This window comes from Nocardioides epinepheli (assembly GCF_037936805.1).
Lineage (GTDB): Bacteria > Actinomycetota > Actinomycetes > Propionibacteriales > Nocardioidaceae > Nocardioides.
The window spans coordinates 226,748-282,590 of record NZ_JBBMMC010000005.1; the positions used below are offsets into that span (position 1 = coordinate 226,748).

The following is a 55,843-nucleotide window of genomic DNA, read 5'->3' on the forward strand; positions in this document are numbered from 1 at the left end:
CCCGAGGCGGGAACCTGTATGTGCGGCTCCTCCTCGGCATCGGGGTGCGCGACGCCACGGCCGGGTTCCGGCTCTACCACCGAGCGACCCTCGAGGCGATCGGCCTCGAGCAGGTGCGCTCGACCGGCTATGTCTTCCAGACCGACCTGGTCAGCCGCACGCTCCGCGCCGGACTCACGGTCAAGGAGGTGCCGATCGAGTTCGTCGAACGCGTGCGCGGTGCCTCGAAGATGAGCGGAGCGGTCGCGTCGGAGTCGCTCAAGCGGATCACCGCCTGGGGACTTCGGGAGCGGCGTGCCCAGGCCCGCCGGCTGATGAACCGCGTGGGGGAGCGCACCCGCTGAGGGTGAGCCGGGCCGGGTTCTGGTCGTCTGCCTACACTCGAAGCATGGCTCGGCGTCGGCGACTCTCGTGGTATCTGGTGGTGGCCTTCGTGCTGCTCCCGATCCTGGAGATCTTCCTGCTGATCCAGCTCGGCCAGGCGATCGGCGCCGGCTGGGTGATCGCACTGGTGATCGCCGGATGCGTGCTCGGAAGCGTGGTGGCCCGCACCGCCGGAGCCCGCGCCTGGCAGGGTCTGCGGACAGCACTCGAGAGCGGCGAGATGCCCGACGACCGGCTCGCCGACGGCGCCCTGATGCTGCTCGGTGGGCTGTTGCTCGTCGTTCCGGGGCCGATCACCGACGTCGTGGGCCTGTTGCTGATCCTCCCGCTCACCCGACCCCTGTTCCGCGGCCTGCTGGCGCGTTCGGTCGGGCGGCGGCTTCGCGTGATCGGGCCGCTCGGACCGACGCCGGGCCCGGGGAGAGCCCCGTTCGGTCCGACCGGTCCGGTGGTGCGCGGCGAGGTCGTCGACGAGTAGGGCTTGCACGGACCGGCTGCTGACCACACGGTGCCCGAACAGACGACTCGCCCCGAACCGAACGGTTCGGGGCGAGAGGGTCTAGGACGGGTCGGTCCTCAGACCGAGGCGCGGCGCTTCTTGCCGGTCGAGCGGTGCAGGTGGGCGGGACCGATCTCGCCACCGCGCAGCAGCTCGAGACGCTCCTTGAGGATGTCCTCGAGCTCCTTCTCCGAGCGCCGCTCCAGGAGCATGTCCCAGTGCGTACGGACCGGCTTCTCGACCTTCTCCTCGCGCTCGATGCCGGCGGTGCTCAACGCCTCGGCGCCGCAACGCGGGCACTCCCAGACTGCGGGCACGTCTGCCTCGACAGACATCGTGATCTCGAACTCGTGGCCGTGGGCACAGCGGTAGCCGACCTGCTGGCGCGCGGCGAACTCGATGCCTCGCTCGTCCTCGAAGCTCTGTCCGCCAAGTCGTGCGCCACGCAGTGTTCGCTCTGCCATGGTGCACCTCCCAACTGCGTGTGTGTCCGCGTCGTCGTGTGTGGGCGGGGGCTTGTACCACCCGCTCCTTCGTCAACGTTACCCAGCCTCCCAAGATTCCACGCAGGATCGGGAATTACCGGCAGAGACGCTTTCGTCACACAGCGGTGCCAGGGCGTGTGCCCTAGCCCACGACGTTGGCGGGCACCCGGTTCCCGGCCTCGCGGATCCCGCGTTCTGGGTCGACCCGGAGCAGCAGGAGCGCGCCGACCGCGAAGAACACGATCAGTGCCAGGATCGCCGGGCGATAGGAGTCGGTGAGCTGGAACATGACGGCGAAGACCAACGTGCCGAGCCACGACGTCCCGCGCTCGCAGGCGTTGTAGAGCGCGAAGTACTCACCCTCGCGGCCGCGCGGGATGAGCAGGCTGTAGAAGGAGCGGGACAGCGCCTGGGTGCCACCGAGCACCAGTCCGATCGCGATCGCGACCAGGAGGAACAGGGGCACGTTCTTGGCGGGCAGGAAGAACGCCGCCACGACGATCACGATCCAGGCGTAGGTGCCGTACAGGATCGGCCGGTAGCCGCCGTAGCGCTGGGCCAGCCGGCCGAAGAGCAGCGCACCGCCGAAGGCGACGAACTGGATGAGCAGGATCGTGCCGATCAGCACGCTGTCGCCGAAGCCGAGCTGCTTGGAACCGTAGGTGGAGGCGGCGTAGATGACGGTCTGGATGCCGTCGTTGAAGAACAGATAGGCCGCGAGGAAGGTGAGCGTCACCGGATAGTTGCGCAGGTCCTTCAGGGTGCGCCACAGCTGACCGAAGCTGCGGTCGAAGACGTTGCCCTTGATCTCCAGGCTGCCGACGGGCGGGTGATCACTCAGCTTCACGAACGGGATGATCGTGAACGCGGCCCACCAGATCGCCGCCGAGAGCAGCGACAGACGCACCGCCATCGAGCTGGACAGCCCGATGGCGTCGTGCCCCAGGAACATCGCCAGGTTGATCGCCAGCAGGATGCCGCCGCCGAGATAGCCGAAGGCCCAGCCGCGCGAGGACACCCGGTCGCGCTCGGCCTCGGTGGAGATGTCGACCAGGATCGCGGAGTAGCTGATCACCGAGCAGCCCGCCAGGATGCTGGAGAGGACGATCGCGATCGCGCCGATCTGCCAGTCGTCGTCCTTGAGGAAGAACAGCAGTGAGGCACACGCGGCGCCGGCCCAGGCGAAGAAGGCCATGTGGCGCTTCTTGTGGGCCGAGCGGTCGACCATGGCGCCCACGATGGGAAGCAGGAAGGCGCTGAAGATGGTCGCGAAGCTCGTCAGGTAGAACGGCAGGGAGCCGGCGGCGAGATGCAGGCCGAGGACGTCGACGGTGTTGCCGCACGTGGCGGCGTCGTCGAGGTTGTCGGGGCAGCCGGCGGCGTTGCCGGCGACCTCGATCATGTACGGGGCGAACATGACGCTCAGCACAGTCGTGTAGTACGCGCTGTTGGCCCAGTCGTACCAGTACCACGCCTTCTGTTCGCGAGCGCGCGCGAGCGGTGCGAGGTCGGCGATGCCGGTCATCGGTTCTCCCTCCACTGGCCGCGCTCGGCGAGCACGTCCTTCAACACGTCGGTCCGGTCGGTGATCAGGCCGTCGACGCCCAGGTCGATCAGCTCGCGGATCTCGTCGGCCTCGTCGATGGTCCAGACGTGCACATGCTTGCCTGCCTGGTGCGCGGTTCGCACGAGCCGCGCCGACACGATCGGCAGCCGGCCGCGGTCGCGGGGCACCTGGAGGGCGTCGAAGGCGGCCCGGCGGCTCGGCAGCGCGAGGAACCTGGCCACCTCCGCGGGCGCGGCGGACGTCGCCACCCGTCCTTCGGTGAGCCTGCGGAACTCGCGCAGCCGGGCGCGCGAGAAGGAGCCGACCAGGACGTCGTCCTGCAGGTCGCGCGCCGCGATGAGGTCGGCCAGCGGCCGTACCGCGCCGTCGGACTTGAGGTCGATGTTGAACCGGACGCCGGGCAGTGCGTCGAGCAGTGCGCCGAGCGTGGGCACCTCTGCCCGGCCGCCGATCCGGGCGTTGGCGATCTCCGCGAGGGTCAGCCCGGCGATCGGACCCTGCTGGTCGGTGACCCGGTCGAGCACGTCGTCGTGGAAGGCCAGCAGCGCGCCGTCCGCGGTGGCGTGCACATCGGTCTCCAGGTAGCGGTAGCCGAGGTCGACCGCGTGCTGGAAGGCCTCCAGCGTGTTCTCGAGTCCGTCGAGGTCGGGGTGGGTCGCGCCGCCGCGGTGTGCGAAGGCGAGCACCGGCGCCGGATCGTCGAGGACCTCGTCGAGGAACGGCCGGCCCGTTCGCGGGGTCGTGGTGGTGGGCACGGGGTGCAGTATGTCGCCCCGACGCCTCGCCGCGCCGGATGTTGTGCATGCGAGCCCGGCGAGCACCGACGAAACCCCGGCACCCGAGGGACCCGCCGCCGGAGGTTGAGCAAGCGAGCCCGGCGAGCACCGACGAAACCCCGGCACCCAAGGGACCCGCCGCCGGAGGTTGAGCAAGCGAGCGCAGCGAGCGCCGACGAACCCCCGGCGACCGTCGCTGCCAGGCTTCCCGAGGACACTCACGAGATCTCGACGCGCCGGTTCACGCGCCTCGCAGGCTCAGCGCGTGACGGCTTGCTCGATCACCGACGATCGCACCCTCGCTGCGCTCGGGTGCGATCAGAAGTCGCGGAAGGTCTCGATCGAGGCGCCCAGGGTGTTGAGGCGCTCGGCGAGGTCCTCGTAGCCGCGGTGGATCACGTAGGTGCTGCGCAGGACCGAGGTGCCCTTGCTGGCGAGCATCGCGAGCAGGATCACCACCGCCGGACGCAGCGCGGGCGGGCAGACGAGCTCGGCGCCGGAGAACGACGTCGGGCCCTCGATCATGACGCGGTGCGGGTCGAGGAGCTTGACGTGGCCACCGAGCTTGGTGAGCTCGGTGAGGTAGATGGCGCGGTTCTCATAGACCCAGTCGTGCAGGAAGGTCTGCCCGTCGGCCACCGCCGCGATGACGGCGAAGAAGGGCAGGTTGTCGATGTTCAGACCCGGGAACGGCATGGGGTGGATCTTGTCGAGCGGTGCGTGGAGCACGGAGGCCTTGGTGGTCAGGTCGACCAGCCGCGTGTGACCGTTGAGCGCGACGTACTCCTCGGTGCGCTCGTAGGAGAAGCCCATCTCCTCCAGGACCGCGAGCTCGATCTCGAGGAACTCGATCGGCACCCGCTTGATGGTGATCTCCGACTTGGTGACGATGGCTGCGGCCAGCAGCGACATCGCCTCGATCGGGTCCTCGCTGGGCGCGTAGTCGACGTCGACGTCGATGCTCTCGACGCCGGTGACGCGCAGGGTCGTGGAGCCGATGCCCTCGATCTCGACGCCGAGCTTCTGCAGGTAGAAGCACAGGTCCTGAACCATGTAGTTCGACGAGGCGTTGCGGATGACCGTCGTGCCGGGGTGCAGCGCGGCCGCCATGAGGGCGTTCTCGGTGACGGTGTCGCCCCGCTCGGTGAGCACGATCGGCCGCCCCGGCTCGATCGCTCGGTTGACCTGGGCGTGATAGCTGCCGTCGGTGGCCTTGACCTCGAGCCCGAACGGGCGCAGCGCCGAGAGGTGCGGCTCGACGGTGCGGGTGCCGAGGTTGCAGCCGCCGGCGTAGGGGAGATCGAAGGTGTCGGCCTGGTGGAGGAGCGGGCCGAGGAACATGATCACCGAGCGGGTCCGGCGGGCGGCGGCCTCGTCGATGCGGGTCAGGTCGAGCTCGCGCGGGGGCACGATCTCGAGATCGTTGTCGCTGTTGAGCCACCGGGTGCGGACCCCGAGGCTGTTGAGCACCTCGAGGAGTCGGTTGACCTCTTCGATGCGGGCGACCTTGCGCAAGGTGGTGCGGCCGCGGTTGAGCAGGGAGGCGCACAGCAGCGCGACGCCGGCGTTCTTGGAGGTCTTGACGTCGATGGACCCGGTGAGCGTGGTGGGCCCGGTGACGCGCAGGTGCGTCGGACCCAGCTCGACGATCTCGGAGTCGAGGGCCTCGCCGACGCGGGCCACCATCTCCAGGGACAGGTTCTGGTGGCCCTTCTCCATGCGGTTGATCGCACTCTGGCTGGTGCCGAGCTGAGCGGCGAGCTGCGCCTGGGTGAGTCCTCGGTGCAGGCGGGCGTCGCGGATCAGGGTTCCGATACGGCTCTTGTACTCGGTCGACATGGAACTCACGGTAACTCACATATGAGATACCGCAACAACCGACGCGACCGGGGTGTCGTCGTCATGCGGGGCGGGTGCCAGGATCGGTGCCCATGAAGGCAACCGTGATCCACGGACCCGGCGACATCCGCTTCGAGGAGGTGCCCGATCCGAGGATCGAGGCGCCGACCGACGCGGTCGTCAAGGTCCACACCTCCTGCATCTGCGGCTCCGACCTGTGGCCCTACCGCGGCGAGGACGCCGTCGCCGAGCCCCGCACGATCGGGCACGAGTGTCTCGGCATCGTCGAGGAGGTGGGCGCCGACGTCACCTCCTTCGCGCCCGGCGACTTCGTGGTCGTGCCCTTCGACCACTGTGACAACACCTGCCCGGCCTGCCGGCTCGGCGTCCAGTCGGCGTGCGTGAACTACGGCGTCACCCGCAGCGGGCAGGCCGAGTACGCCCGGGTCACCCAGGCCGAGGGGAGCCTGGTGAAGATCGACGGCGCCCCCGACGCCGACCTGATCCCGGCCCTGATGAGCCTCTCGGACGTGATGGCCACCGGCTGGCATGCCGCGGTCGCCTCCGGGGTGCACGAGGGCGGCACCGCCGTGGTCGTCGGCGACGGCGCCGTCGGGCTGTGCGGCGTCCTCGCTGCCCGCGAGCTCGGTGCCGAGACGATCATCGCGATGTCGCGCCACCAGCCACGCCAGGACCTGGCCCGTCGGTTCGGAGCGACCCACATCGTCGCCGAGCGCGGCCGCGAGGGCGTGGCGGCGGTCAAGGAGATCCTCGGCGGCATCGGCGCGGAGTCGACGCTGGAGTGCGTCGGCAACGGCCCGGCGTTCGAGCAGGCCTTCCGGGTCACCCGGCCCGGTGGGACGGTGGGTTTCGTCGGCGTCCCGCACGGCGTCGAGGCACCGGTGGAGGTGATGTTCCGCAAGAACATCGGCCTACGGGGCGGCGTCGCTCCGGTGCGCCGCTACCTGCCCGATCTGCTGGACCGCGTCCTGAGCCGTCGGCTCGACCCGGGCCCGATCTTCGACCTGACCCTCCCGCTCGACCGGGTCGCCGACGGCTACCGCGCCATGGACGAGCGCACCGCGATCAAGGTGCTGCTCCAGCCGTGAGGGGCCGCTGGGCAGGCCCGCATGTTACTGACCGTTGTGAGTACTGACCTGCTCTTACAAGCGCAGGCCAGAGGTCACAACGGTCGGTAACAAGCCGGGCAGGCCGTTCAGGCGTAGGCGAGGGCCGGAGTCCGCAGCCCGACCGGCTGGCAGCTGCAGGTGTCGGAGCACGCCAGGTAGGTGTGCATCGCATGGCCGCACTGGGGGCAGGGCCGATCGTGGGTGAGGTGGCTTCCGGTCTCCGGTGCGGTGTCGAACATGAGGTGCTCCCTGGCTGGTCTCTCCTTGTCGAGGACGTCGATGCTCGACACCTCGACAGTAGGAGCATGCCCGGTCCGGCGTGATACGAACCGCCCCGATCTGGTCACGATGGACTAGGCCCGGTGACCGCTCGGGCGCTGCCCGGCGGCTGAGGGACCCGGACGCTAGCCTTCCGCAGATGACCGACACGTTCGTCGACGAAGCGGGCCCGACCGCTCGGGCCCTGGTCGCCCTGGAGATGATCCACGACCGTCCGGGAGTCTCGGGGGAGCGACTGGGGGAGCGGCTCGGGGTCTCGAGTCGCGCCGCACGCCGGTACGTCGCGATCTTGCGCGCGGCCGGCATCCCGGTGGAGTCGACGCCCGGACGCTACGGCGGCTACCGGATCGGACGCGGCTTCCGGGTGCCGCCGCTGATGTTCTCCACCGACCAGGCGCTGGCCCTGGTGATGGCCGCGGTGCGCGGGCGTCACTCGGTGGCCGGGGGCGAGGCCGTCGAGGAGGCGTTGGACAAGATCATCCGGGTGCTCCCAGCCGCCCTCGCCGAGCCCGCCGAGGCGCTGCGCGGCGTCACGACCGGGCGAATCGATCCGTCCGGTCCGGACCCCCGGCTGGCGAGCGCTCTGGCCCGCGCGGTGCGCGACGGCGTCCGCGCACGGCTGCGCTATCGCAGCGCTCCCGAGCGCGAGACACGTTCGATGGACGTCGCTCCGTGGGGCATCACGCTGCGTCACGACCGGTGGTATCTGCTCTGCTGGCTGCACTCGATCGACGAGCGCCAGGTCGAGGCCAAGCGAGTGCTACGCCTCGACCGGATCGAGGCCTGCGAACCGACCACGGCGACCTTCCAGCCACCCGCCGACCTCGACGTCGTCGCCGTCGTCGACGCCCATCTGGCCGAGGGGTGGGGGCCTGAGGTGGAGGTGGTCATCGACGCGCCGCTCGGCGACGTCGCCAGGTGGCTGCCGCGCTATCTCGGCCGTCTCGAGGCCCTCGATGAGCGGAGCACCCGTCTGGTCGGCACCACCGACGACGCCGAGTGGTTCGCCACGCAGCTGATCCGGGTCCGAGCGGACTTCGTCGTCCAGCGGCCGGAGGCGGTTCGTGAGGCGTGCCGGCGCATCGGCGAGCGGTTCCTCGCGGCGGCGCAGGAGGAGCCAGCCGAGGTGAGCCGCGAAGCCCACGTCGGCCGGCCCTAGCGGCCGGGTGTCCCTCAGTGACTCAGGCTCGGCGCGTATCGGCGTCGTCTTCCGCCGGATGCTTCAGCGGCGTGCCGAGGACGAGATCGACGTCGTAGGCGGTGTCGAGCAGGGTGACCGCGCGGGCACCGATCTGCTCCTCGCCCGCCGCAGCGGTGACGACATAGCGACCGCCTGGTGGCCGGGGCATCGAGTAGCGGCCGTCGTGGTCGCTGCGGATGCTGTCGACCACCTCGCCGGACTGGCGCGTGAGGATGACGAGGGCGTCAGGCAGTGGCATCTGGTCGGCGTCGGTGATCGTCCCGGTCAGCGTGAGCCGGTCGCGGAGCGCGATCGGGGGGAGCGGATCGGTGTTGTCGAGGTGCATGAAACGCGAGCGCGGGCGCCAGCCCTCCGCGGTGGTGACCACGAGGTAGTCGTCGGCGCGGGGGATCGCGATGGTGAAGCGGCCCTCGGTATCGGCCTGCCCCCAGTCGATGCCCTGGCCGTCGGGGGTCAGCACCGTGACCACGGCGTACCGGATCGCACGGCCGGAGGCGTCGACCACCTGGCCCTCGACCACCTGGGCCTCGGCGCCGACGTTCTCGGCGCCGGCGCGGTCGGCCTCGATCGCGTACTCGCGCATGCGGAGCATCGGGACGCCGATCACGACCGTCGCCAACGACGCAGCGGCAGCAAGCCAGTACAGGAGGTTCAGCGCGCCCTCGGAGGCGAACTCGTGGCCGGCGATGCTCACGACCGAGGCGGTGGTGATGGCCGCGGTGGCCGCGCTCGCCGTCGAGGTGCCCAAGGAGCGGAGCAGGACGTTGAGGCCGTTGGCCGAGGCCGTCTCGGTGACCGGCACCGCCCGCATGATCAGGGTCGGCATCGCGCTGTAGACCAACGCCGTACCGACGCCGACCACGGCGGCCCCGAGGGACACCTGGACCGCGTCGTTGCTGTAGACGACCCGCGCGACGTAGGCCACCGCCATGATCAGCGCGCCCGCGATCAAGGTGGCCTGGGGCCCGAAGCGCCGGATGGCGGCGGCCGCGACCGGCGCCATCAGCCCGAACGCCGCGGCGTTCGGAACCATCCACAGCCCCGCGGCCAGCACGTCGCGACCGAGCCCGTAGCCCGTGCTCTCCGGGATCTGCAGGAACTGCATCGAGACGAGCATGTTGGCGTACATGGCGAAGCCGACGAAGGCCGAGGCCACGTTGACCAGCAGCACCGCACGTCGGGTGGCCACCCGCACGTCGACCAGCGGGCGCGGCGTCCGCAGCTCCATCGGCACCCACGCGGCCAGGATCGCCAGACCGAGCACGGCCAGGCCGAGGGTGGCAGGTGAGATCCAGCCCCACTGCCCGCCCTTGGACAGGGCGACCAGGATCGCGGTCAGGGCCAGCGACAACAGCACGGCGCCACGGACGTCGAACGCGCCGCCGGTGCGCACCGGTGACTCCGGGATGATCCAGGCGGCGCCCAGGAACAGCGCCACGCCGACCGCCGCGGTCAGCCAGAAGGACGCGTGCCAGTCCAGGTGCTCGTTGATCAACCCAGCGAGCGGTAGGGCGACCCCGGCACCGATCGCGAGGGTCGCGCTCATGATCGCCACGCCGAGCGGCACTCGGTCGCGCGGTAGCTCATCGCGCATGATCGCGATGGCGACCGGGATCAGCGCCATGCCGACACCCTGAAGGGCGCGGGCCGCGATCAGCAGCCACAGGTCGGTGCTGACGGCTCCGAGCAGCGACCCGGCCACCGACGTCGCCAGCGCGACCAGGACCATCCGCCGCTTGCCGTACATGTCGGCGAGCCGCGAGATCGTCGGGGTGGCGATGGCGCCGGTGAGCAGGGTCGCGGTGACCAGCCAGGACGCGCTCTCCGGCGAGGTGTCGAGCAGCCGCGGCAGCTCGGCCAGCAGCGGGAGGAGGAGCGTCTGCTGGAGCGACACGACGATGCCGCACAGCGACAGCATCGTGACGACGAGGGTCGGATTCGCTCGGGTGGCCACGTGGTCGGCACGGTCAGGCCGAGCCGCCGGTGCCTCGGGACTGCGGGTGGACAACCCCTGTTCCTCTCTGTGTGTGAAGAGCGCGCCCAGCCTAGTGGTGATCGGGATCGGGAGCCGGGGCCCTGGAAACGCCGGACCCCCCAGCCCGAGATCTCTCGGACCGAGGGGTCGGCTCAGGTGCCGCGTCGGGTCAGTGCATCGCGACGGGCGCGGCGCCCTCGGGCTGCTCGAGCTTGCGCCGCGGCAGGAAGAACGCCGGGACGAGCACCAGCGCGATCAGGATCGTCGCGACGATGAACACCGTGGCGAAGGCGTCGGCGTAGCCGTCGATGAAGTCGGGCGACATGGGGTTCAGCTTGATCGTGCCGTTGGTGAGCAGCACGGCGAACAGCGCGGTACCGATCGAGGCCGCCACCTGCTGGACGATGTTCATCAAGGTGGAGCCGCGCGCGATGGTGTGCTCGCGCAGGGTGCCGAGCGCGGCAGACATGATGGGCATCATCGTGCCGCCCATGCCCAGGCCCATCACGAACAGCGCACCGAGGATGAAGGCGTAGGAGGTGTCGGCCTCCAGCTGGGTGAACATCGCCATGCCGATGGTGATGACGCTGATGCCGGTCATGACGATCTTCCCGGGCCCGATCTTGTCGGCGAGGATGCCGGCCAGCGGCATCGTGATCATCGCCCCCACGCCCTGCGGGGCAAGCAGCAGCCCGGCGTGGAGGGCGTCCTGGCCGCGCACGCCCTGGAAGTACAGCGGGAACAGCAGGCTGGCACCGAAGAAGGCGATCGCGAACAGCGACATCGACAGCACCGCGACGGTCATCGTGCGATTGGCGAACAGCCGCAGGTCGACCACGGGGTGTGCATTGCGCGGGTTCAGCGCCCACGGCACGAAGGCGACGATCAGGAGGATTCCGACGGCTGCCGGCCCGACGACCTGCGCGGTCCAGACGGTGCCGTGCTCGGTGCGCGCCTCGGGGATCGAGGAGACGCCGTAGAGGAAGGCGGCCAGACCGGGGGAGAGCAGAGCCATGCCGATCCAGTCGAAGGTCTCCGACGGCTCGACGTGGTCGGGCGGGAGCACCTTGAGGGCGTAGACCAGGGCGATGACGCCGATCGGCAGGTTGATCAGGAAGATCCAGTGCCAGCTCGCGGAGTCGATGAGCGCGCCGCCGATGATGGGGCCGAAGATCGGGCCGAGCAGCATCGGGATGCCGAGCACGGCCATGACCCGACCGACCCGCTCGGGGCCGGCGGCACGGGTGAGGATCGTCATGCCCAGCGGCATCAGCATTCCGCCACCGAGGCCCTGCAGCACGCGGAAGGCGACGAGCATCGGCAGCGTCGTCGCCATCGCGCACAGCACCGAGCCGATGGTGAAGAGCACCACGGCCAGCAGGTAGAGGCGCTTGGTGCCGAACCGGTCGGCCGCCCAGCCGGTAAGCGGGATGACGCTGGCCAGCGCCAGCGTGTAGCCGGTCATGGTCCAGGCGACCTGTGCGGAGGAGGCCTTGAACTCGTTCTGGAAGGTCTCCAGTGCCACCGAGACGACGGTGATGTCGAGGATCGACATGATCGCCCCGAGCACCACCACTCCGGCGACCACCAGCACCGCGCGGTCGAGCTTGTCGCTCTCAGCTGTGATCTCGCCCGGGTTCCCCTCGGACGGTTCCTTCGTCAAGTCTGTTGTCACTGGCCGAAATCTAGTGCCACCCACCCCCAACGCCCCATTCGTTGCGCTCCGTGACGCGCAAATGACGCTGACCCGTCAGCTATAGCGGACGGGTCAGCGCCAAGGTGGGACGGTTGAGGCGGGTGGGGCTGCTGGTCAGTTGGTGGTCAGTCGGTGGCGAATCGGGCCAGGAAGGTGCGGAGGTCCTCGGCCAGGGCGGTCGGGTCCTCGAGGGCTCCGAAGTGGCCGCCGGGGGGCATCACGGTGAACTGCTCGACCTGGTAGAAGCGCTCGGCGTACTCCCGCGGCGGGACGCCGGCGAGGTCGCGGGGGAAGGCGGCGATGCCGGTAGGGACGGCGATCGGGGTGACCGTCCAGTCGCCTCCCCAGTCCCCGGCCTCTTCGGCGTCCGCCTCCTCGGTCCCGGCCTCCTCGGTCTCCGCCGCCTCGGTCTGGGACCCCTCGGCCTGCGCCCAGTCGGTCCCGGCGTCCGCAGACCAGTCGGCGTCGTCGCCGCCGTCCCAGGCGAGGCCCTCGGCGTAGAAGCGCATCGCCGAGCGGGTCGAGTCGGTGACCCAGTGCAGCATCACGTTGGTGAGGACGTCGTCGAGCGAGGGGCGCTCCTCGCACCACATCATGAACCGGCTCAGGTGCCAGGCGGCCAGCGCGACGGGGGAGTCGGTCAGTCCGATCGAGAAGAGCGTCGGCATCTCGGACTGGATCGTGTAGTACAGCCCCTGGCCGGTGTCGGCACCGAAGGCCTCGAAGCGCTCGAGGTAGGCCTTCTCCGCCTCGGAGGCGGTCTCGCGGTCGATCGTGAACACCTTCGAGAACGGCACGTCGGCCAGGTGCAGGGCGTAGAGCGCCTCGGGGTGGGCGGCGGCGATCGCGTCGGCCACCCCGGCTCCCCAGTCGCCGCCGTGGACTGCGTAACGGTCGTAGCCGAGGGCTGCCATCAGGCCGTGCAGGCGCTCACCGGCGTCGGCCAGGGTCGCGGGGCCGCTCGGCTCGGAGGACCACGCCGTCCCCGGCAGCGACGGGACGACGACGTCGTAGCCGGCGTCCACGAGCATCGGCACCACGGCGGCGTAGCGGGCGAAGGTGTCCGGCCAGCCGTGCAGCAGCATCACCGCGGGGGCGCCCTCGCGGCCGGCCCGCTGGTGGACGGCGTGCAGCACGCCGTCCTCGGTGGTGACGGTGACCTGGGGGAGCGCGTTGAGGCGGGCCTGCTGCACGGACCAGTCGAAGTCCTCACGCCAGTACCGCAGCAGCTCTCGGACGTCGGCGAGGGTGACGCCCTGCTCGACGACGGTCTCGTCGACCACCGACGGGAGTCGGGTCAGGTCGAGTCGGGTCCGCAGGTCCTCCAGCGCGGCGTCGGTGACGTCGATGGTGAAGGGGGCGACGGTGGGGCCGTTCGTCGTGGTGTTCATCGGTGCTTCCTTCCGGTTGCGGTGTGCTGGTCGATGTCTCCACTCTCGCCCGCCAGGCGGGGTCCGCTATTGAAGAAACCCGCCAACCGTCCGGGCCGCTAGCGGAGGACGTCTCCCCGCTCTCCGTCGAGGTACTCGCGCAGCACCCGCGCCGGAGTGATCCCGGCGAGCAGTCCGAAGTCGCGGGTCATGTGCGCCTGGTCGGAGTAGCCGGCCGCGACGGCGGCCTCTGCCAGCGGGAGCCCCTGCTGCATCAGCGCGTAGGCGTGCCGGACGCGGCGCCGTTGCTCGACCTGCTTGGGACTGAGGCCGGTCTGGTCGCGCACATGGCGTTGCAGGCTGCGTTCTGACCACCCGGCGGCGCCGTCGAGAGCGGCGCCGAGTGCCGGGTCGGCCACCAAGGTGCCCTGGACGAGCATCGCGTCGATGAGGCCCGGCAGTCCGTCGTGGTCGACGAAGGGATAGCGGACGCCGGCCAGCTCGAACCACGAGCCGGACACCGGCAGGTCCACGATGACGTCGAGCAGCCCGCGCTTGGGCACACCGACCACCACCACGTGGGCGGCGAGCTCGACGCCCCAGTGCTCGTGGCCCGGCTCCATCACCAAGGGCCGTGGACGCAGCGCGGGACCGACCAGCTCGACCGACCGCGCGCCGTCCGGCCCCCTGGTGAGGGCCAGGCCCCAGAACTCGTTGGCTGCGTCGGTCCACTCATAGGGCTGGGTGACGACCGCGCGCCACAGCGAGCTGATCGCGGGGTGGGTGCTCGGAACGCTCTCGTAGAGCCCGCCGTCCTCGCTCGTCCACGTGTAGGTCATGGGTCGATCCTGCCTGGTGGGAGTGCCGGGACGGCCTAGGCTTTCGGGGTGCTGCACACCACGGAGATCGGATCCAGCGGCGACCGAGCGGTCTTCCTGCACGGCCTGTTCGGGCAGGGCCGCAACTTCACACCCATCGCGCGGGCCCTCGAACCGGACATCCACTCGCTGCTGGTCGACCTGCCCAACCACGGTCGCTCGGAGTGGACCGACTCGGTCGACTACGTAGAGGTCGCCGACGCCGTCGCCGAGCATCTACGCACCGGATTCGCCGCCGACGGCCCGGTGCACGTGATCGGTCATTCGATGGGCGGGAAGGTGGCGATGGTGCTCGCCCTGCGCCATCCCGACCTGGTGCGCCGGCTCGTCGTGGTCGACATCTCTCCCACGGCCAGCGAGGGCGCCGGGGAGTTCGAGCACCTCCTCGACAGCCTCGCCGGACTCGATCTGGGCGCCGTGTCCCGGCGTGCGGAGGCCGACCAGGCCCTCCAGGAGCAGATCCCCAACGACGTCGTCCGCGGCTTCCTGCTCCAGAACCTCGCCGCGACCGGGTCGAGCAGCGACCCGGCGTTCACCTGGCGCGCCAACCTCGCGCTGCTGCGGGCCGGGCTGCCGGTGATCGGGGGGTTCCCCGAAGCCGACCGGCTCGACGCTCCGCCCTTCGAGCACCCGGTCCTGTGGGTGGCAGGAGAGCGCTCCGACTACGTCCGCAAGGAGCACGACGCAGCGATGCGGCAGCTGTTCCCGCACACCACGCAGGTCACGATCAAGGGCGCCGGGCACTGGGTGCACAGCGAACGGCCCGAGGCCTTCGTCTCCGCGCTTCGGGTCTTCCTGCTCGGCCACCGCGAACAACGTGCCGATCAGGTGTAACGCCGCACCCCCGGGCGACGAAGAAGGGGTATGAACGAACACGACGCGTCGGACGGCCGGCCCGAGGCCCCCGCAGCCCCAGACGTCACCGCCATCGGGCGCGATCCGGACGCCTTCGAGGCCTTCTATCGCGAGCATCTGGAGACGGTGGGCAGGTTCGTCGCGCGTCGGGTGGACGACCCGCACCTGGCCGCCGACCTCACCGCCGACGTCTTCCTGGCAGCCATCGCCGCCAGCGACGGCTATCGCAGCGATCTGGGCCGACCGGTGGCCTGGCTGATCGGAATCGCCCGGAACGTGGTCGCCGACCACGTGCGACGCCGGTTCCGCGAGCACGACGCCACCCGACGGATCGCCGGACGCCGCCTGCTCGACGCCGACTCGATCACCCGTATCGAGGAGCGGATCGACGCCGAGCGGGAGCTGCGCGCCGTCTACGCCGTCCTCGGCGACCTGCCCGACAAGGATCGCCGGCTCTTCGAGCTCGTCGCCCTCGACGGGCTCTCCATCACCGACGCAGCGAGCGTGCTGGGGGTGAAGCCGGCCACCGCGCGGGTTCGGCTGCACCGCAGCCGCGCCCGGGTCCAGCGCCTCATGTCCGAGGCCGCGCCGGCACCATTCCAGATCCAGGAGATCACATCATGACCACCGTGAAGCCACCGCTCGACCACTTCGAGCAGAGCCTGCTGACCGAGCTGCGCGACGTCGTCGCCGACCGGGCAGCCGACCACACCCCCGACGTCGTCCCGCTCCGGTCCCGAAGCCGGCAGCGCCGTCGCGCCGGACTGGGGATCGCCGCGATCATCGGCGCGGCGGCCACCATCGCCGGGCTCACCACCCTCGGCGGGGGCACCCCCGCGTTCGCCGTCGAGAACGGCGACGGGGGAGCGGTCGTCGTCCGCATCCACGAGCTCACCGACGCCGACGGTCTCGAGGCCGCCCTGGCCGAACGCGGCATCGACGCCGAGGTCGAGTACGGCGCCACCGACACGGTCGTGCGGATCGACGGTGACGGCGGCCCGGCGCCGATCGACCAGACCGCACCGCCGGCGGGCGAGGTCTCCGACGAGGGCCTCCACGTGTCGGTCGGGGAGGGCGGCGAGGACGGCCCCCCTGCTGACGACGGTGCCTGCGGACCGATCGACGGCGTCCTGCCGGTGAACCTCGAACGCGACGGAGACGACTACGTCCTGACCCTGTCGGGCGCCACCCTGGTCGAGGGCAACCAGCTCAAGCTCAACACCATGGACGGGGACACGCCCTCGATGATGGCGACCTACCGGTTCGGCGACACCGTCTGCGGCGCCGGCGTCTTCCTCTGATCGATCCCGCCCGACACGCCTCCCCGCGGCCCGGTTCCCGACCGGTCCGCGGGGACGCGTACGTTGTGCACTCGTGAACCAGGCGAACCCGAGTGAGTCATGGCTGCTCTCGGCGGCCGAACGCGGCAACCCTGCGACCCGGCTCGACGACCTGCACTCGGACGGGACGGCGTGGTCGACCGGGAACCTGGCCCGCCCGCTGATCCACGGCGACACCTACTTCGGTGAGCTGTACGACGCCTTGGAGGCGACCGGCCCGGGCGATCGGGTGTACTTCACCGACTGGCGCGGAAGCCCCGACCAGCAGCTCACCGACGACCCCGGCAGCACGCTGTACCAAGTCCTCGAGCGAGCGCTCGACCGCGGCGTCGAGGTGCGGGTCCTCGTCTGGCGCTCCCAGACCGGTCTCATCGGCTACCACGCCGACGAGCACCGGGACCTCGGCAAGCGACTCCAGGCGCACGGCGCCGACGTGATCCTCGACATGCGGGTGCGCTCCTCGGGGGCCCACCACCAGAAGTTCGTGGTGATCCGGCACGCCGACGACCCCTCCCGCGATGTGGCCTTCGTCGGCGGGATCGACCTCTGCCACGGCCGTCGCGACGACGCCGACCACCGCGGCGACCCCCAGGCCGAGCCGACGTCGAAGGAGTACGGCGAGCACCCGCCGTGGCACGACGTCCAGGTCGCCCTGCACGGGCCGGTCGTCCACGACGTCGAGACGGTCTTCCGTGAGCGGTGGGAGGACTCCACACCACCCACGCGCAGTCCGCTGCGTCGGGTGCAGGACAAGGTGCACGACCTCGACGAGGAGCGGCACCGCCTGTCGCCGCAGGCCCCGCCGCCGCCCCCGGTGGAAGGTCACGACCACCGGATCCAGTTGCTGCGCACCTACCCGCGGCTGGGCCCCGGGTGGGCCTACGACTTCGCACCTCGCGGTGAGCGCTCGGTCGCCCGCGGATACGCCAAGGCGCTGGGCAACGTGCGGGAGCTGATCTACCTGGAGGACCAGTTCCTCTGGGGGCGCGAGATGAGCGACGTGCTGTCGAAGGCACTCCACGACAACCCGGACCTGCGCCTGATCGCGGTCCTGCCCCAGTACCCCGACCAGGACGGCTGGTTCGCACGCGATCCGCAGCTCCTCGGCCGGATCAGGGCGATCCGGCGGCTCCAGATGGAGGCAGGGGACCGGGTCGCCTTCTACGGCCTGGAGAACCATGCCGGCACACCGGTCTACGTGCACGCCAAGGTGTGCGTCCTCGACGACACCTGGTCGACGATCGGGTCGGACAACTTCTGCCGACGCTCGTGGACCAACGACTCCGAGCTCTCCGCGGTCGTCGTCGACCCTGACGGCGACTACGGACGCCGGCTCCGGCTGACCCTCGGCGCCGAGCACCTCGACCGGCTCGACCCCGACCAGCTGACCTCTCCGGAGGCTGCCGCGCTGGTCGATGAGGCGATGGCCGACGTCGTCAAGCCCGCCGCCATGTTCGCGGCGTTCGCCGAGGCCGCGGACGCGCTGGAGGACTGGCACGCGAGCGGACGGGTCGGCCCACGCCCCCCTGGGCGGCTGCGACGGCTGCCGAAGCCGGAGCTCCCGACCGCGCGCCAGCTGATCGCGGCGCCCTTCTACCGATTCCTGCACGACCCGGACGGCCGCCCGCGGTCGTTGCGTCGCCGTCGCAGCTTCTGAGATGGACGACGCGCCGCCCAGCACCCGGCCCGGCTCGCGTCGCAGCCTCGTCCCGGCGCTGGTCTACGGCGCGCTGTCCACCGCGATCGTGTCGTCGCTCGGCATGCTGCTGGTGCCCTCGATCGCGAAGGCGATGGACGTCGCCGTCAGCACCGCCCAGTGGACGTTGACGATCAACCTGCTCGCCGGCGCGGTCGCCACGCCGGTGATGGGACGGCTCAGCGACGGCGCCCACCCCAAGCGACTGCTGCTGGTCTCCCTCTCGATCGTCCTGGTGGGCTGCGTGGTGGCTGCCTCCGCACCGCGGTTCGACATCTTCCTCGTAGGCCGCGCGCTCCAGGGGCTGACCTACGGCATCGTCCCGGTCACCATCTCGCTGGCGCGCCGGTACGTCGCGCCCGCGCGCACCCAGGCCGCCATCTCCAGTCTCTCGGTCACGGTCTCGACCGGGATCGGCATCGGCTACCCGCTCACCGGCATCATCGCCGGCACCCTCGACTTCCGTGCAGCCTTCTGGTTCGCCGCGATCTTCGTGGTGACCGCGCTGGTCGTGGTGGCCAGGCACATCCCGGCCGACACCGAGCTGGATGCCGCGGGCCACGCGCGCCGCTTCGACGCCCTGGGGGCGGTCCTGCTGGGCCTCGGCCTCGGGTCCCTGCTGCTCGGCATCAGCGAGGGCACGCACTGGGGCTGGGGGTCACCCGCAGTCATCTCGGTGCTCTGCCTCGCGGTGGTCGTGCTGGCAGCGTGGACCTTCGTCGAGCTCCGCACGGAGCACCCGCTCATCAACCTGCGCGTGCTCACCCGCACCGACGTCATCCTCGCCAATGGCACCGCGATCGGCCTGGGCGGCGCCATGTACATCGGCCTCTCGATGGGGAGCCTCGTCGCCCAGGCGCCGGAGGAGACCGGCTACGGGCTGGCGCTTCCGGTCTGGTGGGCGGGATTCGTGATGTTCCCGCTCTCGGTCGGCAGCTTCTCGGCCAACCGGGTGGTGCGTCGGCTCTCGCGCCGGGTCGACCTCACCGTCGTGCTGCCCTTCGGGGCCGCCGTCATGGCCTCGGCAGCCGCCCTCCTCTGGCTAGCGCACACCGAGCTCTGGGAGGTGCTGATCGGCATGTTCCTCTTCGGTGTCGGTCTTGGAGCCAGCTACGCCGCCATGCCGGCCCTGATCGCGCGCAGCGTGGCGGCTGCCGAGCTGGGCAGCTCGGTGAGCTTCAACCAGGTGCTGCGGACGATCGGCAGCTCGTTCGGCACCGCCATCTCGGCGGCGGTGATCGCTGCCCACCTCGGCGTGGGCGGGGAGGCCACCGACCGCGGCATCTCGACGACGTTCGCGATCAGTGCCGTGGCGTGCGTCGGCGTCTTCGCGGTGCTCGCGGCCCACGCCGTGACCGGCTACCGTCGGGGAGTGTGAGGGTAGAGAGCATCATCGCCGACCTGGTGGTTCCTGACCTCGCGGTCGGACGCGACTTCTATACCGACTATCTCGGGCTCTCCGACGAGGAGTTCAACCTCGGCTGGGTCGCCAGGTACACCTCGCCCGCCACCGGGGCGCACCTTCAGGTGGTCACCAAGGACGCCACCGCTCCGGCCAACCCCGTCGTCTCGGTCAAGGTCGACGACGTCGACGCCGCCTACGCGCAGGCCCAGGAGCGCGGCTACGAGATCGTGCACCCGCTGTGCGAGGAGGAGTGGGGCGTGCGCCGGTTCTTCGTCCGCGCACCCGACGGCAACGTGTTCAACGTCGTGGCACACGTCGGAGGTGAGCAAGCCTCCGGGGCGTCGCCTGCCGCCGGAGGTTGAGCGAGCGAGCGCCAGCGAGCGCTGACGAAACCCCGGCGGGCTTACGAGGTTTCGTCAGCGCTGTCGGGCTCGTCCCTCGCCCTCCAGCTTGCTCAACCTCCGAGCACCACCCTCGGCCGGAGGTTGAGCAAGCGAGCGCCAGCGAGCGCCGACGAAACCCCGGCAACCGGCGCTGCCAACGTTCCCGAGGCCGGTTACGAGGTTTCGTCAGCGCTGTCGGGCTCGTCCCTCGCCCTCCAGCTTGCTCAACCTCCGAGCACCACCCTCGGCCGGAGGTTGAGCAAGCGAGCGCCAGCGAGCGCCGACGAAACCCCGGCACCCGGAGCTCGGCGCGCTCGGCCGCAGTCACAGCCGACGGCACTGGCCTTCCTTGTTGCCGTCGACGACGTTGCGCCCGCCCTGGGGTGCGGGGCGGTTGCCCTGGCACTGGAGGTTGCCGTCCACGACGTTGTCGACGATGCGGAAGCGACCCTTGCTGCCGCTGATCTGGATGTCGCCGTTGACGGCCGAGCCCCGGACCACTCCGCCGGTGCGGGTCTTCTTGAGCTGGATGTTGCCGTCGACCCGTGCGCCACGGACCACGACGCGCTTCGCCGAGGCCGACTGGATGTTGCCCTCGATGTCGGCGCCCTTGACGACCAGGCGCGCTCCCTGGCGCACCTTGACGTCGCCGTCGACACGGGTCCCCACGAGGCGACAGGTGGCGCCGGCAGGCACCACGACGTCGTCGTCGACGGCGCCGCGGATCACACCGCGGCACGCCCGGTCGTCAGAGCCGCGCTCGCCTGCCTCGGCGGCGGTCGCAGCACCGCCGGTCAAGGTCAGGGCGGGGAGCAGCAGCGCGATTCCGGCCAGCACGGGAAGAAGCAGTAGACGTCGCATCGTGGTTCCTTCGGGTTCTCGGGGAGCGAATGAGTCAGGCTGGATCCTGCGGCCGTTCGATGAAGGCCGGATGAGTCGTAGATGAACGGCCTCTCATCAACCGGGTCAGGCTGTCGGCGGCGTGCCCTAGCCTCGGCTCGTATGAGCCTGACGATCCCGTTCGAGACCGGCCGACACGCGATGGGGGAGTCCATCGACGGCTTCCTCGAGGCTGCCGAGTCGATCGGCGAGCTCGACCTGCTGGAGCCATCACGATGTGCGGGGTGGAGCCGGATGGACGTCGTGGTCCATGTGCTTGCCGGCTGGCAGGAGATGTTCGGCGGGCTCGTGTCGCCGGTGGAGTCCGAGCCGACCGTCGACGCGGCGAGCTTCTGGACGCAGTTCGCCGACCAGTACACCACCGACGACCCGATCCCGGTCATCATGTCGCAGCGCCGGCGTACCGCTGCCTACGCCCGGCCGGCCTCGGCGATGGCTCAGCTACGAGACGTCGCCGAGGCGGCCCGCCGGGCGGTCGACGCGGTGGCCGACCGACCGGTGCTCTGGGACGGCCGGGTCTACAGTGCGGGCGACTACCTCGCCGTCTGGGCGGTCGAGGACGTCGTCCACCAGCTCGACCTTCGCGTCGATGTCGCACCGCCGGCATCCGGGCTGTCCATCGCGCGCAACACGATCGAGGCCCTGATCGACGAGCCGCTGCCCGCCGGTCTCGACGACGCGGAGGCCACGCTGATCGGCACCGGTCGCATCGACGTGCCGGCCGACTGGGGCGCGCTCGCCGCACGCCTCCCGGCCCTCGGCTAGGACACGCCCTGACTCAACGGCACGGCGAGCACCCGCTCGCGGGTGAGCCCGTCACGTCGGAGCACGCCCGGCTCACCCGTGTCGCTGAATCCATGCCGCTGGTACAGACCGAGCGCAGCGGGGTTGTCGGGCATCACCGACAGCCGCAGCGTCGTCGCGTCTCGACCCCGTGCCCACTGCTTGATCGCCTCGATCAGGGCATCGCCGACGCCTCGTCCGCGCGCCCGCGGGGCCACCCACATCGAGATCAACTCGACGGTGTCCGCTCTGGTGCCCGGTACGCCGCTGACCATCCCGACCGGCTCGTCGTCGAGGAATGCCACCACGTCTCGTCCGCCGGGGATGGCCAGCCTCGCGCGCCAGCGCTCCTCGCGATCACCGGCGCCCTGCCAGTCGGCCAGTCGAGCGCCGAACGCCTCGGGCGCCTGCCCCAGGGCGGCGAGCCGGAGCTCGCGCCACAGCGGCCAGTCGTCGGGTTCCAGCTTGCGAAGTTCGAGCACGCAACCGATCGTGCCCGGACCTCAGCACGACCACAACGCGATTGCGGGCGACCAGCCAGCCGTCGAGGACCGGGCGGCTCGAACCAGAAGGACCGCGCCACCCCGAGCTGGTCGGGGCGACGCGGTCCGGCTGCGGTGTCGTCGAGGTCAGGCCGGTGGGTGGATCTCGGCGGTGGTCTCCGACGGGACGTGACGGCGAGCCGCCTTGACGCCGTCGATGGCGGTGCGAAGGCCGAGAGCGAGGAGCGTTCCCATGTTGGTCATCTTGCTGTTGCAGAGCATGCCCTGCATGACGTCGTTCCCGTGGAGGATGATCACCACGAGGGTGTCACCCTGCATCTCCAGGACGAAGTAGCGGGCAAGCCCGGGGAATCCGGACTGCTCGAGCGTGCGCTCCATGCCGGACGTCATCTCGTTGAACATCTCGACGGCCGCAGGCTGAGTGTTGAAGCCGGCGAGTGACTTGCCGGTCGAGCGCTCCCAGATGTCGGTGGCGACCAGGCCGGGAAGTCGAGCCTCGAGTTCGGCAGCGACCTCGTTGAGCTTGGTGACATCGATGAACATGGCGTTTCTCCGTGGGGGGTGGTGGTGACTGTCGAACTTCACCGTAGACAGCCACGACGGCCGATTCGGAGGAATGCCGGATCTGGTGCCAAGCGGTCTAAACCGCTGTGAAATGGGGTAAATCGGCTTGACCGAGTAGGGCCTGCGTCACAAAGTGAGCAACGCTCTCGGTCTAGCCGGCGGCGAGTGCCGAGACCAGGGTCGCCACGATCACGGTGTTGAAGACGAAGGCGATGACGGCGTGCGCGGTCACCGTACGGCGCAGCTCGGAGGACACGACGGAGACGTCGGTGGTCCCGAAGGTGGTCATAACCGCGAACGCGAAGTAGATGTAGTCGGACCAGTCGGGGGAGGGGGTCTCGCCCTCCGCATGCGGGAAGTTGAGCCCACGTTCGTTCTCGACGAGGTTGTCGGCGTAGAAGGCGACCGCGAAAGACATCACTACGCACGACCACGCCACGATCACCAGGGCCGCGGTGATCGTGAGACGCACCGGGCGCTCGAAGTCGCTGGCGATGCCGGTGGGCAACCAGCCCATGGCCACCACGAGCGCCGCGATCGAGACCCCCAGCGAGATGCCCGGCCCGGGGGCCGTGCCGTACAGATAGCGCTGCGCGAAGGTGCCGCGATCAGCCCGCTGGGCCCACTTGAGGATCGTCGGTCGGGTCGCCCGGGCGAAGACCACCGCGGTCGTCAGGAGGTAGGCGATCAGGAAGGCGAGGAGGGCCAGCACGCCGGCATCGACCGCCGAGCCGGCGTCGCGTCCTCCGACAGCCATTGCGACGATCGCCACGACGACGGTCAGCACCGCCGCGAGGCCAGATCGTCTGCGTTCTCCGAGCCAGAAGGTGTCGTTCACCCGCACAGGCTAGGGGGAGCGGCGCCGGCCTCGGACGCGACGCCCCTGCCGCCGCCCGAGCGGCCGATCGATCGGCGCAGCGGTCAGCGCCCGAGCAGGCGCTTGACCCAGCTCGTAGAGCCCTGGGCATCGGGGTGCCCTGCGCACCACTGCCCCGGCGGCACGGAGGCCTTGACGTCGGCGACGTGGGCTCCACAGCCGGTCCAGGTGGTCAAGCCGCAGGTCGCGCATCGCTTCGGACGGCACATGTTCTCTCCTCGGTGATAGGTGATGCAGGTCGTTCGATCAGGCGGATCGCTGGTCGGCGGCGTCAGCGAACTCGCAGAAGGCGTCGTAGGCCCGGGCGCCATGGATGGTCGCCGGACCGCCGTGCATCAAGAAGGTGACGCCGATGGCCTCGGCCGCCTCCTGGCGGCTAGCGCCGGCCCGCACCGCGGCCTGGGCGTGGGAGGCGATGCAGCCGTCGCACCCCTCGACGACGCCGATCGCGAGCGCGATGAGCTCCTTGGTCGCGCGGGGGAGCGCGCCGTCGTCGAAGGCGGCCTTCGAGAGCGCGCCGAAGCCTTGGTAGACCTCGGGGATCGCGTGGCGCAGGTTGCGGTGCATGGGCCCCAAGTCAGACAGGACCTGCTTGCCGTAGGGGCTCTTCGACTCCTCGTCCATCGAGTCACTTCCTCCAGTGTCTTCGTGCCGGCGCACGGTGCGCCTTAACCCCCCGGGGGGATGCGAGGGACACTAGCATATCCCCCCGGGGGGTTATAGTCGGACGCGGCACGACCCCCAGGCGTGTCAGCACAGGACGACCAGAAGGGCACCACCATGCAGCTCGAGCCAGAGGACACCAAGGCGATCATCACCCGCCTCAAGCGCGCCAACGGACACCTCGCCTCGGTGATCCGGATGCTGGAGGACGGTGCGGAGTGCGAGGATGCTCTGATGCAGCTCGCGGCGGTCAACAAGGCAGTCGCCCGCGGCGGCTACGCCCTGGTCGCCACGGGCCTCCAGCGCTGTCTGGTCGAAGGCGGCCCGGAGAGCGTCGACACCAAGAAGATGGAGAAGCTGTTCCTTGCCCTCGCCTGAGGACCCACCGACCGGCCGTTCCAGGCGCCGCGACGACGTGACCGAGGCGGAACTGGTGGGCGGCGTGGAGAAGCGCGACCTCCACCTCGTGAGCCACGACCCGGCGTGGGCGTCGGCGTACCTCGAACACCGGAGCCGGATCATGGCGGGGCTGGGCGACGCCGCGATCGCGGTCGAGCACATCGGGTCGACGTCGGTGCCCGGTCTCGCCGCGAAGCCGATCATCGACATCCTGGTCACCGTCCCCGACATCACCGCCGAGGAGGACTACCTCGTCCCGCTGCTGGCCGCCGGGTACGTGTTACGGGTGCGCGAGCCGGGGCATCGCCTCGTGCGCACGCCGGCACGCGACGTCCACGTACACGTCCTCGAGCCCGATGACCCGGCAGCGGCCGACTACCTCCTCCTACGCGATCGGCTTCGATCCGATCAAGGCGACCGCGACCTGTACGAGTCGACCAAGCGCGGCCTCCTCCGACGCGACTGGGCCGACATGAACGCCTACTCCGATGCGAAGACCTCGGTGATCGAGGAGATCAAGAAGCGGGCGCGGGCCGCCGGGGGAGCCGGGTCGACCGATTGACGACCGGTTGACGACCGATTGAATGGCCCCATGGACCCCCAGCCGCGTTCGAGCATCGACCGACTGCTCCAGGAGGCCCGCCGGACCTATCGCCGCCTCGTCGCCGAGGAGCTTCCAGGCGCAGTGCGCGCCGGTGCCCTGCTGATCGACACCCGGCCGGCCGAGCAACGCGACCGGGACGGCGACCTCCCCGGCGCGATCGTCGTCGACCGGAACGTCCTGGAGTGGCGGCTGGATCCGACCAGCCCCCACCGCATCGCGGAGCCTCTGGAGGACCGGCTCACCGTCGTGGTGTGCAACGAGGGCTACAGCTCGACCCTGGCCGCGGTGTCGCTACGCTCGCTCGGCGTGGATGCCACCGACCTCGTGGGCGGCTACCAGGCGCTCCGCGCCGGCGACCTGCTGCGCGACCTCGGCGAGGCGGCAGGTCCCGAGTCCGCCGGCGTGGGCACGCATGTCTGACGCGGCACGCGGGTCGTCCGAGGTGCAGGACCTCGGCCCCGTGCCCGACCGCCTCAGCCTCGACGCCGCCGCGGTGGCTCGCCTGGTCGCCGACCAGTTCCCGCAATGGGCCGACCGCTCGGTGCGCCCCGTGCGGAACGGGGGATGGGACAACCTCACCTTCCACCTCGGTGACGACCTCCTGGTCCGGCTGCCCAGTGCGGCCGAGTACGCCCTGGCCGTGGAGAAGGAGCACCGGTGGCTCCCGGTGCTGGCCGGCCGAGTGCCGGTGCGGATCCCCAGCCCGGTCGGGCTGGGATCGCCCGCCCACGGCTATCCCTTCCCCTGGTCGATCTATCGCTGGCTCCCCGGCGAGACGGTGACGCCTCACTCCCTCACCGACCCGATCGGGCTCGCCGAGGATCTCGCCGCCTTCCTCGCGGCGTTGCAGGGCGTCGACGTCGCTGACGGGCCCCGCCCCGGCATCCACAACTGGTACCGCGGCGGCACCCTCCGCACGTACGACACGACCGCCCAGGCTGCGCTTCACGACCTCGCTGGAGTCATCGACGTCGACACGGCCGCGGCAGCGTGGACCGCCTCGCTCGACGCGGAGTGGGACGGCGTCGACGTCTGGTTCCACGGCGACCTCGCAGCAGGCAACCTGTTGGTCGCCGACGGGCGCCTGACTGCGGTGATCGACTTCGGCACCTGCGGAGTCGGCGATCCGTCGTGCGACCTCGCGGTGGCGTGGACCCTGTTGGGCCGGTCGGGTCGCCGGGTCCTGCGCGAACGCCTCGGGGTGGACGACGCCACCTGGTCACGTGGCCGCGGCTGGGCGCTGTGGAAGTCGCTGAGTCAGCTGGCCGGCGCGATCGACGACGGCGAGGTCACCGCACGCGACCGGGCCCGCGACGTCGTCGAGCGGATCCTCGCCGACTTCGGCGCCACACGCTGAACCCGGGTGCCGCTCGCACGCGGTTCTCCAGGACTCTCTAGGACGCGACCTTGCGGCGGTGTGCCCACGGGATGATGTCGACCGGGACGGCCGCCCGCCGGCGCTCCAGCGCCGCCCTCGCCTCGGGTGCCAGGTCGCCCGGCGACCAGCTGGTGTCGGTGCTCAACCGGATCTCCACGCGGTCGAACGCCGCGGAGAGCTCGCGCTGGGCCGCCTCGGCGAAGTGGGGGAGCATGGTGCAGCCCGGGAAGGTCCCGCGCAGCACGACCACGAGAGTGCCGTCGTCGTCCAAGTGGCTGTCCTGCACCAGTCCCATGTCGACGATGCTGATCGGACTGCCCGCCGCGACCGAGCAGCTGTCCATCACGGTGGAGAGCAGCTCGTCGACCACGGGCCCCACCGCACCGGCTGTGGGACCGCTGGCGGCCCGGCCGCTCATCGTGCGGCCGCTTCCTGCGCGACCGTCTCCCGCCAGGTCGAGAAAGGCGGCTTCAACCCGTCGACGCTCCGCGCCAGGGCGAACTCGTCGTGCCGGTGTTGGGCGCGCGCGGTCTCGATGTCGAAGCCGACCAGGCCTGCGTAGTTCAGGCCGAGGATGGCCCGCTTGTCGTCCTCGGTCAGCTGGGGGATGCCGAACTTGTGCAGCGTGGCCTCGCTGAACTCCAGCGCCCAGAAGCGCTCCAGCAGCGCCTGCGGGTGGGTGAGGATGCACCCGGTCGCCCACAGCACCTTCTGCGGCCCGCCCCAGAAGATCAGCTGGGCCAGGATCTCCTCGAACCAGCCCGGTGCGTGCTGGAGCAGGGAGGTTGTGATCTCCAGGTTTGCGTACACGTTGGGGTAGCGACCGATCGCCCACGCGGTCTCGTCGAGGAACGCCATCCCGGAGTGCACGATCTCGAACGTCATGTCGGGGAAGGCGTCCGCGGCGATGTCGATGTCGTCGACCTTGTAGGGATCCATCGGCACCGCGCCGTTGGGTACCGCCTTGTGGATCGCGACCGACTTCAGGCCGAGCTCCTGCGCCGCAGCGAACAGCTCGAGGATCTCCGGGTCGTCGGCGCGCCAACGGCGGTACGGGTCGACCCCGTGCGGATAGAGCTTGAGGCCGACAGCAGACGGCATCGCCTCGACCTGCTCGCGCAGATCCGGCAGGTAGACGTCGGGGCCGGCCAGCGGGTCGACGCCGACGTAGCCGATCACCCGATGGGGCCAGCGCCGCAGCGCCTCCTCGGTCTTGTCGCGGGCGCACAGTCCGTCGTGGAACCAGGAGTCCAACCGGAGCACGTGGTGCACGGCCACGTCGGTCTGCGACTCCTCGAACATCGTCCGCATGACCGTCTCGATCGAGGTGTCGCCTCGGAAGACCTCGGGCTCCATGGTGAGCTCGGGAGGGTTCCAGGTCGCGTGGATGCCGGCGATGAGCTCGCCGAGCTGGAGCCCGTACTTGTTGCGGGCGTTGGCCTCGGAGAGGTTGTAGGCGTGGGTGACCGCGTCGATGACGAAGACGTCGTCCGGTAGCGGGGACGGCGTCGACGCGGCTCCTCCGGCGGCGTTCTCGGCATTGAACTCGGCGGTGGGCATCGATCCTCCAGGTGGGTCGCGACGGCCCGAGTCGATCCCGCGTGATGGGTCCGCCGTCGTCCACCCGACGCTACGGACGCCGTGCGCTCCTGGGAACGCCTCGGTGTTTCGGTGCCCGAATCAGGTGTGTGACGCAGCGACACAGCAGCGCGCCCGCTCGGCGCTGTCGTCCCGATACCGTGGGAGGCCGGACCGTCGATCTGGAGGATCATGCTGTCGCAGGAGGCCGAGGAGCTGCTCGGCGCGATGCCGCCCCGTCCACCGCGTGCGTCGGTCGACCTGGACACCAACCGCCGCGGGCTCCGCGCACAGATCCCCGCCTTCGCGCCGCCTGACGAGCCGCTGCTCGTGGGGGAGGGCCTGATCGCCGGGGTCCCGGTGCGCTCCTACCGACCGCCGGCGCTCGAGGGTGTCACGGCACCCTGTGTGGTCTACGCCCACGGAGGCGGATGGGCACTGGGAGATCTGGACACCCACGACTCCTGGTGTCGCCGGCTGAGCCTCGGGGCCGACTGCGTGGTGATCTCGGTGGACTATCGCCAGCCGCCCGAGCATCCCTATCCCGCGGCACTCGACGACGTCACAGCAGTCGTGCGAGCGGTGCTCTCGAACCCGGACTCGCACGACGTCGACCCCGACCTGGTCTGCGTCGCGGGCGACAGCGCCGGCGGCAACCTCGCCGCTGCCACGGCCCAACGACTCGCCGGATCCTCACCGCCCCTCGTCCACCAGCTGCTGATCCTTCCGGTCCTCGACAACCGACCCGAGCGGTGGCCCTCGTACCAGGAGCACGCCGAGGCCCTCGGGCTCACCCGCGACGACATGGTGTGGTACTTCGAGCAGTACGCCGGGCCGCGCTGGTCCGAGGTGGCCGACCCGGGGCTGGCACCCATGCGCGCCGAGTCGCTGGCCGGCCTGCCCACGGCCACGGTGCTGACCGCCGAGTGCGACCCCCTCCGAGACGAGGGGGAGGGGTACGCGGCCCGACTGGTCGAGGCCGGCGTCCCCACGGCGATGCGTCGCTTCGTGGGCACCTTCCACCCGTTCACCCTCTACGTGCCGCGTCTCGAGGCGGCGGTCGAGGCCCTCGACCTGTGTGTCGCCCGGGTCCGCGAGGTGTTCGCCCGCGAGAGATGAGCCGGTCCTTGTCGGCTTCCGGCAGGGGTGGGAGCGTACGTCCATGGAGCTGCGGCAGGTGAGGTCGTTCGTCGTGCTCGCCGAGACGCTCCACTTCGGGCGTGCGGCTGAACGGCTCCATCTGTCGACTCCCGCGCTGTCGCAGCAGATCAAGGCCCTCGAGCGCGACCTTCGCGTCACCCTTTTCGTCCGGGACCGGCGCAGCGTCGAGCTCACCGAGGCCGGGGTGATCTTCCTGGCCCGCGCCGAACCGCTTCTCGCCGCGGCGGACGCCGCGGTGACCGAGCTGCGCGACCACGCCACCGGCGTGCGCGAGACGCTCAGGGTCGGATTGTTCGTCAACAACGCGGCGGAGTGGACCGTGCCGATCCTCAAGCGGTTCCGCGCCGAGCACCCCCAGGTGCGCATCGAGTTCGTCCCTCTCGACTTCGGCGGCCAGCTCTCCGGTCTGCTGGAGGACCAGGTCGACGTCGCCTTCGTCCGGCCGCCCCTGGAGCATCCCGAGCTGCTCGTGCACCCGCTCGCCGTGGAGCCACGGGTCGTGCTGATGTCGCGCGCGAGCGAGTTCGCCGACGCCGACCTGCTCAACACCGACGACCTCGGCAACGCCCGGTTCATCGACGGCACCGCCCTGCAGATGCCGCCGGCCTGGACCGACTTCTGGCTGCTGGAACGTACTGAAAGCGCACCGCGGTCACCTCACGCCGCCCACGGCCGACTCGGCAACTTCGACGCGGTGGTCGTCGACGTCGCGATCAACGAGACCATCACCACCGTGCCCTACTCCGTGGCCCGGGGGCTCGACGTCGGTCATGTCACCCACGTGCGGCTCGCCGACCACGACTGCCAGATCGCGCTCGCCACGCGTATCGCGCCGTCCGGTGCGCTGGTCGGGCGCTTCGTGCAGATCGCACACGAGACCGCACGACAGCTCGCCGATCTCGTCCCGGGTGCGCGAAGCCTCAGCCCGTCCGCCACGCAATCCAGGGTCAGTACGTCGTGATGCGCAGGGCGCGCATCTTCGCGTAGAGGGTGGTCCGAGAGATTCCGAGCGCCTCGGCCGCGCGAACCTTGTTCCCCTCGTGGTCGCGGAGCGCGGCGATGATGGCGTCGCGCTCGGCCCGGGCGATGGGCGCCATCTCCCGAGACCGCTCCTGGGATCGGTAGGCCTCGGGCAGGTCCTCGACGACGACCCCGCCGCTCGTGCGTCGTTCGACGACGTGCTCGATGACCGCGCGCAGCTCGCGCAGGTTGCCGGGCCAGGGCTGCGAGGACAGCGCGCACAGTGCTCCGGGTGTCAGATGGAGCGAGGTCGACGCGCCGAGGTCGCGCATCATCGTCGACACCAGCTCGGGAAGGTCGGCGAGCCGATGGGCGAGAGGCGCGAGCTCCACCCGCTCGAGGCACAGCCCCGCTAGCGCGGCGGCCTGCTGGTCCAGGCGCTCGAGAGGGCCCGAGACCACGATGATCCGCGGCGCCCGCCGGTCGGCCGCGTGCGCGCGGACCAGGTCGACGAGCTGGTCGGGGAGCAGGTCGATGCCGTCGACGCACACGGTGCCCCGGCCGGCCCGCACGAGGGCACCGAACTCGCGGGCCCACGTCGCGGAGCCCTCGAGCAGGGCCGAGGCCGCGCTGAGCACCGTCACCGCCTGACCCTCGGCCAGCTGATGGGCCCGGGTGGTGCGTCCGGAGCCGGGCGGCCCGAAGACCAGAACGGGCGCCTCCGGCCGTGCCTGGCGGGCCCCGCCCGGGGCCGGCACGGACTGGGCCCGGACGGTCTCGTGCGGCTCGACGTGCAGCAGCGCTCCACCGCGGGCCCCGCTCACGCGGGTGGCGCGCACCTGGACCTGCGTACCGGACTCGAGGGTGAGGTCGACGAAGGCGTCCTCGACGACCTCGGAGGCGATCATCCGCAGCAGCGCGACGTCGGTGGAGCTGAGCAGGTCGATCGCGGCCTGGTTGGACATCAGCAGATCGTGGCCGACCGCGACCACCGCGCGTCGTCGTCCGCCCGCGGCCTGGAAGGCGGCGAGAAGCTGCTTGTCCGAGACCCGGCTGCCGTCGAGGAGACGCTGCTCGATGTCGGCCACCGCGCGGGCGACGATCGGGGCCAGGAGCGGGCTGGCGACGTCGGCCAGCGCGGTGAGGTCGAGCACGCCCTCCATACGGCGGGTGGTCGGGTGGAAGATCGGGTGGCCGTAGCAGCTGAATCGGCGCAGCGGCACGGCGAAGTGCTCGCTCCCGTTCACGCTGATGCTCCTCCGCGTCTCCAGGACGGTGCCCGGCGCGTTGGTGCCGACGGCCTCCTCGATCAGCGACGCGCCGACGTCGACCCCGAGGTCGTCGAAGGCGCGGAACGCGTCGGCACCGTCGCACCAGCGGTGCGCGACCCGGCCGTCGCGATCGACCAGGAGCGTGCAGAATCCGGTGCCCTCCAGGCGCGCCCGCAGGTCGTCGAGCACGGGGCCGGCCGCGGCGAGCAGCGAGCTCCTGCGGTCGACGTCGGCGTAGACCACCTGCTCGAGAACCACCTCGGGATCCAGGCCGGCCATCGTCGATCGCCGCCACGACTCCGCGATCGGCTCTCGGAAGACCTCGGCACTGGTCACAGGGGGCTCCGATCGGCGTACCGTGACTGGTGTGACGCCGCTCACAGTAGCAATCGCTCGAGGGCTCGGGATGTCCAGAAACTGAACACTCGCGCGATCCGCGGGTTGCCAGTGTGTCCGGCATCACGCCATCTCGACGTCCCCGGAAACCCCAGGAGAGTGCCCCCATGAAGACGACCGCCGCAGTGGTGTACGAGACCGGCAAGCCGATCGAGATCGAGGAGCTCGAGCTCGACGGCCCCCGCGAGGGCGAGGTGCTGATCCGCTACACCCATGCCGGGCTGTGCCATTCCGATGTGCACATCGCCCACGGCGACCTCGAAGCGCGCCTGCCGATGGTGCTGGGGCACGAGGGCGCCGGGATCATCGAGGAGGTCGGTCCGGGCGTCACCCGGGTGCAGCCCGGCGACCACGTGGTGTGCAGCTTCATCCCCAACTGCGGCTCCTGTCGCTACTGCGCCAACGGCCAGCAGTCGATCTGCGACATGGGGGCCACGATCCTCGACGGCTACCTGCCGGGGGAGCGGTTCCCGATCACCGGGCCCCGGGGCCAGTACGGCGCGATGTGCATGCTCGGCACGTTCAGCCAGTACGGCGTCATCCACCAGAACTCGTGCGTGAAGGTCGACGATGACCTGCCGCTGGAGAAGGCGGTGCTCGTCGGGTGCGGCGTCCCGACCGGGTGGGGCGCCGCCGTCAACACCGCGGAGGTGCGGCCGGGCCAGACCGTCGTGGTGATGGGCGTCGGCGGCATCGGCATCAACGCCGTCCAGGGTGCCGCGCTGGCCGGTGCGAAGAACGTGATCGCGATCGACCCGCTGGCCAACAAGCGCGAGAAGGCGATGGAGCTCGGCGCCACCCACGCATTCGCCACTGCCGAGGAGGCGATGGAGACGATCACCAACCTGACCCGCGGTCAGATGGCCGACTCCGCGATCCTGACTCCGGGACTCCTCACCGCGGAGATCACCGAGCAGGGCTTCAATGCCATCGGCAAGGGCGGCACGGTCGTGCTGACCGGTCTGAACAAGCTCACCGAGCAGACCATCGAGCTTCCGGGCTCGATCCTGACCCTGTTCCGCAAGACGGTGAAGGGCAGCCTGTTCGGCGACTGCAACCCCACCGTCGACATCCCGCGCATCCTCGGCCTCTACCAGTCAGGCGACCTCAAGCTCGACGAGATCATCACCAAGACCTACACCCTCGACCAGGTCAACGAGGGCTACGACGATCTCCTCAACGGCAAGAACGTCCGCGGCGTCGTCATCCACGAGCACGCATGACGGCAGGCCCCAGCGACCTCGGGGTCGTCGACCGGGCCCGGGAGACCGAGTTGCTCGAGGCGGCGTTGGCGAGTGGCGCCAACGTCGTCCTGGAGGGCCCGCCCGGCACCGGGAAGAGCACGCTGCTGCGACGGGTGGCCGCGCGTCGGGAGGCGCGGTTCGCACTCGTCGAGGGCAACGCCGAGCTCACCCCGGCGCGACTGGTCGGGCACTTCGATCCCGCGCTGGTCCTCGATCGCGGCTACCGCCCCGACGTCTTCGTCGACGGGCCACTGGTCAGCGCGATGCGCGAAGGGGGACTCCTCTACGTCGAGGAGCTCAACCGGGTGCCGGAGGAGACCCTCAACGCGCTGCTGACCGTGATGTCCGAGCGCGAGATCACCGTGCCGCGACTCGGCGTCGTCCGGGCGGCCGACGGGTTCGGCGTCGTGGCCGCGATGAATCCCTACGACGCGGTCGGGACGGCGCGGGTCTCCAGTGCGGTCTACGACCGGACCTGCCGCATCGCGATGGGCTACCAGTCCGCCGAGGCCGAGCTCCAGATCATCTCCCAGCGCGCACCGGTCCAGTCGGTCGAATGGGTCCAGCGGGTGGTGGAGCTGGTGCGCGCGACTCGTGCGCATCCGGAGCTCCGGGTCGGCTCCTCGGTGCGCGGAGCGATGGACCTGGTCGGCCTGGCCCGCGAGCTGGCCCGTAGCCGCGGCGTGGACGGCGAGGACTGGCAGGTCGGCCTGGACGCCGCGCTGGTCGCGCTCTCCGGGCGGATCCGGGTCGATGAGTCCTCGACGCGGACGCCGGAGGCGATCATCGAGGAGCTCTACGCCCAGGCCTTCGGCCCTCGTCCCGACGGACCCGGGGGAGAGGACGAGTCCTCGGGGGAAGCCTGAGCCCGCCTCCCCAGGGGGCGGGCGCCCCGACGCCGTCGGATCAGGGAGCGGCCGATCCGCGCAGCTCGCGGCGCGGCCGCCCCGAGCGGACCGCCCCGCGTTCGGAGATGGCGCGGCAGCCGAGGTTCGCCGAGATGTCGCCCGAGGTCGGGCAGCTCGACCTCGACGCCGTGCAGGAGGCGGTGGCCGAGGACCCCGACGCCGTGCTGCCCCTCCTGGCCCTGATGAGCACGGCCACCGACCCGGAGCTGAGGCGCAAGGTGCAGGCTGTCGTGCCGCGCCTGGTCATCGATCGGGCCCGGAGCGGACCGCACGGCCGGATCGGCTCGGGAAAGCTGCGCACGGTGTCCGCCGATCGTGGGGGAGACCTGGAGCTGGACGCCTCCCTGGACGCCGTCGCCGGCGCCTATGCCGAAGGGCGTTCCCCGGCCCTGGACGAGCTCAGTGCGACCACCTGGCAGCGGCCCGCGACCGCGCTGTGCCTGCTCATCGACCGGTCCGGCTCGATGGACGGCCCACGGCTCGCGACCGCCGCGATGGCCGCCGCAGCCTGTGCGCTGCGTGCCGTGGAGTCCGGTGGCGAGCTGGCGGTCGTGGCCTTCGACCGCCGCGCCGAGGTCGTCGTCCCGCTGGCCGCACCACGCGGCGTCCACCGGGTGGTCGAGCGTGTCCTGGGACTTCGCGGACACGGGATGACATCACTGGACGCCGCGCTGCGGGCCGCGCGCGACCAGCTCGCCGGAGCGCGAGCGAGACGTCGGATCACGATCCTGCTCTCGGACTGCCGGGTCACCGACGACGTCGACCCGGTCCCGGTCGCCCGGGGACTCGACGAGCTCCTGATCATCGCGCCCGCCTCCGACGACGAGGAGGCGGTCACCTTCGCACGGCAGGCCGGTGCCCGCGTCGTCTCTCTCGAACGGCTCGCCCAGCTGCCAGAGCTTCTCGACCGGCTGCTGGCCCCGTGACGAGCGCACTTCTTCCTGACTCGATTCCTTTCTTCTTAGCAAGATGGAATCGTTGCGCTGAACATCAAGGACCCCGAGAACGACCGCCGCGCGCGAGAGCTGGCGGCAACGGGGGAGTCGATCACGGGCTCAGCGGTAGATCTCGCGACGGTGACCGAGTGCCAAGACGAGGATGAGCAAGACGCCGTCGTGGACCTCGTAGATGATCCGGTAGCCCCCGGTGCGAACTCGCAGTTCGCCTGCGCCGCCTACGAGCTTCTTGGCCCCTGGTGGACGTGGTGCGTCGGCCAGGAGCTCGATCGCAGCTTGGACCTGGCGCTGCGCACGAGGGTCCAGCTTGCGGAGCTGATGAGCAGCAGACGGTGTCAGCTCGATGCGATAGCGCTCGCCGTCGGCGTCGTGATCGTCGGCGCTCACGCGAGACCGAGGTCGACCTTGACCTGCTCCCACGGAATCGGAGCGGCGCCGGGCTCCTCGAGCTCGGCGCGCGCACGACGGTGGCTTCGGCCTCGAACTGTGCGTTCACGGCCTCGTCGGACAGCCCGATGATGCGCGCGGCAGCCTGCAGGCTGTCGGCTGCCTGGGTCAGCTCGTTGGTCATGTCCAGGAGTAGATCGACGACGCGGTTCTGGAGCGCGCGGTACGAGGGCCAGGGGCCATCCGGGCCGTATCCGATCGCAGCTGGACGGACCCACGAGTTGCGCGGGGTGTCGAGCTTCGACGTGCAGGCACGAAGGTCGCCGTTGATCGTCGGGATCCAGAGTTCGGTGATCTTCGCGATCATCTCGGGATCGACCGTCACGCCTTGGACCGGGGTCCGCTACCTGTACATCGAGTGCCAGGCCCCCATCGACCTGCTGGACTCCCGGTTGCGAGATCGGCGGCGGCTTCCTAGCCAGCGTCCGTCGGTCGGCGTACCGCAGGATGGCGCGAATGGCGAGGGGGAGCGCGACGGAAGGGCCCTGTTCGCCACCTGGGTCGAAGGCATGAAGCGCCCGAAGACTCCGTATCTGCTGCTCGACACGTCGCGGCCCCTTGAGGTGTGTCAGACCGATGTGCTGGAGTATCTGCGACGACCGTAGAACCTATTGATGGCCGTCTGCGCGCTTGCCCTACCAGCCGCCCTGATCGCGGCACATCTGGACGCTGCTGCACAGATCGGTCCTCATGCAGGCGCCGATCAAGAGGACATCTGCGGGCCCGGCTCGCCGTGCGCCGCTAGGCAAGCGACGGCACGCCACGGCGGAAGGCTTGTTCATACGCCGTGTCCGCACTCCACGAATGCTCCAGCGCCTGGTGGACACGCAACATGTTCGTCTCACTGAGCGTCACAAGCGGCGGTCTCTCAGCCCGCTGCTGCTCACGTCTCCCATCCATACAACCCCCGTTGATTGCTCGCCGATAAGTGACATTATGACAACTAGCGCTGTCGGTAGCGCGCGGGTGGTCTCCGCGGCCCTGGAGGACCTGGCCGGGCTCAAGCTCTACGCCCTCGACGAGGACGTCCCCACCACCACGCACCGCGTCGACGTCGAGGAGGCCGCCGAGCTGGTCTGGCGCACCGAGCACGTCCAGAGCGCCGACGCCCTCGGCTCGGTCACAACAGCAGCACGAGCCCAGACCGACGCGCGGGTCCGGCTCGACCAGGCCCACCTTCGGCCGCGCCACCGACATGACCCGCCAGGCCGCACGTCAACGCTGGGCAACGAGGACCACCCCGGCCTGAACACACTTCGTGCACAGCGCGGCCGTCCCATCGCGGTCAGTCGAGTTCGCTGTCTCCTGGCCCGTAGACGGTCCACTTGTCGTTCGGGCAGACCTCCCCCTCATATGTCGCGATCAACTCACCAGCGAACCGCTCATCGCTGTCTGGATTGATCGTGTAGGCCAAGAGCGTGGATGCTAGGCAGTCGGGCATCGCAAGCCAGCCAATCTCGCCAGCAGGTAATCGAACGGCCACATCTCCTGCCGTGAACTCCAACCTCTCATCCCATTTGTTGGAGATAACGACGCTCGGTGCCTCCTGTTCGAAGGGCAGGCACCCCCCGCAGACGATGCTCAGCACGGCCGTACCCGCGGGGAGACGAATAAGTCGCTGGTACATCCTTGCCTTTCGTTGAGCACGTGGCGGAAGTTCGGAAACGTCGGTGATCTCAGCAGATCCGGACTTGATGGTCCTAGCGATTGATAGTAACGCACTGACCCAGATTTCGGGACACGCCGTCGGTCTGCAAATATCCGAGATCACCATCAATCAGGAAGTGTCCTATTGGTCCGTTTTTGTCGGGGTAAGTCCGTCGGGAGCCGAACCGTACTCGGGCCCCCCACTGCCGCGCACCGAGTGGTCAGCTCCAGATGGGTCCGCGGGAGAAGCTCAGCCAGATGCCGGGCATATCCGCTATTTTGGAGGTCAAAGGGGAAGGTCGATTCGGCGTGCATCTCGCCCCAGATAGCAGTCGCCTCCACCCACCACAAGACCGACTGCCAGTTCCCCTTCCACAGCGCAAGGTCAATCGCGGTATCGCCTAGCGGGTTGACATACTCGTATTGGACGGCGTGGAAGTACTCGTGCTGCACCAGAGCCGACCCTCCCCACTCGTCGATGTCGTCGGGCACGCCAATCGAGGTCCACTTCGTCGGGGTGAAGAGTCCCCAAAGTTGCCGACGAGCCTCTCCCCTCGCTCCACCGTCCAAGGCCGTCCGCGCACGACGAGCACCTCCCCACTCGTCGATGTCGTCGGGCACGCCAATCGAGGTCCACTTCGTCGGGGTGAAGAGTCCCCAAAGTTGCCGACGAGCCTCTCCCCTCGCTCCACCGTCCAAGGCCGTCCGCGCACGACGAGCACTCGCGACGATCCGCGTGCGCGCTGCGGCCGGAACATCGGCGACGAGCTGGCCGCAGAGGATGATTGGGACCCCGCGAGGAGGGTGACTCCGAAGCCGTTGGCCAATGCGCTGGTCTGACCATCGGTGATTGTGCAACTCCTAGTAGGGCCAGCCCAGCCAGAGCGAGTAGGGCGAGGCGCCGCGTGGACAGTCGCAGGGCGGGCGTGGCCGGCTGTCGCTCAGTCAGGCGGTCGCGATGGGCCACGTCGGGATGCTTTCACTTGTCCGACGAGGATTACTGGTTCGGTGAAGCGCTGGGCGAGTTGCGGTCGGGGATCGGGCTGCAAACGTCACGCACCGCGTCGACGTCGAGGAGGCCGCCGAGCTGCTCTGGCGCACCGAGCACGTCCAAAGCGCCGACGCCCCTCGGCTCGGTCGCCGCAGCTACCCGAGCACAGTCCGAGGCCCTAGTCCGGCTCGATCAGGCCGTGACCTTCGCCCGCGCCTCCGGCGCCACCTGGGCCGAGATCGGCCGCGCCACCGACATGACCCGACGAGCCGCCCGTCAGCGCTGGAGCTATGAGGACCACCGGACATAGACGCGTCCGGAGAACCGGGTCAGGATCCCCTTCGTGCACACCGGGCGCCCCATCGCGGTCAGTTGAGTTCGCTGTTACCCGGCCCGTAGACGGTCCACTTGTCGTCTGGGCAGACCTCAGCCTCGTACGCCGCGATCAAGTCACCAGCGAGCAGCTCATCACTGTCTGGATTGATCGTGTAGGCCTCGAGCGTCGACACCCTGCACCCGGAGCGCGCAAGCCAGCCAATCTCGCCAGCCGGTACTCGAATGGTCACTGTCCCTGCCGTCACTTCCAACTCCTCGTCCCACTCGTTGGAGACAATGACGCTCTCCGCCTCCTGTTCGAAGGGTAGGCACCCCCCGCTGACGATGCTCAGCACGGCCGTACCCGCGGCGAGACGAATAAGTCGCTGGTACATCCTTGCCTTTCGTTGAGCGTGGCGGAAGTTCGGACACGTCGGCAATCTCAGCACACTCGGCACTGTCGTTGAAGTACGGTTCGGTGAAGCGCTGCGCAACTGCATACATACCGTAAGCAGTTATGGGTCTGCTCGCTCCCCTCCATTCACTTGGCTCGTGCCATCTGCGAAGATGTACCAGTTATCCCAGGGACACGCCGTTCCCTCAAGCATCGCGAATATTTCCATATCGCTCGTGCGCACGGCAATCCTAAGGTACCCACACTCTCCGATCTCCAGGGCCACCTCTTCACCGGGAGTCAGGACTGGATCGGCTGGTATGCCGTCCCAGTCCAGGGTCAATTTTCGCTCCGTATCGTTACGGACCGTAATTGTTGTAATTGGGACTTCAGCCCTGTCGGCTCCATTGAGGAGAATCCGATAACCGATAACAACCCCGATCATTAATAGTCCCGCGATCAGAGCGATAACGGCGCAGCCCAACGTGGCCGATCGGATGTCTTCTCCTGGAACCACTCGCACGTGCCCTCACCTCGTCCTTTAGTCGATCCTAATTCGGGTACCAGAAGACGCGAAATGCGTCCCGTCGATCGACCACAAACACCGCGACTTCGCGAGTCGTGTCGGCTTCCCCGTCAGGCAGCGACTCCGACGCGAAAGCACCAAGACCGTCCCCGTCTAAAGCGATGGCGTTCAGTGGGCACGGCGGGTCAAGTTCCCGAAAGTTCCAGATATTGCAGGTGTCATTGTGGGCCTGTGCGTGGTTGTCGACTATGCCGAAGTAGAGCGTGAATGTTCGGGTCGTCTTCGCCGTGCTCGTCACCACCCTCGTTGTCGGTGCTCCGGCTCACGCCGGCGAACAGAACTACCGGCTCTCGTGCCTGGGAAGTTACGGCGGCGCGTACGCCCGCGCGGATCCCAGCAACTTCGAGTTGCGTTCGTCGAAGCCTGATTCGTCGGGCATGCGGCAAAGACGAGGGAGCAGTTTGGCGTCGCCGACATCCGTTGGCTCCAGGACCGGGTCCGGGAAGCAGAAGGTTGACCTGTTGACCGCCTCGGGCCGCAGGCGCACGTACGACGAGCCGAACCGAATCGCCCCGCCGTACGGATCGGCCCGACGGTTCCACGCGCTGTAGACAGGTCGCTCTGACGCGGGCCCGTCGTCGTACCTCCCGGAGAACAGCCTGCTCTCCCACCGGCACCGGTCGCCGCCGCGGAACGCCGTAAAACCGCCACTGGAGACGCCCGTCGCGAACTGTGACCTGTAGTGACGGTCAGCAGCCATCGACTCGATCACCTTGCCGGTTCCATGCGGCCAATCCGGATGGAACTGCAGCGTGACGGCCTCAACGCGAGCGGCCGACAGCTGGCCTCCAGCATTCTGCTGCCGCTCATGAGTCGATCGGGTCATGAGCGGATCCTACGAAGGTTCAGCCCTCCTCCCGGCCATCACCGGCGAGGAATACGTCGACGCTTGATACGCAGGCTGTCCAGTAGTAGTCGGGTGTCCGCATCAGACTGGTCAACAGGTCGTGCGCCAACCCAGGCTCGCGGTCAGCCGAAGCTCTTGCGCAACGTCGCAACCGAAATGTGCGGCCACCCGATGATCCCTTGGTCCGGCATCAACAGGATCCGGAAGTTCAGCACACACATCTGCGCGTACTGGAGCTGCATGATCGTGGGCCGGTCGGGGTGGGTCAGCTTCTGGATCCAGGTCGTGGCGTACACCATGCTGGCCTGGGCATTCGGGCCGGCGTCTCCGGCCGGCACCCCGCCGAGCAGGAACGGAGTGTTGGTCAGGCCACCGTTCGCGTTGGGCGGCATGACCGTGGTGTGTGGTCCGTACGGGTCGTTCTTCTCGTTGCGGAAGCCGACCTTCTGCTGGGTCATCACGTTCATCGCGACCCCCTCGAAGGAGTACCCGTCAGCGACCTGTGCCTCGACCTCGGCCTGCAGCAGTCTGATCGGGTCGTTGACCACCTCCTGCAACGCCACTCCCCTGATGCTGTCCGGCAAGGCATCTTCCGGTGGGTCCGTGTCATACGGCGTGCGCGGGTTGCCGGCACTCGCGGGCACGCTGAGGTCGTATTGCTGGAACGGCTTGAGGTGGTCCGAGCGCGATGTGCCTGCCTCGGAGGTCCCGTGAGCGTTCATGATCGGCTCTGCCGGCGGCTCGACCCCGGTGATCGGCGTGCTGTTGAACGACAGGAAGTCGGAGAAGGCGAACGGCTGGTTCCCCGCCGACAGCACGGGCGTGCCGGAGAACGCCAGGGCGGCCCCCTGGGCCAGCAGCGTGTTCCCGTGCGGGATCGACGACATGCGGTACACGATGTTGCCGCTGTCCGGCGCCCGCTCCGCCGGGTAGTCGGCGGGCGGCTGCAGCATCCACATGCCGGGCTCGATGTGGAGTGCTCCCCCGGTGCTCTTGTCACTCACCTTGTGCAGGTACGTCACCCCGTGCAGGTCGACACCGTCGCACCCGCAGGCGCGATTCGGAACCGGCGACCCGATCGCCGTGACGTCGTAGGTCTCCTGTGTCTGGTTGAGCTGGAGGTAGAGATTCGCGTGCCCAGAGAAGTCCGGGCGGGCGATCAGGTTGAACCCGGTACCCCGCCACGATCCGACGAGTTCTGCCAGGTGACCCAGGCAGGCCCGCCCGACTGCGGCGTCCGGGGTGAATCGCACCGACGAGACCGGCATGTGTTCCTCCTGAAGGGCGTCGTGCCCCAAAGGATCGACGCACTCGCCGCAGGCGCGCAACCTACTGAGAATGGGTCAGCCTTCAGTCCGCGTACTGCATCAGATGAATCATCGACCTCTGCCTGAACCCGACACTCCCAACCTGCCGCCCGCTCTGGTATCCGATCTGTGCAACCTACGCCTCAGCGGCCCGGTGGCCGGACCCGTTGCACAACGACTCACGCAACCCGATCGCCTACGGGAAGGTTGAGGTCCCCGCCACCGTCGGGTCGTCTGCGGTGATGGGTAGCGCGGAGCACTCCGACGCCTGCGCCGATCTGCTTGCCCAGGCAAGTGGCGACGCTCACCGCGGCCGCACGACTCCCCCGGCCGGTGCTGCGGCGTGTCGAGGACTTCGAGAGGGTCGCGCGGGTGCGGCGCCGCCGCCAGGTGGAGCGTGGGAGGTCGACCCGACCCGGACCGAACCGACCGACTGGGCCGGGTTCGTGACCCTCGCACTCGCCCGCGCGGCCGCGAACGTCGGCGGGATCGGGGGTCGCGCACGCCGGCCGGCCCGGCTGGTTGCTCACTGACGTTCAGCGGGCACCAGGGGTCCACGTCCTTGGCGCACGTCGTGGTGCACGTTCATGACAGTGCCGCACACCTGCTCAATGAGCGAATATCGACCCGTTCCCCCGATGGGCTGATATGCTCACTTTCATCCGAGGGGCTGATATTCACACACTGGGATGGTGCGGCGATGGCAGACTATCGATCGACCGTGCGCTCAGCCGAAGCGCTGGGCGGCGCGATTGCCCGACTCCGCTTTGAGCGTGGTCTGACCCAGGAAGACCTCGCCGAAGCGTTGGGGGTGTCCCGGCGCTACATCTACGAGATCGAGTCCGGGAAGCCGAACCTGTTCGCCCTACGACTCTTCGAAGCCCTGCGCGAACTCGGCGCTCATCTCGAAGTCGTCGCAGTCGATGTCGACGGGCCCGATCGCTGATGCGCGACCCGATCGATGTCTGGCTCTACGGCACCCGTATGGCGAGCATCGTGGAGTCACGCCACGGCCGCCTCGAACTGACGTGGGACAGCGACGCGCTGGACAGGTGGGGCCCCGGTGCCCGGTTGCTGTCGGCCAAGATGACTGTAGGGGACCGGCCAGTCGCGGCGCTGGTCAAGAACTACCTCGACGGTCTGCTCCCAGAGGGCAACGCTCGAGTCAACCACGCGTTGAGTGCCGGGGTGCCTCCGGACGACACCTTCGCCCTGGTCCGCGCCTACGGTCGCGACAGTCCAGGTGCTGCGATCTTTGTCACCGAAGGTGCTGGCGACCCGACCCGGGCAGGCCGCTACGAGCCGCTGACTCCGGGCGACGTCGCCGACAGGCTGCGCCGCGCCGACGAGCACTCACCCGCAACCCACGACGGGCTGGTCGGCGAGTCGAGCACCCTGCCCGGCATGGTCCCCAAGATCACGCTGCACCGCGACGGCGACGCCTGGTTCTCATGTAAGGACGGTGCGGCCTCGACCTGGATCATCAAACGGGCGTCCGCTGCCGGAACCGGAATCACTGACGTCGTCGACACTGAGGTCGCATGCTTGGACCTGGCCCGGCGCATCGGTCTGACCACGGTGTCCGCAGAGATCTTCGACCACGCCGGCGTCCGTGGAATCGCCGTCTCTCGCTACGACCGTGCACCCTCAGCGGAGAGCCCGCGGCTCCACCAGGAGGACCTCGCTCAAGCCACCGGCCTGAACACCCAGGACCCGAACCGGAAGTTCCAATGGGGCTCCCAGATGCCCTCGCTGAAGCACGCCGCCGACATCCTACGTCTCGACGGCGCCAACCCCGATTCGTTACTGAGACTGGCGACGTTCTCCTACCTCGTCGGAAACACCGACATGCACGCCAAGAACATCTCCTTCATGCGGCACTCCGACGGGAGCGTCGCGCTGAGCCCCGCCTACGACATCGCCATGCACCTGCACCACGACCGCGACAACCGCCGCTCAGCCCTCGACCTCAACCACAAGTTCCTCATGAACGACATCACCATCGACGACGTGATCGCCGAAGGAACCGCGTGGGGTATCCCCGAGCGGCGGGCACACAGAGTCGTCACCTCGACCGCGGAAGACCTGGCCACAGCCCTCCAGGAGATCGATCGCGGCGACCACCCCGGTGTGCCTCCGAGAGCATGGGACCTCGTCGAGGAACGCACGTACGAGGCAGCCGAGCCCATCACCCGCTCCCTCGCGGCCAGGAGCGTCGAATCCCAACGCTCCCCACTAGGAGGCAGTGAAGTCGTTCACAGCCACGGCAGCTCGGGCAGACCAGTCCAGTCGTACACCCGCAAGAGGCGTGGTCCGCGGCGACCGAAGTGACGAATCTTCAAGTCTTCAAGGCGGACCGTGCCCCCGGATTCCCGTGTCACCACGACTTGCGGTTCGCCGTGCTGTTGCGGAGCCGGTCGCCGTCCGTCCGGCGTGCGCGTTGGTGTAGCGCCCGGCCGTCGCGCCAGTCGGTCCCGGACGGCGGCGGTTCGGCGGCGACCCGGACACCCGTGACGAGATGGCGGGCGTCAGCCGAGCAGATCGGTCGGCGTACTCCAGGTGATGCCGGGGAACCTCGCGAAGTCGTTGTCGTAGGACATCACGCTCGCGCGGTGCTCCAGGGCCAGCGCGGCGAGGTGCGCGTCGTTCACGGGGTTGCCGCCGACGCCAACCGCCCTAAGCAGGGCACTGAGGTGCGTGAGGTGCCCGGCGCCGGCGTTGACCGGAACGGCTCCCGGGGCACCGAGCTACTCCCCTGCCTGGCCCAATGCGTCCTCGACGCTGAGCGGGTGCTCGAACAGCGCGGCTCGGGTCGCGAGCCGAACGAACGCGAGGAGCGGGAGCCAGGCCAAACCCACGGTGTCCTCGCCGGACAACGCCCGATCCAACCAGGCCCGCCCTTCGTCGAGGTGAGGGGCCTGCTCGTTCACGGCATATAGCAGGACGTTGGCGTCGACCAGCCTCACTGGCCTGATCGCATCCGGCGGATGAGCTCGTCGTCCTCGAGCTCACCGGCCAGCTGCAGCGCCTGGTCGAGATCGACACGTGGGCGGCTCATGGCATGGGTGCGGGTGGTGAAGGTACGCCGCGTGCGCGGCGCAGCGCCCTCGCGGATCGCGTCATTGAGGGCCTGCTTGAACGAGACCTGTCGCTCCTCCATCAGGCGCCGCACGAGCGACTCGGTGTCGGGGTCGAGAGTCACGGTGGTGCGCATGGCTGACAGCATAGAATCGCAGGTCATGATGCTTTGCTGTCACATCTGGAACGCCAGGCGAACAGCATCCCTCCCCGCCTGTGTCCGCACCAGACTCGACATGCCCGCCGCCCGCAGTTCGTCGCGATCGGTTGACCGCCGCTCCGGCGACCTGCCCTTCGCCGCGGTCGGTTGCAGCGTGGCGTTCGATGCATCCCAAGACGTCCCATCACGGAGAGCGCACTCGGGCTGCCGACGCGAGAGCGCCGCACGCCACACCGCGTCGACTTCTGCCACCACTACGCCGAGCGGAGGCCCTTCTTCTCCAGCCGCGGCATGACCTCCTGGGCGAAGTACTCCAGCTCGCCGACGTAGTCGACGAAGGCCATGGTGATGCCGCCGAAGCCGGACTTGGCGAAGCGCTCGATCTCGTCGGCGACGTCGTCGGGCGAGCCGATCAGCGGGCAGGTGCCGTGGCCGGCGGCGAACCGGCTGCGGAAGTTCTCCAGCAGGTCCTGGCTGAAGGACTGGGCGTGCAAGCCCTGGAGACGCATCAGGTTGTCGACGGCCTCCCAGTCGGCGTTCTCCTCGGCGTAGTAGTGCAGGTACTCCTCCGCCTCGGCGCGCGTCGGGCGGCACACGACGTGGGTCGGGGTCAGCACCCCCGCCTTCCGGCCGAGCGCGGCGGAGTTGGCGGTGAGCTCCTCCACGACCGCGGCGCCCTCCTCGGGGCCGGGCACGATGGTGAACACGAAGTCGGCGTTGCGGGCCGCGTACTCCTTGCCCTGGGAGCTGGACCCTGCGTTGAGGATCGGCAGGGCACGGTCGGCAGGCTTCGGCATCGACTCCACGCCGACCAGGTCCCAGAACCGGCCCTTGAGGTCGTAGCGGCCGTCGCGCGACCACAAGGTGGTGACGACGTCGATCCACTCCTGCGCCATCGCGTAGCGCGAGTCGTGGTCCTGCGGAAGATCGGCACCCAGGGCGACGTACTCGGGCTGGTTCCAGCCGGCCACCACGTTCACACCGATCCGGCCGGGCGCGATCTGGTCGATGGTGGACAGCTGCTTGGCGGTGACCACCGGGTGGTTGAACGCGGTGTGCACGGTGGCGAACGCGTTGAGCCGCTCGGTGTTGGCGAGGATGGCGGTCGCCCACGGGATGGGCTCGAGCACGCCCTCGTGGAAGTTGGTGGCGCCGCCGTAGCCGATCCAGCGCGCGATCGGCAGCATGAAGTCGATGCCGGTGGCGTCGGCGACCTTGGCCAGGCGGAGGTTGTCCTCCCACGAGCCCGACCACCGCTCCGGGATCGTGGTGACGGCCAGTCCGCCCGAGCAGTTGGAGGAGAACAGCCCGAGTCGAAAGTGGTCAGCGGTGGTGAACGAGGTGCTCATGTCGGTCCTTCTCTAGTGGGTCGAGGCGGTCTTCGGATGGTCTGGAGAGCTCAGCGCTGCAGGGTGAGGGGCACGGCCTCATCGGCGGTCATCGAGATCACCTGCCCGATCAGATAGGTGTGATCGCCGACGGCGAACCGCTCGGCGATGCGGCATTCGAGCCGCAGCGGCACGGGCTCGGCCAGCACCGGCATCCCGTCCAGCCCGGGCCGCCAGGCGACGCCCGCGAAACGGTCCGGAGACGAGGTGGCGAAGGTCGAGATCAAGCCGGTCTGCTCGGTCGACATCACGTGTACGACGTACCCCTCGGCGGCCAGCCACTCCCCCAGCTGGCTGGAGTCGTGAGAGATGCACCAGCCCACCAGCGGGGGTTCCAGCGACGTCGCATGGAAGCTGTTGACCGTCTTCCCGATCGGCCGGTCCGCCCCGTGGGCGGTCACGACCGCGACGCCGGTGGGCCACCGGGCCAGCTGGCCGCGCAGGCTCGCCGGGTTCACGTGGAGGCGGTCAGGTGTGATGCAGGTCATGCAGCGATGGTGCGCAACTCCCCCACCGCTCGCTATCCGGTTCGCGGCGCGCACTATCCATCCAGCGTCGCCATTCCAAAATGGTCCGCCTCGTAGCAGACTTGCGAGACACGCACTGCTCTCGATACCCCGGACGACAGTCCAGATGAAGGAGACCGATGGCACGGGTCTCGACGCCGCTCGGGAGCCACGGCGCACTCCACACCACCGATATCGACGACGCCCGCGCCTCGATCGCGGCCTCGCTCGCACCCCACGACCTCACCCCGCTGCGCGACGCCTCGGCGTTCCACGCCCAACACAACATCGCCGGCCTCGACCGCCTGAGCCTCCACTACATCGACTACGGCTCGGAGGTCGAGGTGGCCGCGCCGGAGCTCGACTTCCACCTCGTGCAGATCCCCCTGTCGGGGCACACCACGATCCGCGCCGCCGGGACGGCTGCCACCGTCGGCTGCCGCAGCGCCACGGCGGTGGTGCCGGGGGTGCCAGTGCGGATGAGGTACTCGGCGGGCAATCCGCGCCTGATGGTCCGGATCGAGCCCGACTTCGTGCGCGAACGGGTGTCGGTGGCCGTCAGTGGCGGCCTCGACGTGACCTCGCAGCCGGCCGACACCTTCGATCTCACCGCCGGCGTCGGGCGCGGCTGGCGCAGCCTGATCGAGACGGTCATGGCCGATCTCGAACGCGACGACGGCCTGACGTCCTCGCCGCTGGTCGTCGCCTCGCTGGAGGTGGCGATCGTCGACGGACTCCTGATAGCCCTCGCGACCAGACACGACGACGACCTCCCAGTGCCGTCGGCCTCGGAGCGCCCCATCCGCCGAGCCGCCCAGCTGATCGAGGAGCACTGCGCCGAGCCACTCGGGACGGCCGACATCGCCGAGGCCGTGGGGCTCTCGATCCGCGCGCTGCAGTCGGGCTTCCGGACCCACCTCGGCACCACACCGATGGCCCACCTGCGCCGGGCCCGGCTGGTCCGCGTACGACAGGCGCTGAGCGACGGCTCGGCCGAGTCGGTCACCGACGCGGCGCTGGCCTGCGGGGTGACCCATCTCGGGCGGCTCTCCAGCGACTATCGCGCCGCCTTCGGCGAGACCCCGAGCGAGACCCTGCGACGTGGGCAGTGACCGCCGACGGCGTATTGCGGCTGACCTGTGCGCATTCCGGATAGAGGCCATCGACCGTGACCACCTACCGTCCAGACTTATGGAATGTGACCGCGCTCACGCTGCGCAGGCGTCCATCGGTGACAACCGCCTCCCCTACCCGGAGCTCGGCGCCCGTCGCCGCCTGACCTGAGCCGGACTCGACAGGAAGGATCCACCACACATGGCCGAGCGGTCGTTCGCCCACGAGGTGCAGAAGTTGAGGGCCGGAGCCGGCACGGAGTTCACCGGCGAGGGGATCCTCGCGGTGACCAAGGCTCTGCTCCAGTCCGGAGTCGCCTACGTCGGGGGCTACCAGGGCGCGCCGATCTCCCACCTCATGGACGTGCTCGGCGACGCCCACGAGATCCTCGAGGAGCTCGACGTCTACTTCGAGAACTCGGCGTCGGAGGCGACCGCGGCCGCGATGCTCGCGGCGTCGGTGAACTATCCCCTACGTGGCGCGATCACGTTCAAGTCGACCGTCGGCACCAACGTCGCCGCGGACGCCCTGGCGAACCTGTCCAGCGGCGGCGTCCGCGGTGGGGCGCTGATCATCGTCGGCGAGGACTACGGCGAGGGCTCCAGCATCATGCAGGAGCGCTCCCACGCGTTCGCGATGAAGTCGCAGATGTGGCTGCTCGACCCGCGGCCCAACATCGAGGCGATCGTCGACGCCGTCGAGGCCGGCTTCGAGCTGTCGGAGGCCAGCAACACCCCGGTCATGCTGCAGCTGCGGCTGCGTTCGTGCCACCTGTACGGAAGCTTCACCGCCAAGGACAACGTGCGGCCGCCGACCACGGTCAAGGACGCCGTGGAGAACCCCGCGCGGAGCCTGGACCGCATCGTGCTCCCCCCGGCCAGCTTCCTGCACGAGAAGGAGAAGCTCGAGGACCGCTGGCCGGCCGCGGTCGAGTTCATCCGCAGCCGCGGGCTGAACGAGGTGCTCGGCCAGGACGGCGCGGCGTCCGACGTGGGCATCATCGTGCAGGGCGGGGTGTACAACACGCTGAACCGCGCGATGGAGCTCCTCGGCTGCTCCGACGCCTTCGGCAACACCGAGGTGCCGACCTACGTCATGAACGTGACCTACCCGGTCGTCGACTCCGAGATCCTGGACTTCTGCGCCGACAAGCGCGCCGTGCTGCTCGTCGAGGAGGGGCAGCCGGACTACATCGAGCAGAACCTCAACGCGATCCTGCGCCGCGCCGGCTCCGACGTCGCGCTGCACGGCAAGGACCTGCTCCCGGTCGGTGGCGAGTACACCGCCACCGCGGTGACCCAGGGCGTGCACGCCTTCTTGAGCAAGTACCGCCCCGACGTCGTCGACGGCACCCCGGCCCTGCTGCTCCCGCAGTCGGACCCCAAGAGCCCGTTCGCGCCGCGGGTGGACCCCTCGGTCGTCCAGACCCGGCCGCCCGGGCTGTGCACCGGTTGCCCCGAGCGACCGATCTTCGCCGCGCTGAAGCTGGCCGAGAAGGAAACCGGGAAGACCCACCATGTCAGCGCCGACATCGGCTGCCACCTGTTCGCGATCAACGAGCCCTTCAACCTCGGCGCCACCACGATGGGCTACGGCCTCGGCTCGGCGGGTGCGGCCGCCTTGAACTCCAAGGACGCCGACCGCCGCACGGTCGCGGTGATGGGCGACGGCGGCTTCTGGCACAACGGGCTGACCAGCGGCGTCGGCAACGCGGTGTTCAACCAGAGCGACCAGCTCCTCCTCGTCGTCGACAACGCCTACAGCGCGGCCACCGGCGGGCAGGACGTGCTGTCCTCCAAGGCCGACAACGTGCTGCGCTCGACCAAGCACCCGATCGAGAAGGCGGTACGCGGCATCGGGGTGCTGTGGGCCAAGACGGTCCCCGACACCTACAAGATCGGCGAGCTGCGCGACGTGTTCGTCCGCGCGCTCACCACCAAGGAGCCGGGACCGAAGGTCGTCATCGCGCAGAGCGAGTGCATGCTCAACAAGGAGCGACGCGAGAAGCCGCAACGGGCCAAGGCGGTCAAGGAAGGCAAGCGCGTCGTCAAGGAGCGGTTCGGTGTCGACGCCGAGACCTGCACCGGCGACCATGCCTGCATCCGGATCTCGGGCTGCCCGTCCCTGAGCATCAAGCCGAACCCCGATCCGATGCGCACTGACCCGGTCGCGACGGTCCTCGACTCCTGTGTCGGCTGCGGGGTCTGCGGCGCCAACGCGCACGCGGCGTCGCTGTGCCCGTCCTTCTACCGCAGCGACCTGGTGCACAACCCCAACCGGCGCGACAAGGCGCTCTCGGCGATCCGCGGGCGCGTGATCGGCCTGCTCTCGGCCGGCGTCGAACGCCGCGCCGCCCGCTACGAGACCGAGGAGGTCTGATGTCGACCTGGAGCACCGGCAGCCGGCCGATCACGATCGCCATCCTCGCCATGGGCGGTGAGGGCGGCGGCGTCCTGGCCGACTGGATCGTGTCGGTGGGCGAGAGCGCGGGCTACTTCGCCCAGACGACGTCGGTGGCCGGCGTCGCCCAGCGCACCGGCGCCACCGTCTACTACGTCGAGCTCTACCCCGGCGGCGAGGACCACTCCGACGACGTCCGCCGCGAACCGGTGCTCAGCCTGTTCCCGACCCCCGGCGAGGTCGACGTCGTGATCGCCTCGGAGCTGATGGAGGCCGGACGGGCGATCCAGCGAGGGTTCTCCACGCCCGACCGGACCACCCTGATCGCCTCGACCAACCGGGTCTACTCGATGGACGAGAAGCTCGCCCTCGGCGACGGGCGGGTCGACAGCAACACCCTCCTGGAGGCCGCCCACGCCGGAGCCGCCCGCTTCGTGGGGGCCGACTTCATGCAGCTGGCGCTGGAGGCCAAGAGCGTCATCAGCGCCTCACTGTTCGGGGCGCTGGCCGGCTCGAACGTACTCCCCTTCCCCCGCGAGGCCTTCGAGGAGGCCATCCGCGCCGCCGGCAAGGGGGTCGACGCCTCCCTGGCCGCCTTCGACGCCGGCTTCGAGGCCGCGCAACGACCGGCCCCGCAGCCCATCCCCGCCCCCGCTCCTTCGGGCACCGGGCCGGTGCCGATCACGATCGGACGGCGCCGCCCGGTCGACCCGGCCGAGGAGGCCGCGGCCGCGGCCGAGAAGGAGCGCGCCGAGCGAGCGCTGAGCGATCCGACGCAGCTAGTCGGGCCGCGACTGCGCCGTCAGGCCAAGCGGGTCGCCGCCGACTTCCCCGCCCCGGCCCGGTCGATGCTGCTGCACGGCGCGGTGCGGACCGCGGTCTACCAGGACCGCAGCTACACCGACCGCTACCTCGACCGGGTGGCGCGCCTGGCCGCGCTCGACCACGCCGACGACGCCCGGCTGAGCACCGAGGCGGCTCGCCACGTCGCCTTGTGGATGTGCTACCAGGACACCATCCAGGTGGCTCAGCAGAAGATCCGCCGGCACCGGCTGCAGAAGGTCCGCGAGGAGGCCAAGGCCGCGCCCGACCAGCTGCTGAACGTTCGCGAGTACCTCCACCCCCAGCTCGAGGAGATCGCCGACACGCTCCCGTCCTGGCTCGGCCGACGGGTCAACGCCTCGTCGTGGTACGCCAGGCTCGTCGCCCGGCTGACCCGCAAGGGCATGGTCGTCAACACCACCGGCGTCATCGGCTACTCGATGCTGTGGGTGATGGCGATGTTCCGCCCGACCCGCCCCCGCTCCTACCGGTTCGGGCGCGAGCAGGTCGCCATCGACGCCTGGCTCGACACCGCCGTCGACGCCGCGGCCACCGACTACGACCTGGCCTGCGAGATCATCGAGAACCAGCGGGTCCTCAAGGGCTACGGCGAGACCCACCACCACGGAGTCGAGAGCTTCACCAAGCTGACGGCCGCCGCCGAGCGACTCAAGGGCGAGCCCGACGCCGCCGCGACCCTTGCCCGGCTCCGCTCGGCCGCGCTGGCCGACGAGGACGGCGCGGCGCTGGACCGGGAGCTCGCGGCCTTGCGACGGGGCGCGCAGCCCGCGGCGGCGTCTGGCCGTTGACTGCTCCCGGCCCGGCTGGCCACGGGTCGCTGGGGTGTGACCTTCGCGCGGCTACAAGCAATCCCGTCCGGCCGGCGAACGGGAATTGATTCGTCCGAATCGTGCGGACGGAGCCCACTGTGATCATCGCCGCGATCCCGCAAACGCGCCTGACCGGACCGTCCGCCCACCACCGTCACGACCCCGGAGAACCTAAGCCTGACACCCGCCAGCCGGACTGCCGGCGTGCCACAGACCATCGCAGCATCACCCACGCGCCGCCGCCGAGCCCATAACAGTTGGCGGGTTGGTCGGTATGCACGTGGCTCCGCGCTAACGGTCCACCATTAGCTGACTTGGGTTATCATCGCCTACCTAGTAATGGCAGACGGCGCGACCAGGCACTCGGAGCACTGAGGTGAGGGATTGCGCTCCGATGTCCGTGGTCGTCCCTACGCTGCGAGCAAGTAGCAGGAAAGACCTAGCTAGGAGCTCTCGGTGACGAACATCCATAACATCGGCGACGGCAGCAGCGGCAACCAGCAGATCCGCGCGCACGGCGACGTCACCGCCCCGTTCGGCAAGGACGGTGGCGTTGCCATCAGCGGCGACAACCACGGCATCGTGATCACTTCAGTGCCAACGCCGGAAAAGCCGCTGCAGACCTTCGACATTGTCAAGAAAACGCGGATCGCTACCCCGGCGGCGCTCATCGGCACCGTCTCTGGTCTGATCACAATCGCCGGGTTCGTGACCGGCGCCTTCTCGGTGAATCAGCTCTTCGACGTCTTCAGGTCCGGCAACGGCTTCGACGCCACGAGCGGCACGCCTAAGGAGTCCTGGTGGCTTCTGGCATCCGCTTTCATGATCGCCATCGGCTTCGTCGGCTTGTCGTCTTTCCGATTCCTCCGTCGGAACGTGCTTTGGTTGCCAAAGTGGTGGGTCTTCCGCGCTTGGGCGGGAATCAAGGAGGAGAACGGCCGGACGTATCCGTACGCGCTTCGCCTCGCGATGCGATGCCCGATGTGCGCGAACAAGAAGCTCCGCTTCCAGCGGGTGCCTGCCGACGGCTACTATCTCATCAATCCTCAGACGGGCGAGCGCAAGAAGACCGTCGTGACGAAGTGGGCTCCGATGGCCGTCTGCCCTCGGTGCAAGGAGCACTCGATCCCGGTCAACATCTCGGGCAACGATTTCGACAAGGCTCTGCCGCGTTAGCGGTATGGCGGCAGCCATACTCCGCTCTTCCTCCGATATTGCTTGCTGTACTCGATGGCCTAATTCGGGCCGGCCCCTCCCGCCATAGGTCGGGCCGACCCCCGGGCGCTGCCTGATCCTTCTCAACCACAACGCAATCGAGTTCAGTGTCCCACCCGGGAAACCGCGTGGTCCGCTGCCGAACGCTCTGTTGTTCCGCGCCGGGCGGGCGCAATCCCGGCCGTCCCGGGTGTTCCGACTCGTCGGCGGCTCCCGCCGCTGAGCGGCCTCTTTGAGGCAGGACGTAGGGTGCTCGGCATGGTGTGACGTGGCTAACATGATCACCTGACGGGCGGTCTCCGCCCGTCCCCTGTCTCGGCGACACTCGGGAGATCTCACACATGTCCTGTAGGACCATCCTCGGTACCGTCCACCTGGGGCGTTGGCGACCACTCAACTCCGGGGTACGGACGCGGTCCAACGACCACAGGTGACCGTGAGAACGACGGCCGCGACCGTCGCCGACGTACGTGACGCCTGGTTCTCCACCGACGTCGCCGGCTCTGCCGCCACGACCGTCGTCTGCCTGCCCTACGCCGGCGGCTCGACCCTGGCGTTCCGTGGCTGGGCCGAGGGGCTGGCCGACGTGGCCGGCGTGCGCGCCGCGGCCCCACCCGGTCGGGAGCAGCGGATCGCTGAGCCGCCCGAGTTCGACGTCGACGACCTGGCCGGAGCGATCGCCGCCCGGATCGACGGTCCGTACGTCATCTACGGACACAGCATGGGGGCCCGGCTCGCTCCCCCGGTGATCCGCCGGCTCGCCGAGCTCGGAGCCCGGCTGCCCGAGCACCTCGTCGTCGGAGGCTGCCGTCCGCCGCACCTGAAGCTGCTCACCCGCATCTCGCACCTGCCCGACGACGCCTTCCTGCGCCGGGTGATCGCGATGGGTGGCATGACCGAGGACGTCGTCGCCGACCCGGAGCTGCGTCGTCTGCTCCTCGGCGTGCTGCGCAGCGACTTCGCGATGATCGAGTCCCTGCCGATCACCCCACCCGACCCGCTCCCGGTGCCGATCACCGCCCTCGCCGGGCGCGACGACCCCCAAGCCGAGCCCGGCGAGATGGTCGGCTGGGCCGCCCACACCACCGCGGGCTTCGCGCTGCACACCATCGAGGGCGGCCACTTCTTCCTGCACAGCGCCCAGGACCAGATGCTCGAGCACGTCGCGAACGCAGTGTGCCCAGCCGGCGTCCCGGCCTGGCAGCAGCCGCTCGCCGACGACGAGGTGCTGGTGATCGACGCCCGCCTCGACCACCTGCCCGAACTCGACGCCGTCGAGGAGCTCTCCGCCACCGAACGCAGGCGCGCCGAGCGGATGCGCGCGCCCGCGGACGGACGCCGGTTCGCCGCACGCTCGGTGCTCCAGCGCCGGGTCCTCGCGGCCCACGGACTCGACGTCGGCACCGCGGAGTACCAGCGCGGCTCCGGAAGCAAGCCCGCATGGCCTTCGCCACGAGGTCTCACGTTCAACGCGAGCCACTCCGACGGGATCGCCCTGATCGCCCTCTCCGTCGACCGGGAGATCGGCATCGACGTCGAACGCCTCCGCCCGATGACCGACCTCGAGGCCTTCGCCGACGGAGCCCTCGACGCCGGCGAGCGCGAGGAGTTCGAGGAGCGCGCCGGCTCGGCCGCGCTCGAGTACGCCCTACGGATCTGGACGGCGAAGGAGTCGGTCCTGAAGTACACCGGCGACGGGCTGCGCATCGAGCCCGACGTGTTCGGCTTCGCCGGTCACGAGCCGCGCGGACCCTGGCGCGCCACCACCGACGCCGGCTTCGAGCGTCTCGGTGCCGCCGAGGTCCGCCACCTCGAGCTGCCCGACGGGATCGGCGCACTCGCCGTGCCGGCAGACGATGCCGAGATCCGTCTGCGCTACGTCCGCCTCCCGGAGTCGTGTCCATGAGCCGCGAGCACACCGTCGCGCTGGGCGACACCGAGTGGCGGGTGTGGCGGCATGCGCTCCTGCGCGCCGCGGGGTTCCCCGCCGACGGCATCAAGCGGTTCGCCGCCCCAGCCCTGGCCGCGGCCGCCGAGACCGCCGCGACCGCTGCCGACGAGCGCTTCCGCCGCGCCTACGACGACGCCGTCGCCGAGCTCAGCACCACCGTCACCGACCTCGCCGCGGACCCCACGCTGCGCGAGGCGGTCGCCTGGCAGAACCCCAAGGGGCGCGAGTCGATCCTCGACGCGATCGTCGCGCGTGGCGCCGACGCGCCGCGCAACGCCCGGCGCCGCAGCAAGGAGGCTGCGCTGGCCCGCTACTACTCCCGCTACACGACGAAGAACGACACGATCGGCTTCTTCGGCCCCGTCTGCTGGGCTCGCCTGGAGGACGTCGGCCCGGCCGTGGACGTCAAGCCCGGCAGCGCTCTGGTCCGGCGCCGTGAGGTGTTCTTGGAGCGATGGGCGCTCGATGCGTACGCCGAGGCCCTGCTCGCCGACGACGACGTGCGGGTCTGGGCAGCGCCCCGGCTCGCCCCGAACCTCCTCCTCGACGGGGAGGAGATCGTCGAGCCGTCCGGTGCGCGCCGCGCGCTCACCCCGACCGAGGCCCGGATCGTCTCGGCCAGCGACGGAAGCCGCCCGGCGGTCGAGCTGGCTTCTGAGCTCGCGAGCGACCCGTCGGTCGGCGCGCGCCGTCCCGACGACGTCCTGCTGGGTGTGAGCCGACTGCTGGAGCGTGGAGTGCTCCGCTGGGACTTCGACCTGCCGATGTCGATGCGGGCGACCGAGATCCTCGCGGCACGGCTCGCCGCGATCGGCGACGACGACCTGCGCGACCGGGCCACCGCAGGTCTGAGCCGCCTGCTCGACCAGGCACGGAGGGTCGGTGCCGCCGCCGACGACGAGGTGGCGCTCGCCGCGGCGCTCGCCGACCTCGACGCGGCGTT

General features: G+C 69.7%; 56 protein-coding genes and 1 pseudogene (2 of these 57 cut by a window edge). 29 read left to right on the forward strand and 28 right to left on the reverse strand.

Features of this window, described 5'->3' with window-relative positions; all coding sequences use genetic code 11:
• Both WMR31_RS09155 and WMR31_RS09160 read left to right on the forward strand, forming a co-directional pair.
• On the forward strand, window positions 1-344 hold the 3' portion of the coding sequence (locus tag WMR31_RS09155) for a polyprenol monophosphomannose synthase (RefSeq protein ID WP_340538490.1). The gene continues 442 nt to the left of window position 1, outside the view; the window shows 344 of its 786 coding nt (coding positions 443-786); the start codon falls outside the window, past its left edge; it ends in the stop codon at window positions 342-344.
• A 44-nt stretch (window positions 345-388) separates the two neighbouring features.
• Window positions 389-862 (forward strand): FxsA family protein, encoded by a 474-nt coding sequence (locus WMR31_RS09160; protein ID WP_340538491.1) that lies wholly within the window; start codon window positions 389-391, stop codon window positions 860-862.
• A 98-nt stretch (window positions 863-960) separates the two neighbouring features.
• Here the strand turns inward: WMR31_RS09160 and WMR31_RS09165 are convergent, their stop codons facing one another.
• From WMR31_RS09165 to WMR31_RS09180, 4 genes are all read right to left on the reverse strand, one after another.
• Window positions 961-1,347, reverse strand: coding sequence for an RNA polymerase-binding protein RbpA (locus tag WMR31_RS09165; protein ID WP_340538492.1), 387 nt, complete (start codon window positions 1,345-1,347; stop codon window positions 961-963).
• A gap of 163 nt (window positions 1,348-1,510) precedes the next feature.
• Window positions 1,511-2,893 carry an MFS transporter gene (locus tag WMR31_RS09170; protein ID WP_340538493.1) on the reverse strand — a complete coding sequence of 461 codons (1,383 nt, stop codon included), beginning with the start codon at window positions 2,891-2,893 and terminating at the stop codon, window positions 1,511-1,513.
• Entirely contained in the window at window positions 2,890-3,690 is an 801-nt protein-coding gene (locus WMR31_RS09175) for a glycerophosphodiester phosphodiesterase family protein (RefSeq protein WP_340538494.1), read from the reverse strand. Before WMR31_RS09175 ends, WMR31_RS09170 begins: the two co-directional genes overlap by 4 nt.
• A 339-nt stretch (window positions 3,691-4,029) precedes the next feature.
• Entirely contained in the window at window positions 4,030-5,550 is a 1,521-nt protein-coding gene (locus tag WMR31_RS09180; protein WP_340538495.1) for a helix-turn-helix domain-containing protein, read from the reverse strand.
• A gap of 92 nt (window positions 5,551-5,642) precedes the next feature.
• On the opposite strand from WMR31_RS09180, the gene WMR31_RS09185 reads away from it, so the two are divergent.
• Window positions 5,643-6,659, forward strand: coding sequence for a zinc-dependent alcohol dehydrogenase family protein (locus tag WMR31_RS09185; protein WP_340538496.1), 1,017 nt, complete (start codon window positions 5,643-5,645; stop codon window positions 6,657-6,659).
• 107 nt (window positions 6,660-6,766) lie between these two features.
• On the opposite strand, the gene WMR31_RS09190 is transcribed toward WMR31_RS09185, so the two are convergent.
• Window positions 6,767-6,970: a hypothetical protein gene (locus tag WMR31_RS09190; protein WP_340538497.1), complete on the reverse strand. Its 204-nt coding sequence runs from the start codon at window positions 6,968-6,970 to the stop codon at window positions 6,767-6,769.
• Window positions 6,971-7,098: 128 nt separating this feature from the next.
• Here WMR31_RS09190 and WMR31_RS09195 point away from each other — a divergent pair, with 128 nt between their 5' ends.
• Window positions 7,099-8,118, forward strand: a complete 1,020-nt coding sequence (locus tag WMR31_RS09195; RefSeq protein WP_340538498.1) for a helix-turn-helix transcriptional regulator — start codon at window positions 7,099-7,101, stop codon at window positions 8,116-8,118.
• A gap of 22 nt (window positions 8,119-8,140) precedes the next feature.
• Here WMR31_RS09195 and WMR31_RS09200 read toward each other — a convergent pair whose 3' ends face one another.
• The 4 genes from WMR31_RS09200 to WMR31_RS09215 form a co-directional block, all read right to left on the reverse strand.
• On the reverse strand, window positions 8,141-10,114 hold the full coding sequence (locus WMR31_RS09200) for an MFS transporter (RefSeq protein WP_340538499.1): 1,974 nt from the start codon (window positions 10,112-10,114) through the stop codon (window positions 8,141-8,143).
• Window positions 10,115-10,304: 190 nt separating this feature from the next.
• Window positions 10,305-11,810 carry a DHA2 family efflux MFS transporter permease subunit gene (locus tag WMR31_RS09205; RefSeq protein ID WP_340538500.1) on the reverse strand — a complete coding sequence of 502 codons (1,506 nt, stop codon included), beginning with the start codon at window positions 11,808-11,810 and terminating at the stop codon, window positions 10,305-10,307.
• A gap of 146 nt (window positions 11,811-11,956) precedes the next feature.
• Window positions 11,957-13,222 carry an epoxide hydrolase family protein gene (locus WMR31_RS09210; protein WP_340538501.1) on the reverse strand — a complete coding sequence of 422 codons (1,266 nt, stop codon included), beginning with the start codon at window positions 13,220-13,222 and terminating at the stop codon, window positions 11,957-11,959.
• Window positions 13,223-13,320: 98 nt separating this feature from the next.
• Window positions 13,321-14,040 (reverse strand): helix-turn-helix domain-containing protein, encoded by a 720-nt coding sequence (locus WMR31_RS09215; protein ID WP_340538502.1) that lies wholly within the window; start codon window positions 14,038-14,040, stop codon window positions 13,321-13,323.
• Window positions 14,041-14,088: 48 nt separating this feature from the next.
• On the opposite strand from WMR31_RS09215, the gene WMR31_RS09220 reads away from it, so the two are divergent.
• From WMR31_RS09220 to WMR31_RS09245, 6 genes are all read left to right on the forward strand, one after another.
• Complete coding sequence (locus WMR31_RS09220) at window positions 14,089-14,913, forward strand: alpha/beta fold hydrolase (protein ID WP_340538503.1); 825 nt, start codon at window positions 14,089-14,091, stop codon at window positions 14,911-14,913.
• 30 nt (window positions 14,914-14,943) lie between these two features.
• Window positions 14,944-15,558 (forward strand): RNA polymerase sigma factor, encoded by a 615-nt coding sequence (locus WMR31_RS09225; protein ID WP_340538504.1) that lies wholly within the window; start codon window positions 14,944-14,946, stop codon window positions 15,556-15,558.
• The gene (locus WMR31_RS09230; RefSeq protein WP_340538505.1) at window positions 15,555-16,235 is read left to right on the forward strand and encodes a hypothetical protein; all 681 of its coding nucleotides are present in this window, start codon (window positions 15,555-15,557) and stop codon (window positions 16,233-16,235) included. Before WMR31_RS09225 ends, WMR31_RS09230 begins: the two co-directional genes overlap by 4 nt.
• Before the next feature lie 73 nt (window positions 16,236-16,308).
• Window positions 16,309-17,931, forward strand: a complete 1,623-nt coding sequence (locus WMR31_RS09235) for a phospholipase D family protein (protein WP_340538506.1) — start codon at window positions 16,309-16,311, stop codon at window positions 17,929-17,931.
• Window position 17,932: 1 nt separating this feature from the next.
• Window positions 17,933-19,348, forward strand: coding sequence for an MFS transporter (locus tag WMR31_RS09240; protein ID WP_340538507.1), 1,416 nt, complete (start codon window positions 17,933-17,935; stop codon window positions 19,346-19,348).
• Window positions 19,345-19,737 (forward strand): VOC family protein, encoded by a 393-nt coding sequence (locus WMR31_RS09245; protein ID WP_340538508.1) that lies wholly within the window; start codon window positions 19,345-19,347, stop codon window positions 19,735-19,737. Before WMR31_RS09240 ends, WMR31_RS09245 begins: the two co-directional genes overlap by 4 nt.
• A gap of 345 nt (window positions 19,738-20,082) precedes the next feature.
• Here WMR31_RS09245 and WMR31_RS09250 read toward each other — a convergent pair whose 3' ends face one another.
• Entirely contained in the window at window positions 20,083-20,619 is a 537-nt protein-coding gene (locus WMR31_RS09250; RefSeq protein ID WP_340538509.1) for a hypothetical protein, read from the reverse strand.
• Between the two features lie 141 nt (window positions 20,620-20,760).
• On the opposite strand from WMR31_RS09250, the gene WMR31_RS09255 reads away from it, so the two are divergent.
• Complete coding sequence (locus WMR31_RS09255; RefSeq protein ID WP_340538510.1) at window positions 20,761-21,423, forward strand: maleylpyruvate isomerase family mycothiol-dependent enzyme; 663 nt, start codon at window positions 20,761-20,763, stop codon at window positions 21,421-21,423.
• Here WMR31_RS09255 and WMR31_RS09260 read toward each other — a convergent pair.
• The 5 genes from WMR31_RS09260 to WMR31_RS09280 form a co-directional block, all read right to left on the reverse strand.
• Window positions 21,420-21,923 carry a GNAT family N-acetyltransferase gene (locus WMR31_RS09260; protein WP_340538511.1) on the reverse strand — a complete coding sequence of 168 codons (504 nt, stop codon included), beginning with the start codon at window positions 21,921-21,923 and terminating at the stop codon, window positions 21,420-21,422. The two genes, WMR31_RS09255 and WMR31_RS09260, sit on opposite strands and share 4 nt — an antisense overlap.
• Window positions 21,924-22,070: 147 nt before the next feature.
• Window positions 22,071-22,487: a hypothetical protein gene (locus WMR31_RS09265; protein ID WP_340538512.1), complete on the reverse strand. Its 417-nt coding sequence runs from the start codon at window positions 22,485-22,487 to the stop codon at window positions 22,071-22,073.
• A 172-nt stretch (window positions 22,488-22,659) separates the two neighbouring features.
• Window positions 22,660-23,346 carry a DUF1345 domain-containing protein gene (locus WMR31_RS09270; protein ID WP_340538513.1) on the reverse strand — a complete coding sequence of 229 codons (687 nt, stop codon included), beginning with the start codon at window positions 23,344-23,346 and terminating at the stop codon, window positions 22,660-22,662.
• A gap of 83 nt (window positions 23,347-23,429) precedes the next feature.
• Window positions 23,430-23,594 (reverse strand): DUF8730 family Cys-rich protein, encoded by a 165-nt coding sequence (locus WMR31_RS09275; protein WP_340538514.1) that lies wholly within the window; start codon window positions 23,592-23,594, stop codon window positions 23,430-23,432.
• A gap of 37 nt (window positions 23,595-23,631) precedes the next feature.
• The gene (locus WMR31_RS09280; RefSeq protein ID WP_340538515.1) at window positions 23,632-24,009 is read right to left on the reverse strand and encodes a carboxymuconolactone decarboxylase family protein; all 378 of its coding nucleotides are present in this window, start codon (window positions 24,007-24,009) and stop codon (window positions 23,632-23,634) included.
• 123 nt (window positions 24,010-24,132) lie between these two features.
• Here WMR31_RS09280 and WMR31_RS09285 point away from each other — a divergent pair, with 123 nt between their 5' ends.
• The 4 genes from WMR31_RS09285 to WMR31_RS09300 are packed head-to-tail and all read left to right on the forward strand — an operon-like array spanning window position 24,133 to window position 26,408.
• Window positions 24,133-24,426: a metal-sensitive transcriptional regulator gene (locus tag WMR31_RS09285; protein ID WP_445321621.1), complete on the forward strand. Its 294-nt coding sequence runs from the start codon at window positions 24,133-24,135 to the stop codon at window positions 24,424-24,426.
• Window positions 24,427-24,463: 37 nt separating this feature from the next.
• The gene (locus WMR31_RS09290) at window positions 24,464-25,009 is read left to right on the forward strand and encodes a GrpB family protein (protein ID WP_340538516.1); all 546 of its coding nucleotides are present in this window, start codon (window positions 24,464-24,466) and stop codon (window positions 25,007-25,009) included.
• A 30-nt stretch (window positions 25,010-25,039) separates the two neighbouring features.
• Window positions 25,040-25,471: a rhodanese-like domain-containing protein gene (locus WMR31_RS09295; RefSeq protein ID WP_340538517.1), complete on the forward strand. Its 432-nt coding sequence runs from the start codon at window positions 25,040-25,042 to the stop codon at window positions 25,469-25,471.
• Complete coding sequence (locus WMR31_RS09300) at window positions 25,464-26,408, forward strand: aminoglycoside phosphotransferase family protein (protein ID WP_340538518.1); 945 nt, start codon at window positions 25,464-25,466, stop codon at window positions 26,406-26,408. Before WMR31_RS09295 ends, WMR31_RS09300 begins: the two co-directional genes overlap by 8 nt.
• A 37-nt stretch (window positions 26,409-26,445) precedes the next feature.
• On the opposite strand, the gene WMR31_RS09305 is transcribed toward WMR31_RS09300, so the two are convergent.
• Together WMR31_RS09305 and WMR31_RS09310 are read right to left on the reverse strand one after the other, a co-directional pair.
• On the reverse strand, window positions 26,446-26,847 hold the full coding sequence (locus tag WMR31_RS09305; RefSeq protein ID WP_340538519.1) for a hypothetical protein: 402 nt from the start codon (window positions 26,845-26,847) through the stop codon (window positions 26,446-26,448).
• Window positions 26,844-27,989 (reverse strand): amidohydrolase family protein, encoded by a 1,146-nt coding sequence (locus tag WMR31_RS09310; RefSeq protein ID WP_340538520.1) that lies wholly within the window; start codon window positions 27,987-27,989, stop codon window positions 26,844-26,846. Before WMR31_RS09310 ends, WMR31_RS09305 begins: the two co-directional genes overlap by 4 nt.
• Before the next feature lie 210 nt (window positions 27,990-28,199).
• On the opposite strand from WMR31_RS09310, the gene WMR31_RS09315 reads away from it, so the two are divergent.
• Both WMR31_RS09315 and WMR31_RS09320 read left to right on the forward strand, forming a co-directional pair.
• Window positions 28,200-29,126, forward strand: a complete 927-nt coding sequence (locus WMR31_RS09315; protein WP_340538521.1) for an alpha/beta hydrolase — start codon at window positions 28,200-28,202, stop codon at window positions 29,124-29,126.
• A gap of 43 nt (window positions 29,127-29,169) precedes the next feature.
• Entirely contained in the window at window positions 29,170-30,129 is a 960-nt protein-coding gene (locus WMR31_RS09320; RefSeq protein WP_340538522.1) for a LysR family transcriptional regulator, read from the forward strand.
• Here the strand turns inward: WMR31_RS09320 and WMR31_RS09325 are convergent.
• The gene (locus WMR31_RS09325; protein ID WP_340538523.1) at window positions 30,116-31,735 is read right to left on the reverse strand and encodes a sigma-54-dependent Fis family transcriptional regulator; all 1,620 of its coding nucleotides are present in this window, start codon (window positions 31,733-31,735) and stop codon (window positions 30,116-30,118) included. The two genes, WMR31_RS09320 and WMR31_RS09325, sit on opposite strands and share 14 nt — an antisense overlap.
• 167 nt (window positions 31,736-31,902) lie before the next feature.
• Between WMR31_RS09325 and WMR31_RS09330 the strand changes: the two genes are divergently transcribed.
• The 3 genes from WMR31_RS09330 to WMR31_RS09340 all read left to right on the forward strand — a co-directional run bounded on the left by WMR31_RS09330 (window position 31,903) and on the right by WMR31_RS09340 (window position 34,873).
• A complete protein-coding gene (locus WMR31_RS09330; RefSeq protein ID WP_340538524.1) occupies window positions 31,903-33,018 on the forward strand; it encodes an NDMA-dependent alcohol dehydrogenase in 1,116 nt (371 codons plus the stop codon).
• Window positions 33,015-33,905 carry an AAA family ATPase gene (locus tag WMR31_RS09335; RefSeq protein ID WP_340538525.1) on the forward strand — a complete coding sequence of 297 codons (891 nt, stop codon included), beginning with the start codon at window positions 33,015-33,017 and terminating at the stop codon, window positions 33,903-33,905. Before WMR31_RS09330 ends, WMR31_RS09335 begins: the two co-directional genes overlap by 4 nt.
• Window positions 33,906-34,039: 134 nt before the next feature.
• Window positions 34,040-34,873, forward strand: coding sequence for a vWA domain-containing protein (locus WMR31_RS09340; protein WP_340538526.1), 834 nt, complete (start codon window positions 34,040-34,042; stop codon window positions 34,871-34,873).
• A 129-nt stretch (window positions 34,874-35,002) separates the two neighbouring features.
• Here WMR31_RS09340 and WMR31_RS09345 read toward each other — a convergent pair whose 3' ends face one another.
• Window positions 35,003-35,290, reverse strand: a complete 288-nt coding sequence (locus WMR31_RS09345; RefSeq protein WP_340538527.1) for a type II toxin-antitoxin system RelE family toxin — start codon at window positions 35,288-35,290, stop codon at window positions 35,003-35,005.
• A gap of 290 nt (window positions 35,291-35,580) precedes the next feature.
• On the opposite strand from WMR31_RS09345, the gene WMR31_RS09350 reads away from it, so the two are divergent.
• Window positions 35,581-35,955, forward strand: coding sequence for a hypothetical protein (locus WMR31_RS09350; protein ID WP_340538528.1), 375 nt, complete (start codon window positions 35,581-35,583; stop codon window positions 35,953-35,955).
• 680 nt (window positions 35,956-36,635) lie between these two features.
• On the opposite strand, the gene WMR31_RS09355 is transcribed toward WMR31_RS09350, so the two are convergent.
• The 4 genes from WMR31_RS09355 to WMR31_RS09370 form a co-directional block, all read right to left on the reverse strand.
• Window positions 36,636-36,938, reverse strand: a complete 303-nt coding sequence (locus WMR31_RS09355) for a hypothetical protein (RefSeq protein WP_340538529.1) — start codon at window positions 36,936-36,938, stop codon at window positions 36,636-36,638.
• A 1,418-nt stretch (window positions 36,939-38,356) separates the two neighbouring features.
• On the reverse strand, window positions 38,357-38,659 hold the full coding sequence (locus tag WMR31_RS09360) for a hypothetical protein (protein WP_340538530.1): 303 nt from the start codon (window positions 38,657-38,659) through the stop codon (window positions 38,357-38,359).
• 928 nt (window positions 38,660-39,587) lie between these two features.
• On the reverse strand, window positions 39,588-40,109 hold the full coding sequence (locus WMR31_RS09365) for a DUF3626 domain-containing protein (RefSeq protein WP_340538531.1): 522 nt from the start codon (window positions 40,107-40,109) through the stop codon (window positions 39,588-39,590).
• A gap of 143 nt (window positions 40,110-40,252) precedes the next feature.
• Window positions 40,253-41,458, reverse strand: a complete 1,206-nt coding sequence (locus WMR31_RS09370) for a heme-binding protein (protein WP_340538532.1) — start codon at window positions 41,456-41,458, stop codon at window positions 40,253-40,255.
• A 679-nt stretch (window positions 41,459-42,137) separates the two neighbouring features.
• Between WMR31_RS09370 and WMR31_RS09375 the strand changes: the two genes are divergently transcribed.
• The gene (locus tag WMR31_RS09375) at window positions 42,138-42,383 is read left to right on the forward strand and encodes a helix-turn-helix transcriptional regulator (RefSeq protein ID WP_340538533.1); all 246 of its coding nucleotides are present in this window, start codon (window positions 42,138-42,140) and stop codon (window positions 42,381-42,383) included.
• Window positions 42,383-43,768, forward strand: coding sequence for a type II toxin-antitoxin system HipA family toxin (locus WMR31_RS09380; protein WP_340538534.1), 1,386 nt, complete (start codon window positions 42,383-42,385; stop codon window positions 43,766-43,768). Before WMR31_RS09375 ends, WMR31_RS09380 begins: the two co-directional genes overlap by 1 nt.
• Window positions 43,769-43,965: 197 nt before the next feature.
• Here WMR31_RS09380 and WMR31_RS09385 read toward each other — a convergent pair.
• The 5 genes and pseudogenes from WMR31_RS09385 to WMR31_RS09405 form a co-directional block, all read right to left on the reverse strand.
• Window positions 43,966-44,148: pseudogene (locus WMR31_RS09385) on the reverse strand (PIN domain-containing protein); the annotation flags it as partial.
• 36 nt (window positions 44,149-44,184) lie between these two features.
• Window positions 44,185-44,403: a PIN domain-containing protein gene (locus WMR31_RS09390; RefSeq protein ID WP_340538535.1), complete on the reverse strand. Its 219-nt coding sequence runs from the start codon at window positions 44,401-44,403 to the stop codon at window positions 44,185-44,187.
• Window positions 44,400-44,651, reverse strand: a complete 252-nt coding sequence (locus tag WMR31_RS09395) for a hypothetical protein (RefSeq protein ID WP_340538536.1) — start codon at window positions 44,649-44,651, stop codon at window positions 44,400-44,402. Before WMR31_RS09395 ends, WMR31_RS09390 begins: the two co-directional genes overlap by 4 nt.
• A 278-nt stretch (window positions 44,652-44,929) precedes the next feature.
• Window positions 44,930-46,024 (reverse strand): LLM class flavin-dependent oxidoreductase, encoded by a 1,095-nt coding sequence (locus WMR31_RS09400; RefSeq protein WP_340538537.1) that lies wholly within the window; start codon window positions 46,022-46,024, stop codon window positions 44,930-44,932.
• 50 nt (window positions 46,025-46,074) lie between these two features.
• Entirely contained in the window at window positions 46,075-46,551 is a 477-nt protein-coding gene (locus WMR31_RS09405) for a flavin reductase family protein (protein ID WP_340538538.1), read from the reverse strand.
• Between the two features lie 158 nt (window positions 46,552-46,709).
• Here WMR31_RS09405 and WMR31_RS09410 point away from each other — a divergent pair, with 158 nt between their 5' ends.
• From WMR31_RS09410 to WMR31_RS09435, 6 genes are all read left to right on the forward strand, one after another.
• Complete coding sequence (locus WMR31_RS09410; protein ID WP_340538539.1) at window positions 46,710-47,681, forward strand: AraC family transcriptional regulator; 972 nt, start codon at window positions 46,710-46,712, stop codon at window positions 47,679-47,681.
• A gap of 202 nt (window positions 47,682-47,883) precedes the next feature.
• The gene (locus WMR31_RS09415) at window positions 47,884-50,061 is read left to right on the forward strand and encodes a thiamine pyrophosphate-dependent enzyme (protein ID WP_340538540.1); all 2,178 of its coding nucleotides are present in this window, start codon (window positions 47,884-47,886) and stop codon (window positions 50,059-50,061) included.
• Window positions 50,061-51,713 carry an indolepyruvate oxidoreductase subunit beta family protein gene (locus WMR31_RS09420; protein WP_340538541.1) on the forward strand — a complete coding sequence of 551 codons (1,653 nt, stop codon included), beginning with the start codon at window positions 50,061-50,063 and terminating at the stop codon, window positions 51,711-51,713. The genes WMR31_RS09415 and WMR31_RS09420 overlap by 1 nt, the downstream gene beginning before the upstream one ends.
• Before the next feature lie 477 nt (window positions 51,714-52,190).
• Window positions 52,191-52,910, forward strand: a complete 720-nt coding sequence (locus WMR31_RS09425) for a hypothetical protein (RefSeq protein WP_340538542.1) — start codon at window positions 52,191-52,193, stop codon at window positions 52,908-52,910.
• Window positions 52,911-53,379: 469 nt separating this feature from the next.
• On the forward strand, window positions 53,380-54,855 hold the full coding sequence (locus WMR31_RS09430; RefSeq protein ID WP_340538543.1) for a thioesterase domain-containing protein: 1,476 nt from the start codon (window positions 53,380-53,382) through the stop codon (window positions 54,853-54,855).
• On the forward strand, window positions 54,852-55,843 hold the 5' portion of the coding sequence (locus WMR31_RS09435; protein ID WP_340538544.1) for a lantibiotic dehydratase. Its footprint extends 1,345 nt past the window's final position; the window shows 992 of its 2,337 coding nt (coding positions 1-992); it begins with the start codon at window positions 54,852-54,854; its stop codon lies off the right edge, out of view. Before WMR31_RS09430 ends, WMR31_RS09435 begins: the two co-directional genes overlap by 4 nt.

Coding starts and splice junctions, on each gene's coding strand:
- WMR31_RS09160 (WP_340538491.1), top strand. CDS start 389: ATGGCTCGGCGTCGGCGACTCTCGTGGTATCTGGTGGTGGCCTTCGTG.
- WMR31_RS09165 (WP_340538492.1), bottom strand. CDS start 1,347: ATGGCAGAGCGAACACTGCGTGGCGCACGACTTGGCGGACAGAGCTTC.
- WMR31_RS09170 (WP_340538493.1), bottom strand. CDS start 2,893: ATGACCGGCATCGCCGACCTCGCACCGCTCGCGCGCGCTCGCGAACAG.
- WMR31_RS09180 (WP_340538495.1), bottom strand. CDS start 5,550: ATGTCGACCGAGTACAAGAGCCGTATCGGAACCCTGATCCGCGACGCC.
- WMR31_RS09185 (WP_340538496.1), top strand. CDS start 5,643: ATGAAGGCAACCGTGATCCACGGACCCGGCGACATCCGCTTCGAGGAG.
- WMR31_RS09195 (WP_340538498.1), top strand. CDS start 7,099: ATGACCGACACGTTCGTCGACGAAGCGGGCCCGACCGCTCGGGCCCTG.
- WMR31_RS09210 (WP_340538501.1), bottom strand. CDS start 13,222: ATGAACACCACGACGAACGGCCCCACCGTCGCCCCCTTCACCATCGAC.
- WMR31_RS09215 (WP_340538502.1), bottom strand. CDS start 14,040: ATGACCTACACGTGGACGAGCGAGGACGGCGGGCTCTACGAGAGCGTT.
- WMR31_RS09225 (WP_340538504.1), top strand. CDS start 14,944: ATGAACGAACACGACGCGTCGGACGGCCGGCCCGAGGCCCCCGCAGCC.
- WMR31_RS09230 (WP_340538505.1), top strand. CDS start 15,555: ATGACCACCGTGAAGCCACCGCTCGACCACTTCGAGCAGAGCCTGCTG.
- WMR31_RS09240 (WP_340538507.1), top strand. CDS start 17,933: ATGGACGACGCGCCGCCCAGCACCCGGCCCGGCTCGCGTCGCAGCCTC.
- WMR31_RS09250 (WP_340538509.1), bottom strand. CDS start 20,619: ATGCGACGTCTACTGCTTCTTCCCGTGCTGGCCGGAATCGCGCTGCTG.
- WMR31_RS09255 (WP_340538510.1), top strand. CDS start 20,761: ATGAGCCTGACGATCCCGTTCGAGACCGGCCGACACGCGATGGGGGAG.
- WMR31_RS09265 (WP_340538512.1), bottom strand. CDS start 22,487: ATGTTCATCGATGTCACCAAGCTCAACGAGGTCGCTGCCGAACTCGAG.
- WMR31_RS09275 (WP_340538514.1), bottom strand. CDS start 23,594: ATGTGCCGTCCGAAGCGATGCGCGACCTGCGGCTTGACCACCTGGACC.
- WMR31_RS09280 (WP_340538515.1), bottom strand. CDS start 24,009: ATGGACGAGGAGTCGAAGAGCCCCTACGGCAAGCAGGTCCTGTCTGAC.
- WMR31_RS09295 (WP_340538517.1), top strand. CDS start 25,040: ATGGACCCCCAGCCGCGTTCGAGCATCGACCGACTGCTCCAGGAGGCC.
- WMR31_RS09300 (WP_340538518.1), top strand. CDS start 25,464: ATGTCTGACGCGGCACGCGGGTCGTCCGAGGTGCAGGACCTCGGCCCC.
- WMR31_RS09305 (WP_340538519.1), bottom strand. CDS start 26,847: ATGAGCGGCCGGGCCGCCAGCGGTCCCACAGCCGGTGCGGTGGGGCCC.
- WMR31_RS09310 (WP_340538520.1), bottom strand. CDS start 27,989: ATGCCCACCGCCGAGTTCAATGCCGAGAACGCCGCCGGAGGAGCCGCG.
- WMR31_RS09315 (WP_340538521.1), top strand. CDS start 28,200: ATGCTGTCGCAGGAGGCCGAGGAGCTGCTCGGCGCGATGCCGCCCCGT.
- WMR31_RS09320 (WP_340538522.1), top strand. CDS start 29,170: ATGGAGCTGCGGCAGGTGAGGTCGTTCGTCGTGCTCGCCGAGACGCTC.
- WMR31_RS09330 (WP_340538524.1), top strand. CDS start 31,903: ATGAAGACGACCGCCGCAGTGGTGTACGAGACCGGCAAGCCGATCGAG.
- WMR31_RS09335 (WP_340538525.1), top strand. CDS start 33,015: ATGACGGCAGGCCCCAGCGACCTCGGGGTCGTCGACCGGGCCCGGGAG.
- WMR31_RS09340 (WP_340538526.1), top strand. CDS start 34,040: ATGTCGCCCGAGGTCGGGCAGCTCGACCTCGACGCCGTGCAGGAGGCG.
- WMR31_RS09365 (WP_340538531.1), bottom strand. CDS start 40,109: ATGACCCGATCGACTCATGAGCGGCAGCAGAATGCTGGAGGCCAGCTG.
- WMR31_RS09375 (WP_340538533.1), top strand. CDS start 42,138: ATGGCAGACTATCGATCGACCGTGCGCTCAGCCGAAGCGCTGGGCGGC.
- WMR31_RS09380 (WP_340538534.1), top strand. CDS start 42,383: ATGCGCGACCCGATCGATGTCTGGCTCTACGGCACCCGTATGGCGAGC.
- WMR31_RS09395 (WP_340538536.1), bottom strand. CDS start 44,651: ATGCGCACCACCGTGACTCTCGACCCCGACACCGAGTCGCTCGTGCGG.
- WMR31_RS09400 (WP_340538537.1), bottom strand. CDS start 46,024: ATGAGCACCTCGTTCACCACCGCTGACCACTTTCGACTCGGGCTGTTC.
- WMR31_RS09405 (WP_340538538.1), bottom strand. CDS start 46,551: ATGACCTGCATCACACCTGACCGCCTCCACGTGAACCCGGCGAGCCTG.
- WMR31_RS09410 (WP_340538539.1), top strand. CDS start 46,710: ATGGCACGGGTCTCGACGCCGCTCGGGAGCCACGGCGCACTCCACACC.
- WMR31_RS09415 (WP_340538540.1), top strand. CDS start 47,884: ATGGCCGAGCGGTCGTTCGCCCACGAGGTGCAGAAGTTGAGGGCCGGA.
- WMR31_RS09420 (WP_340538541.1), top strand. CDS start 50,061: ATGTCGACCTGGAGCACCGGCAGCCGGCCGATCACGATCGCCATCCTC.